Below are 57,671 nucleotides of genomic sequence, written 5' to 3'. Positions count from 1 at the left end.
CGTCAACGGTAAACTCAGTACGCCGGCGAGCTCTTTCACTACAAGTTTAACCCTGCCATTCGCCGCAGGTTCCATTTTATCGATAAAGCCTTCAAAGTAAGGGGCCATATCTTGCTCATAGCCGATATCAAAACGCACTAAATCATAGCGAGCGATGTCTGCAGTATCATTGACAATAAAGAGCGCTTTCACCAATACTAAGACCAAGAAAAACCGTTCAGTGCCTATCTCTCAGGAATTGTACAAAGAAATCTATAAGCCAGTAACAGGTCAGCTGTTTTAAGAGTGCTACACTCCTTTTTGCTACATTCTAAAAAACAAATTGGAACTAGAGATCCCTACAGGCCAAGCATCCCACATTTTGCGTCATACTTTCGCCAGTCACTTTATGATGAACAGTGTAAACATTCTTGTGCTGCGTGACGTTCTTGGCCATGCCGATATTTCCATGACGATGCGTTGCCCCCAACCACCTTTTTGAAGCAATTTCCTTAAATCCATTAGCTCATTTGTAACTCTATCTACTAAATTTTTTTCACGGCTGTCGCCATTTTGTCGCCATTTTTTGTTTTTGGGCATAAAAAAAGCCGCTTTTCAGCGGCTTTTTATTATTCGGTTTTTCCGAAGTGTTACGTTTTTACTCTTTCCCGTACACGTTATTCTCTTGCTCTTGAACTCGGATAAAAGTAGTGCGCTTGGTGAGCTCTTTAAGCTGCGCTGCGCCTACGTAGGTGCAGGTTGAGCGTACGCCGCCAAGGATATCTTGGATGGAGTGCTCAACTGGGCCTTTGTAGGGTAATAGTACGGTTTTTCCTTCAGCTGCGCGGTATTTTGCAACGCCGCCGGAGTGCTTGTCCATCGCGCTTTGTGAAGACATGCCGTAGAACTTCATGAAGGTTTCACCGTCTTTTTGGATCAGTTCACCACCAGCTTCTTCATGCGCAGCTAGCATTCCACCTAACATGACGAAATCCGCGCCACCACCGAAGGCTTTTGATACATCACCAGGGCATGTACAACCACCATCACCAATAATACGACCGCCAAGGCCGTGAGCGGCATCAGCACACTCAATGATGGCTGAAAGCTGTGGGTAACCTACGCCTGTTTTTACACGTGTGGTACAAACCGAGCCAGGACCAATCCCTACTTTAACAATGTCAGCACCTGCTAGCATCAACTCTTCGACCATATCGCCAGTCACAACATTACCTGCAGAAATCACTTTATCCGGGAATTGAGCACGTACTTTTTCAACGTAATCTACCAAGTGTTCTGAGTATCCGTTCGCAATATCGATACAGATAAAGATCAGTTCATCGCTTAACGCTAAGATCTGTTTTGTCTTTTCAAAATCCGCTTGTGAGGTTCCGGTTGATACCATCACCTTGTTCAACGTGTTTTGATCGGCTCCTTTCACAAACTCAGCCCAGTCTGCGACTGTGTAGTGCTTGTGAATCGCTGTCATAACATCATGCTTTGCCAGAGCCTTCGCCATGGCGAAACTTCCGACAGAATCCATATTAGCAGCAATAATAGGTACACCTGACCATTGACGACCGCTGTGCTTGAATGTAAACTCGCGGGTTAAATTTACTTGAGAACGGCTTTTGAGAGTAGAACGTTTCGGGCGAAACAGGACATCTTTAAAACCTAACTTAAGTTCTTGTTCGATACGCATTATGCATTTCCTAGTCTGATTCACTATTGTGTCTCGTGTGATGCGTAGTTCCGATGTTGGCAGACACCAGAACCTTTCGGACACAAAAAAACCGGAGCGTTGGCAGACGCTCCGGTTTTCAGCATTATAGGCTGTGTTTTTTTTCCGGCAAGTCTGATATTTTTAATTTTTTTGTGATACCCTCTCGAAGAAACCATACCTAGAAACTTTCATAAACACTTTTCATCGCTTCTTGTAGAATTAATATCTAAATATCAGAAAGTTAACACCTACACCTCTTCTCGTTATCATAAAAACCCCCGTTTAGATTTATCACCGTCTGTGTTCTAAAAACAAAAAATGTGAACCAAATCACCATAAAAACTTAGAAAACGAGCCTTATTTCGCTCACTCTTCAGCGAAAAATAAACATAATTTTTCCAATGTGTACTTATCTGCGCTCTATACCCTTATGAGTTTGGGGTTTATTTTTTCATCATTTCCCGATATACCGCTACTATTCGGTATTGATGATTGGCGCTTTGCTCTCGCTGCCTTGATATACCAAAATTACAACACGTAACGGCTATGAACCGTTCTAAGCCATCGACAGAGGAGAATAAAATGATCGATGTCGCCTTCTTTAGTGCTAAGTCTTACGATCAGTCATCTTTCAACAAGGTGTTGGGAGACTTGCCTTTTCGTCTGACATTTCACGATTTTCGTTTAACCGCAACCACCGCACAAATGGCACGCGGCTGCAAAGTGGTCTGTGCATTTGTTAATGATGATTTAAGTTCAGATGTATTAACACAACTGTATGCGGGAGGCACTCGCCTCATTGCAATGCGTTGTGCCGGCTACGACAAAGTCGATTTGCATACCGCTAAGCAACTAGGCATGCAAGTGGTTCGTGTGCCTGCTTATTCGCCTGAGGCGGTCGCTGAACATGCCGTTGGCTTGATGATGAGCCTAAACCGCCGTTACCACAAAGCGTATCAGCGTACACGCGAGGCTAACTTTAATCTTGAGGGGTTGGTCGGGTTTAACTTCTTCGGTAAAACGGCGGGCGTGATCGGCACCGGAAAAATTGGTATTGCAACCATACGCATCCTGAGAGGTTTAGGGATGAATGTGGTTTGTTACGATCCATACCAAAATCCAATCGCAATTGAGCTCGGTGCACATTACGTTTCGCTGGAAGAGATGTTTCCGCAGTGCGACATCATTTCGTTGCACTGCCCAATGACAGATGAAAACCGTCACCTCCTCAATGAGAAGGCTTTCGCACAAATGAAAGATGGCGTAATGATCATCAATACAAGCCGCGGGGAATTATTGGATTCTGCTGCAGCAATTGAGGCATTAAAACAAGGCAAGATTGGCTCATTGGGATTAGATGTTTATGACAACGAGAAAGATCTTTTCTTCCAAGATAAATCCAATGATGTCATTAAAGACGACATCTTCCGCCGCCTATCTTCATGCCACAACGTATTGTTTACCGGACATCAAGCGTTTTTAACCGTCGATGCGCTACGCAATATCGCGCAGACAACATTAGCCAGTATTGAAGCGTTTGAGAAAAAGACACTATCAGGCAATGAGTTAGTGACATTCGACTAAACCATTTCGATAACATCAAAAGGAAATCACTGACTATGGAGGACCATGTAAAGGCCGCCATAGTCAGTCGAGTTTCTAATAGTGGTGATTGTTTAGTTGTGATTGTTGGCTAATAGTTGACTAGTGAACGTAGGTGAGGCAGCAAATCGCTCGCAAGTAATCCACGTTCGCCTTTTAGCTCAGCGTCTTTGTCTGCCGCTTGGCTATGAACCAAAACACCTGCTCGAGCAGCCTCACATAGCGGAACTCCCTGAGCAAGCAGAGCAGTAATAATGCCAGTTAACACATCCCCCATTCCTCCAGTCGCCATACCAGGGTTGCCAGCCAAACACACATAGGTTTGTGAACCATCGTAGATCAAGGTACCTGCACCTTTAAGTACAATTACCCCGCCGTACTTTTCGTGAAGAGAGTGAATGGCTTTAAAGCGATCGGTTTCAACCAGCTCCACACTCGCCCCAAGCAAACGTGCAGCTTCGGCAGGATGTGGCGTGATAATACGCTTATCATCATGGTTGGGATTTTCGGCTAAGAAAAAGAGTGCGTCAGCATCTAGAACTTTCGGCTTATCAATAGATTGCACTTGCTCAAAAATAGCTCGTCCATCTTTGCCTCGCCCTAAACCTGGACCCAGACCAATCACATTACACCATTCAGTGCGCTGCTTAAGGTTGTCTACTTCCCAACTGCCTGTCATTACTTCTGGTGCCACAGTGAGCATCGCAGTCATATTATCCGAATGGACGAGAGCGGCTGTTAAACCACTACCAATTCGAGTACAGGCTTGTGCACAAAGCATCATCGCTCCGCCCATTCCCCTATTTCCGCCAATTAATACCGCTTTGCCATGGTGACCTTTATGCGCACATGGTTGACGAGGTTTTAAACATTGACGAATAAATCGTGGTTCAATGGCTTTCAGTGTGGGCGTGTTTTGTTCATCAAAGTTTTCTGAAACCCCAAGGCCTGCAAAGTGTAATTTGCCAACATAGTTACGCGCTTGTCCGGTGACCAAACCTTGCTTTAACCCGATAAAACTGATGGTGTGCTGAGCTTTAATTGCCTTACCAAGCACCGAGCCTGTATTAGAGCTAAGGCCAGAAGGGATATCAATGGCAACTACAGGTTTACCACTGTTATTGATAGTATCGATTAAATCACTGATTGGCTCACGAACAGGCCCACTTAGGCCTGTACCTAATAAGCCATCAATAATAAGGTCGACGTCACGTGGGACATGGTCATCGATTGGGTACACATCGCCCCCTTGATCGAGCCAATGGTAATACGCAGTAAGTGCATCGCCTTTAAGTTTTTCTGGATTTCCGACCTGCCACACTGTGACTTGATGACCCATTGCTTTGGCAAGACGCGCAGCAATATAACCATCACCACCGTTATTACCACCGCCACAACAAACCAACCAGTGCTGAGAAGAGGGATACTGAGCTAAAGCAATGGTAAATACCCCTTGCCCGGCTCGTTCCATTAAACTGAACATCTCGAGCCCTCTCGCTTTGGCCGCCTGTACTTCACCTTGTTTAACTTGCTGTGCTGTGTAAAACGTTGTAGGAAGAGGCATTACAATCACCATATTGTCGAGAGAATAGGCTATCAGTGTACAAAAAAAGCCAAAGAATTCCTTGGCTTATTTAGCATTTTCTCGAGCTTCTATGGAAGCTAACGCTTCCGACGTTGCATCTTGAACCGACAAGAACATCGAACTCACCACACCGGTGGGAGTACGCATCGGGTTCAAGGTGATGTTTTGATACATAAAATCCGCTTGTTGTGTAACGGGTCTTACGTTACGACACTTAAATAAGTACGGCCGTTGTTGCCAAGTAATGAAACTCCGGCAACCTAAGTCATACACCGGTTTGGTCTTTAGGCAAAACCAATCTTGAGGGATCTCTGGAAAAAGTTCGAAGATCGTCTTACCCAGCGCATCGTGAGATTGCACGCCGCTGTGGTGAGTCATAAACCCATTCCAAACTTGTACCTTATATTCTTTATCAAGTACCACTAGCCCCATGTCGACATTTTGTACCATATCGACCATCCAGTGAAACTGTTCAAATTCAGCAGGAAGTGACAGCATTAAAAGTCCTCCATTAAATAAGACAGCTTATTATCGAGTAGGGGTAGCGACTCATCGACAAACATAAACAATAAGTCACAACGAATCGACGTTTGATCAATCGTATAGCTGACTTCGAACGTCATGGTTTTATGAAAAGACCCTGTGGTTGAACGAATAACTGATTCGATCGGTATATGCTGGCCAAGAAGAACCGGAGAGCCCTGAAAAAAGCGCACTTCCGCTTGTTCACCTAACCCATTGAGAAAGGACCCGACTAGGATATTCGAGACATCCATTAACAGTTCCAGTTCTTCGAGTTCTTCACTTTCCGCAGGCACTTTCATTAACTTCTTGAGATCCGAGACACTCGAATCACTCAATAACACTAACGCTTCTCCGGCGATCCCCTCACCGCTAAAACCTTGGCACACGCCTGATACGTGGTCGTTATCTGCCAAATCTCTCAGCGCCATATGCAGTTCGCTAAGTTCCAGAATATTCACGTTTGGTAAGGGTAAATGAACAAACACATCAAAATGACGTGCGAGTGCATCAGCGGCACGGCCAATTGACACGTTGGCCACTTCCATATAAATGTCGCGCCTTTTTAAAATAGGGAGCTCAAGTGTCTTTTGCGGCACAATTTGCGTTTGCTGAGGTGGCGCAATCACCTCTTTCAATACAAGATTGAGTGTACTTTTATCTAACGGTTTTTGAATAAACGCTTTTGCGCCTAGCGCTAATACGCGTTCTTTCGCTTTTGGCTGAATGTCCCCAGAAACCACTACCACCGGGGTAGGGATACCACGCTTTTGCATTTCCTCAAGAGTTCCATAGCCATCGAGTTCGGGCATGGTTAAATCGAGAAACATTAACTTGAACTCTGTTTCTTTCATCTGTTCAAGCGCATCTAAGCCATGGACGGCGAAGCTTATATCTGCATTTAACGAAGCGGGTAACGAGCGCGCCATCTGTTTGCGCACTAACGCCGAGTCATCACAGATAAGTACGGGGAGTGTCATGCCACCATCCTTTTGTTCGTTATTTAAAATCCATCAATAAGTGTATACCTAAAACCGGTTTCAGGCAGTCATCTAGAAGTAACATTTTATAAATCAGGGACTTGTTGGACCACTTACGGCCACAGAGTTAACACCACAATCCGCAAAATTACCGCTAAAATTACCAAAGTAATACCAAGCCGATACCACTTAAATTCGCCGATCGACAAGGGAACGCGCTTAAAAAACATCGTTATCACACCTTGCCAATCATGACTACGCCTACCATAAGCAATCATGCTTGTTATTAAACATAGAATACCTAAAACAAGAATGCTCTTTTCTACCCAAAATAGCGTCTCGGCCATTTGTAAGCTCCGATCATTGGTCATTCCATTAAGCGTAAAAGTGAACCGTAAATCTGTCGCTAGCTCAAAGGTCGTAAAATTCAAAAATCGGACCTACGCCGAATAATCCCAAATTCAAAACCGAGCATTTGTGATCCGAGTAACCCACGACAAAATGGCAATAATATAAATTAAACCATCGTTTCATTTTTATACTTTGCAACAATACATTTTGCTAACGAATATAAGGATTACCCATGAGAAAACTCTCTACTTTGGCGTTAGCCATCGGTTGCTTTAACTTTCTAAGCCCTTTGGCTATCGCTAACACTCAACCTAGCACCACGAACCCTATCACAGCCACCACAAAGGCAACCTACGATACTCAAGAGATAGATTCTCCTGATCGCAGTTTCCCTCTGTTTTATAAGAAACTCAAAGCCCATCACATGCCCTATACGATGGCGTTTCATACTGGCCTCAACCCCGTTGCTTGGCATCACAAAGCTCTGGCTAAAGCTGAAGAGATCATAATTCCCTATCAAGCTAATTCTCCCTTTGATCCTGTCGTCATTGATCACATTGATCGAGGCAGTTACATTGCACAAAAAGTCGTATTCAATATTGATGATGAAAGTCGCGTAATGGCGCTAATGTTGGTTCCAAAAGGCAAGGGCCCATTCCCTGCGGCGCTATTTCTTCACGACCATGGCGCGCGCTTTGATATCGGGAAAGAAAAATTTGTCGAAACATGGAATGACCCTAAACGTCTCGCCTCATCTAAACAGTGGGCGCATAAATATTTTACGGATCGCTTTCCTGGAGATGAACTGGCAAAACATGGCTATGTTGTCTTGTCGATTGATGCCTTGGGTTGGGGCGATCGCTCTGTTGCCGGATTTAAAACCGATTCACAGCAAGCACTTGCATCTAACCTCTACAACTTAGGCAGTTCGTTTGCAGGCATCATCGCATTAGATGACCTGCGCGCAGCAAAATTTCTCGCCAATCAGCCTTATGTCGATAAAACTCGTGTAGCATCAGTGGGATTCTCCATGGGAGCATTTCGTTCTTGGCAGCTCGCCGCTCTCTCGCCCGATATTACCGCGGGAATCGTAGATTGTTGGATGGGCACCATGAAAGGCTTAATGGTTCCTGGTAATAATCAGTTAAAAGGCCAATCGGCATTTACCATGTTATATCCATTTATGGCGCGCTATTTTGATTACCCTGACGTAGCAGGGATTGCTGCCCCCAAACCCATGCTGTTTTATAACGGGGGCAAAGACACGCTTTTCCCTGTTTCATCAGTTAAAGAAGCATATGGCAAACTCCATCAGATATGGGATGCGAATCATGCTGGAGATAAGTTAGTGACGAAAGTTTGGCCTAGCAAAACCCATATTTTCACTAAAGACATGCAAGACTTCGCCTATGCTTGGCTAGATAAACAATTTGCCGTGAAACAATAGACAACAACGTAAAAGGCTCTGCTATGTGCAGAGCCTTAAAGTCATAAGAGCTTGATTTAGCTTTTACGCCTGAATCAGTTTCGCTTTCACTTTCTGTTTGACAGAGAGTAAGTACCCTTGATAGCGGAACCACAAATACGTCGCGACAATAGAGAAAAACAAGTATGACAAGGCGAATACCAATGGTGAAGTAATCACTTGAGCCGATACCCCCCACATCACACCAGCAACGGTCACACCAATCTTAGCAAGCAGACCACAAATCAATAGCACCAGCGCTAACTCAGGAAATTTCGAACTACGGAACGCAAACCAATGACAGCATCCTACCGCCAGCGTTGCAATAGATAAACCAAGCAGAAAGGAATGAAAATGATCCGCTGAGGCAACACCTCCTGAAACAGAGGCCATTAGGATCAGCAATAATTTCATAGCGTATCAACTCCGATAATTAACAAATTAGGGCGTATCCCTAAGTGGTAGCTACGCTAACTATTCTGATTGTTTTTTAGTGTTTTACAATATCCTGAACTCGCTAATTTGTGACAAAACTTTACTAAAAGTGAAAAATTCACCCAAATCAAGAAAACAGCATAATATACTTACATATCATACTGAATTATATAGGTTTTAAAATTTCAAAACTTAATATTCCTTTATCTCATTTTTTAATAATATAAGAGAACATTAGCTTTGGGTCGTGGCTAAATACGAAAAAGCACACAACAAACTGATCAATGATTTCATATCATTAGCGGTATAAGTCACAGTGCGCGCATCCACTTGCTCAACACCAGGAACCAACGCAAAGATATCAGCCATCACAGGTTTCGTTGCACTCAATTCCAACGTATATGGCGCCGCCAGGAGAGATTGTTTCAATTGTGTTTGGCTCACTATCGCATTAAATGCCGCCGCTCGAATTTTTTCCTGAGCATCTTTAGGGCTCAGCGATTGTGCGGCCGTTGTAGAAATATAACGTTTCACACAGGCATAACTCACCTCTGGGTAACGTTTGTTGATCCAACTTTCTAACTGATCATCACCAGTCACCAACAGCAGGGGCGCTTTATGTTCCCACGCGGACGCCGTATACAAATCGGCTTCCGCCATCGGATGACCATTCACTGTCACTCGATAAAAAGCTGCGCCATTAATGGTATGGGCTAAGACACCTTTTTCACCGGCACCGCTATGATAACCGACTAAAAATAGACCATCGAAAGGCTCATGATCGATCCCTTCCACCATTGAAAATGGGCGAGGCTTACTGGACACTAACTCAGCCCTTGGATCCAATTGCGCCGCGCGCAAGTTGGTCATGCTGCCATGGCTATCCGCGACAACAACCTTGGTGGCGCCGGCGTCAAATGCGCCCGCAATAGCAGCGTTCACTTCTTGTTCCATTAACGCTCGCGCTTGCTCATATTCAATATTACCGGCTCGGCATTGTTGAGGGGCGACAACCCCGGCAATCCCTTCGATATCGGCTGAAATAAAAATCTTCATCTCACTGTCCCTATTTTTGTTGGTTTACCAAACCGTCCAATACATCACTTAATGCCATTCGCTGGTGCCCATCGAACCCTTGAACGTGAGTGGCTTGAAGTAAAGCATCGATAACCGCGCGCTCCGTTCCTTCTGCGGCAGCCCGCAGCATCGGATCTAATTGCGCATCAGGAGGAGGACAAGGCTGAGAGCAAGTTGAAAATGCGACCGCAATATCGCCCGAACCATGCCCCCAATAACTGCCTAAACGCCCCAAGCCAGCTCCGGCTCTTTTTGCGATCCGCTTGAGCTGGCGAGCCTCTAACGGCGCATCAGTCGCCATAAGAATGATAATCGACCCCTTATCCTCTTGCGGTGCATGTTGCTGCAGGTATTGCTCTATGGTTTTCCCCATTGGCACTCCCTCTAACTGCAATGCACTCAACGCGCCAAAGTTAGCAAGCACTAACACACCTAGGGTGGCATCAAGTTCAGGTACATAACAAGAACTGCTCCCGATACCGCCTTTAAGCGCAAAGCAACTCATGCCTCGCCCCGCGCCAATACTGCCCCTTTCAAAGACTATATCGGTGCTTTCAAGTGTCTCCATAACCATTTCTTCGGTTACAGCCAGCGCCTGAATATCGTTTAAATAACCATCATTGCATTCAAGCACTAACGGGTTAACCGTAGGTAATGAACGACCAATCTCTGGATTGGTTTTCAAGACATGTCGGACTGTCCCCGTAAAGGCACGCCCAACACTTAATGTATTGGTCAGTACGATTGGCGTTTCTAGTACACCTAATTCCTCTATTTGTACTAAACCAATCGGTTTAGCAAACCCATTTAACACCGCTGCACCACAAGGGAGAGCATTTTGGTAAATATTCTCTACGCACGGTGAAATGGCCGTGACACCCGTTTGTAGCTCGCCATTATCTATTGTGGAATGCCCAACGGTGACACCAACAACATCAGTAATACTGTCATTGCTACCACTTTTAAAATGGCGATAACCGAGTTGGCGCTCATCACGCCAACGTTCAAGAATTAAATCAATACGGGCTTGTAAACTATCCATGTCTCTTCTTTTAGTCTTTATTTATCTTTAGGATTTCAATTTAGGGTCTAAGGTATCGCGCAGCGCATCACCAAGCAAATTAAAGGCGAGTACGGTCAAGAAGATGGCGAGTCCCGGGAATACGCTCACATGCCATATTCCTGCCATCATCATATTACGCCCCATTGCGAGGATGTTACCCCACTCGGGCACATCTGGCTCAGGCCCCAGTCCAATAAAGCTCAAGCTAGCAGCAGTCAAAATCGACGTCCCGATACGCATCGTGAAATAAACAATCACACTGGATAAGGTGCCAGGTAAAATATGACGAAAAAGAATGAGTTTGTCTGAGGCACCAACACATTTTACCGCATCCACATAGGGCGATTGCTTGAGCGATAAAGTAGACGCTCGCACGATACGGGCAAAAACAGGCACACTGAATACTGCCACAGCAACGATGACGTTGTTTAACCCCGTACCCAAAATCGCAACTACGGCGATAGCCAATAACATGCCGGGAAATGCAAAGAGTACATCAGCACCGCGCATAATAAACATGTCGACTTTACCACCGTAATACCCAGCAATTAAACCGAGCACAATGCCCACAACCATACCCAGTGTGACCGAAAATGTCCCCACATACATAGAGATACGCGCACCATAGATAATCCGGCTCATGACATCACGACCTAAATCGTCAGTGCCCATCCAGTGTGCCCAACTTGGCGGAGACGAAATGGCCATCCAGTCAGATATCATAGGATCATAGGGTGCTAATAGTGGAGCGAATACGGCCACCATAACCAGCAACAATACAAATCCTCCAGACATAAGCGCCATGGGGTTGCGCATAAAACGTTGCCAAAAATCTCGCCAAGGAGAACGGATTGGACCTTGGCTACTCATTTCTAATGTGCTTTCCATTTCCACTTCTCCTAACGTAAACGAATGGCTGGGTTAACAACGGCATACAGTAGATCTACCAGCAGGTTAATCACGATGAATTCCAGTACAAAGAGCATAACCAGAGCTTGAATAACCGGTTGATCCTGGGTCTGAATCGATTCAATCAATAACCACCCTAACCCCGGCCAGCTAAACACTCGTTCAACCACAATCGAGCCACCTAATAAGAAGCCAAACTGCAAACCGAGCATGGTAATCACTGGAATTAGCGCATTACGCATAATGTGTTTCCAGGTGACTAAACGCGCTCTCAAGCCCTTAGAGTTCGCGGTTCGGACATAATCCTCCTGTGCGACTTCCAAAAATGCCGAACGAGTAAAGCGAGCCATCACAGCGGCGACGGATGCACCGAGGGTAAATGCAGGGAGCACGATATCACTCGGTTGGTTGAAGCCACTGACCGAGAAAATCCCAAAAGGCATGGCCACAAATTGAATCAACAATAAGCCGAGCCAAAACGGTGGAACAGAAATTCCACCAATCGCGGCACTCATTAAGGTCCAATCTTGCCATTTTCCCCGTTTTAATGCGGCGAATACGCCAACCAGTAACCCTAAGATGACTGACCACACAAACCCAGCCAAAGCTAACCAGAATGTCGGCATAAAACTTTTTGCAATCACCTCAGTCACTGGCTGGCGAGTACGAAAGGTAATACCTAAATCACCATGTATTAACCCATTTAACCAATGGAAATATTGCGTAGGGAGCGGCTTATCCAGACCAAGTTGCACTCGTGCTGCTGCAATAGCTTGCATCGTGGCATCTTGCCCTGCATATACCCGAGCCGGATCCCCAGGCAAGAGTTTGATAAAACCAAACACCAGTAAGGAGACCACCAGCAAAACCGGGATCATTTCTAATAATCGACGAACTACATACGATAACAAGGCGTTCTCCTTCTTCTCTTACTTAAACTGAGCTTTAGTGAATAGCAGAGAACCGTCTGCAAGCATTGAAACGCCGCTCAAGTTTTTCTGTTTACCGACTAAGTTGTCTGGCGTGCCTAGGAACACAACCGGCGCATCTTTCCAGATCAGAGATTGTGCTTGGGCGTAAGACGCCGCGCGCTGTTTAGGATCTGCCGTTTTTAAACCGCCCATAATGGCTTTATCCACGGCTTTGTTGCTGTAGTAAGAGACGTTGTAAGCCGTTGGCGTCCATGATTCGGTTGCAAATAATGGACGTAATGCCCAGTCCGCATCTCCTGTAGAAGGAGACCAACCGCCATAGTAAAGATCAAATTCTGCTTTCTTCGGATCTTTCACATTCCACAATTTCGAATCTCGTGTGCCCGAATCCATTGGCACGACTTTTACTTTCACCCCAACTTGGCCTAACTGCTGCTTCACAAATTGTGCAGTACGGACGCGAGGAGTGGAGTTCGATGTCCAAAGATTTAACGTTAACCCATTGGCATAACCCGCTTCTTTGAGTAATTCCTTCGCTTTTTCTGGGTTATACGAATAATCTGGCGATGTCTGTTTGGCATAGAATTGAACATTAGGTGCCATCGCCGAATGAGCAGGAACGCCCATATCAGCCGCATTAATTTTTAACCACAGATTTCTGTTTAACGCGTAGTTAAGCGCTTGACGAACTCTTGGATCAGATAAGGCTTTATGCTGTGTATTGATCGCCATATACATCAGATAAATACTCGGATCACGTTGCACTAGTAGCTTACTGTCAGATTTTACTGAATTGACGAGATCAGCCGGTAATGGGTAGATGGCATTAACCTGACCTGATTTTAATGACGCGACACGCGTTGAATCTTCTGGTGCTGGGTAGAAGGTGACACTGTCCACTTTTGGCCAACCTTTTTGCCAGTAGTTATCGTATTTCACCAATTTCACATCTTGACCGGGTGACCACTCTTCGAATTTAAATGGGCCAGTCCCTGTAGGGTGCATACGCAAGTCCGCTTCTTTTGGATATTTAGCCAATACCGCCGGGCTCCACATCACAGCAGATGGGTGAGCAAGGGTATTGATAAATGCACCAAAAGACTGATTAAGATGGATTTTAACCGTGTCATCATCGACAACCGTCACCTTATCAATCATCTTGTAGAGACTGTTACGTTTTAGGCCTTTGGTTTGATCAGATAAACGATCTAAGTTGGCTTTTACTGCTTTCGCGTTAAATGGTGTACCGTCTTGGAATGTTACCCCTTTACGTAGCGTAATGGTAAATTCAGTCGCGTCATCATTACTGCTGTATTTCGTCGCCAATTCAGGAATCAATTTCATCTGATCATCAAATTGGAACAAACGCTCAAAAATACCACTCTGTACTGAATAGCTCACGTTGTCTGATGTATCGTGAGGGTCAAGACCTGTGATATCAGCATACATAGAAATTTTTAAATCAGCGGCCAAAGCGCCAGCAGAAAAACCGAGCGCTAAAGCTAACGCTAATGTGGTACGACCTAAACGTGGTGTCATGATTATCTCCTGATTATCCTTAATCAAATCTCGCTCCAACAACATGCATAACCGCTGCTGGTTAATGGAACTTGGGGTAGTAACATTCGAAGTAGCTAACAGCGCGATAATTACGCTTCAGCTACCCAGTGCTCTTGTGATATTTGGCGATAGCGCGTTTTCTGTCCTTCAACGCCTACCAGTCTCATCGGAGATGGCGGTAGTTCACTATCATCAAATTGGCGTTCTTTACGACGTTTCGGATCGGCAATAGGCACCGAATCCAATAGACGTTGGGTATAAGGGTGTTGGGGCGAATTAAACACCGCTTGGCGACTTCCCATTTCAACGATTTGACCGAGGTACATTACCGCAACTCGATTCGCAATGCGCTCCACTACTGCCATATCGTGAGAAATAAAAATCCACGCTACGCCCATTTTTTTCTGTAAATCCATCATCAAGTTAATCACTTGCGCTTGGATGGAAACATCCAAAGCAGAGACCGCTTCATCGGCAATAATAATTTTGGGCTTCAACGCCATAGCACGTGCAATGGCTATCCGTTGTCGCTGACCGCCAGAAAACTCATGGGGATAGCGCTGCGCATGTTCAGGTTTAAGACCAACGTTAATCAGTAGCTCTTCTACTGCAGGCGTTGCTTCCTTTAAATCTTTGGCGAGGCCATGAATAAGCAGTGGCTCTGCAATCGAAAAACCAACCGTCAACCTCGGATTAAGTGAAGCGTAAGGGTCTTGAAACACCATCTGCATTTCACGGCGAATGGGCTGAAAGCCTTTATCATTGAGTAATGAGATCTCTTTGCCTTCGAAATGAATACTTTCCGATTGGCTTTCAATTAAACGCAATAGAGAGCGACCCGTTGTTGACTTACCACAGCCACTTTCACCAACAATCGCTAAGGTTTCCCCTGGCCAAATACTGAAATCAATCTGCTCGACTGCGTGTACTTCATGACGGACGCGCGCCAAAATGCCACTGCGTACTGGATAATAGACTTTGAGCCCTCTCACATCTAATAGAGGCTTACCTTGATAATTAGCGGTGCGGTGATCGAGGGCTTCTAGTGCTTTGCTCTGCCCAACCAATTCAAAAGGCTTCGGCCAATAACTGTCTGTCATATCGCCTAACTTAGGCACAGCAGCAAGCAGTGCTTGTGTGTAAGGATGTTTTGGCGCATGAAAAACGGTATTAACATCACCAGTTTCGACGACTTTGCCACGAAACATCACCACGACTTTGTCAGCCACTTCCGCCACCACGCCCATATCGTGCGTAATAAACATCACTGACATATCGCGCTGTGCTTGTAAGTCTCTTAAAATACGTAAAATGCGCGATTGAATCGTGACATCCAAAGCCGTCGTTGGTTCATCCGCAATCAAAATTTGTGGATCACACGTTAACGCTAATGCAATCATGACTCGCTGACGCATTCCCCCCGACAAGGCATCAGGGTAACTACTCATCACTCGCTCAACATCAGCAATGTGGACTTGCTTTAATAATTCACAGGCTTTGTTATACGCTTCGTTATGAGTGCATAACTGATGATCGAGAAGAGCCTCTGTCAATTGATCGCCGATTTTCAACACGGGGTTAAGCGATGTCATGGGCTCTTGAAAGATCATGGAAATATCTTTGCCACGGATAGCGCGTTTTTCATTATCGGTTAAGCTCAATAAATCGATAGGGCTGTGTTTGGGTTGATAGGCGATTCTTCCCTGTTGAATCACTGCGTTATCACTGAGCAGCCCCATGATGGTCAATGAGGTCACAGATTTTCCAGAGCCACTTTCGCCAACGACAGCAACAATTTCTCCCCGCCCAATCGAAAACGACACATCATCTAATGCTTGATTCACCCCTTCGTGACCACGAAAAGCCACACTTAGGTTCTCTACTGAGAGTAATGGCGTTGTATGTTGTTCAGTCATCCGTGACCCTCTTTTCAATTAAATCCAAATTTGTCCATGACGAAATTCCAGATAGGGAGCGCTATCTGCAGCAAGCCAAATAGGACCGTCTAAATCGATAATTTCACTTTGAGCAGCGATAGGCAGAGCCGCTTCCATTGCCAATGATGAGCCCAACATGCAGCCCACCATAAGGCGCATTTGATTCTCTTGCGCGGTAGCGACCATCTTCAACGCTTCCGTCAAACCGCCACACTTATCTAATTTAATGTTGATAAATTCGTAGCGGTTTTTTAGACCTGCAATATCACCGCTAACATGGCAACTTTCATCAGCACACACAGGAATCACATGGTCAAAATCAGCTAACATCTCATCTTTTCCAGCGGGAAGAGGTTGCTCAATCATAGTGATGTCATAGGGTGTGAGCTCGTCAAATAAAGCAGCTAAATCTAGGCCAGACCACGCTTCATTAGCGTCAATCACCAACGTGATATCAGGGGCAACAGAGCGAATAGCCGCCACTTTTTCAACGATCTGTTCACCATTAAGTTTGATTTTTAAGAGCAAAGCTCCGCGCTTATAAGCATCTAACGCTGAAGCTCGCATCGCTTCGAGGGTATCTAGACTGATGGTTTCTGCTGTAATAACCGATTGAGGTTGCTGCACATCACTGCTTTGCCACAATGATTGCTGCGCCATTACCGATTCCAAACGCCATAAGGCACAATCTAAAACATTTCGCGCAGAACCTGCTGGCAAATGGGCTTGTAACGCTTCGCGGCTCAAACCTGCTCGGATCTCTTGCGCGATTTGCTCTAATTGAGCCACGACACTTTCCGGTGTTTCATCATAACGAGGTGTCGGCGTACATTCCCCTAGCCCAATAAACCCATCTTGTTCAATACTGACACGCACCACAGTGACGCTGGTACGTGTGCCGCGAGAAATAGTAAATGGTCGAGATAATGGCAACTCCACCACATCAATATCGAGATTTCTCATATCCCCTCCTACTTCGCGCTCAATAGTGATTGCTGTTTAAGATAAGAGGCGATGGAATCTAACCCAAAACGAACCGAATCCGTTGCTGGCACTCCGAACTGCTCACTAATTTGTGCTAAATAGGCTTTTGCTTCCGCTTCTGGATACTGCGATGTGTTCACCGAAAAACCCGCTAACTGAACATCAGGGTTCGTTAAGCGCGCGTTATAAAGATTGAGATAGACGCAGTCTTCTAGTTCAACCAATGGATGATGGGGTAAATGGCGAGTATGAGGTCGGCCCATCTCATGGCACATCACGAGCCAATCCGGCTGAGAGCCATGCAGCAAACCTAAACTGACACCAGCATAAGAAGGGTGGAACAAAGACCCTTGCCCTTCAATGATATCCCAGTGATCAACATCATTATCAGGCGATACCCATTCTGCCGCACCAGAAATAAAATCAGATACCACAGCGTCAATAGGTATCCCTTCACCAGCGACTAAAATCCCAGTTTGGCCAGTAGCGCGAAATTGGGCATTAATTCCCTGCTCTTGCAGTGCTGCCTCAAGGGCTAAAGACGTATACATTTTGCCCACAGCGCAATCAGTCCCTACCGTTAATACCCGTTGACCCGTACGCTTTTTACCAGACCCAACACTTAACTCTGGTTTTTGGTGACGAACATCAAACAACGCCACACCGTACTGCTCAGCCAGCTCGGTAATTTCCGGGATATCACTTAATTTCTGATGCAACCCACTTGCGATATTCATCCCGGCTTTAATTGCTTGGGTAATCGCATCCATCCAATGCTGTGGAATATATCCTCCCGCATTCGCTGTACCGAGGACGAAAGTCTTTGCTCCTTGCTGCGCGGCCTGTAATGGCGTCAAATCAGGCAACTCAAGCGAGACCTCACAACCAGGTAAACGCATTTGACCGACACAAGAATCTGGACGCCATGCATGAATACCGCGAGCAGTTTTGGCAGAAAGGGGATCGGAAACGTCTCCGAGGAAAAGAAGATAAGGTTGAGGAATTTGCATATCCATGTCTCTAGCTAATGTCATTCATTGATTGATTTCACTATTGCATGGTCATCCCTCAATAAACGAATACTTGTTTGTGGGAAGGCCATAACTTGAGGTTATACCCAAGGATTAAACACAATTGGGGTTATAGGATTTAAGGTCTGGAATTGGACATAAAAATTGTGTCATATTAGATGGTCATAGCGTACATCGGACAATAAACTGGAAAACGGAAAAATAAAAAATCAAATAAATTCATTAAGATAAAAGAATTAAACTGAAAATAACATGGAGTAATTTTCAGGCGTATCCACCTATTTTTTGTGTCACAAATTGCGAGGGAACAGCAATGAGGTTAAGGCAAATCGAAGTGTTTCAAGCCATCATTCAGGCCGGTACGATTAGCGGAGCAGCACGCCTACTTAACGTATCTCAACCTAACGTAAGTCGGGTACTGAATCATACCGAACAACAACTGGGATTTAGTTTATTTGACAGAAGCAGCAAAGGACTCATTGTCACGCAAGAAGGGAAACGCCTATTACCGGAAATTGAAAGACTGACCTACCACCTGCATTCTATTAACGAACTCACCGATACCATTCGCACAGAAAAAGCGCACACTATTCGCATCGGAGCGGCACATGCTTGCTCACAAATGGTCGTGGTGCCCACTATGGTTGAATATCGTCAGGCTCAACCTAAAGAACATGTCGATCTTGTCACGGAGCACTTTGCTACGTTGCAAGAAGCCGTACAAAATGAACAACTGGATTTTGCTTTGGTGTTCGGCCAGCATACCGACAGTTCACTCCTCGCCGAGCCCCTTTTCCAATCCGATATGGTTGCAATTGTACCTAAACATATGTCAGTCCCTGATGAAATCAACCTCAGTTGGTTATGCCAACACAACTTCCTAATGATGCAAGAAAACGATCCATTAGGAAGAGTGCTGCATCGAGCTCTTCAGACTCATCATCTACAACCGAGTAACCCTTTATTAATTAAAACCTATTCAGTGATTGCGGATATGGTCGTATCCGGAGGTGGCGTTGGTGTTGTAGATTTATTTACGGCTTCACGTTACGCCAATGATGTGCAAATTTTACCGTTAAAAGAACGATTACCTTTCGAATTGGTATTTATTACTCGCCGCAATATTCCACAATCCAAACAAATCATCGAGTTAAAACAGAGATTTCGCGCTCAATGCAGAAAGATTAGCAAGCTAAATCAACATGTCACTTTGAAGAAGGAAGCACTGTTACACTCATAACTTTTTAATCCATCATTCTGATCGTTAGTAATAAGTTAATCTAATGCGACTTGGCAATTATTGTCACTCGTCAATTGGGGGCTTTCCTGATAATTTACGCGCGTTTTGAAACCCTGGTGCGCACATAACTTGCACTGATGTTATCCACCCTGCACTGTATTGAAATCATGCCGTCCCAATACCGAATTAATAAGATTGTTGAAATAGGTGACACGCTGCATCGCTGCGGTTGTGCACCTTACAAAGTTGAAAAATATACTCAGCACTATGCGCGCAAGCATGGCGTTGATGTCATGGTTCAAGCCTCTCCGACTGAAATTAACTATCAGTTTCCTAATGATAACAACGCAGTGGTGCTAAAACGCTTAAAACCAGCATCCATTAACTTAAGCTTATTAGCGAATACCATTATTCGTATTAATCAACCTAGTACAGAGCCGGTACCAGAACCTTTGGGATACCCTTGGTGGGCAATCGCGTTAGCCAATATGGGAATTCCACCTGCTTATTTATTGCTGGTTGGCAGCACATTTGAAGCCGTCATGATCTCTATCCTATTAGGTGTGATTGTGTGGGTTTCTCAACTCGTCTGTCGCGGCCATAGAGCGATAGCCGTCGAATTTATTGCCGCGTTATTTTGCGGAATCTGTGTGGCAGCCATCGCTAGCACCGGTTTACCGATTCCTGTGTGGACGTTGTGTATTGCTGCTGTGGTACTTTTTGTTCCGGGCTTATCAATTGCAAACTCATTGGAATGTCTAGCATTTAACGACTTAGTATCAGGAACCAGCTTGCTTGGACAAAGCACTCTCATATTGATGAAGCTTTTTGTCGGGATGATCATTGGCTTAAATATTGGTGAGTCCATTTGGGGACATATGGATGCAGTAGCGTATCGCAATGACATTCCATTACCGTTACATATTTTTGGCCTATTTTTGCTGTCGGGATCTATTGGCATTTTATTCAATGCTCGGGTCAAAGACATTTTGCTCGGCGCCCCCGTTGCTGTGTTAGGTATGTGGGGACCATTCTATCTCGGCTTTGATGCAGGCTGGGTCGTTGGTACTTGGGTCACAACCGTATTAATTACTCTTTACGGTACTTGGTTAGCTAAACGCATGGACTTAACGGGCTCTATCTATATTGTACAAGGCATCATTATTTTGGTCCCGGGAAGTCGAGTATTGATTAGCGCCAGTCAAAACTTGTTCGCTCAATCGATTCTCCCGATTCCCAGTATTGGGCTATCGGCGCTCTTTATGTTTGCAGCGATTGTTGCGGGGCAAGTGACTGCGTATTCGATTTATTCACCGAAAATCGAGCACTAGGCATAGCCTTTCAACTCTCGAAAGAAAGAGCTAATCGATAATAAGAAGGCCGCCATCGTATGATGGCGGCCTTCTTTATGGTGTTGTTATCAATGCTGGCAGGAGCCCTATGCAAAAATCGCGATTACGCAGCCTTTGAATAGGGCTCTTGGCCTCTATGTTTTGCCTTGCGGCTAAAACTGCCTTTCCCTTTTTTCGCTTTTTCAACTCGAGAGCGAAATAGCTGACTAGTAACGACTGCTTTTAGCGCGTTGTCTTTAATTTCACCGCGTCCTATATCGGTGTCGTTATGCTTTTTACAGCACGGCTTATGACTCATCATTACCTCCTCAGGTGCTTATTGATTCATCGCGCGAATTGTGGCTTATTTTTAGACAATGTCAAGAATCATCCGCTTATTTTTTAATCTCTCAAATAGCATTGTAACGAACTGGGTTGAAGGGCTATTTGGACATAATTTAAGCCTAAATTATGCCACAGATCTTATTTTCAAAAGTGAGCGAAAGGTTAATTACATCGAAATGTCTTTTAGTGCAAATATTTGCTTTAAATTAGAGATTTCAATCGTCTTGCTACAATTATTCGATTGACAACCCCTAAGATTACTCTAGACTCAGAAGCAGCTAGAAATGAAGTTCTTTGTATACACATTGTTTCGTTGGATTACTTGTAACTCCCCGGCGTGTCGTACGCAATAGCAATTTACTTTTCCACGCTATCAGCGCCGAATTCGGCCGAATATTTTTGATAAATTTAGGATATACATTATGTCTACTCCAGTTACTGGTACTGTAAAATGGTTCAACGAAACTAAAGGTTTTGGTTTCATCAAACAAGAAAACGGTCCTGACGTGTTCGCTCACTTCAGCGCTATCCAAGGTGACGGTTTCCGCACTCTTGCTGAAGGCCAAAAAGTTGAGTTCGTAATCACTCAAGGCCAAAAAGGCCCTCAAGCTGAAAGCATCAAAGTACTTTAATTTCTAAAGTAAACCAAATTCTGAAAACCAGCGCATCTCGCGCTGGTTTTTTTTTATTCTGATAAAAATGTTGTTATATATTCCATTACTTTAAATACATATCAAATAAATTATTTTGCCATTTTCTCAAATATTTTTTAATTCATAACATAAATTACATAAAATTATATATTGCTCCCAAATCCTTATATTAGGTATGTCTTGCCTATTTTTTATTGGCTTAACGTTCAGATAAGATGTTTGCTCTTTTATTCACAGCGCTTATTCGTCATGATCAGCCAGTTTCTTGAACAACAATTAAAATTACCTAAAAACAGCCTTAATCATCGGCGGGCTTACGTAAATTTCACCTCAGCAATACTTGTACTGCTGTGCTCTATGTTCTTTGCTTACTACGACTACGCGATTAAGTACAATTGGGATTTGCTTATCGCCAATATTAGTGCTTTCTCTGCGACGTTAGTATGTCAATTTTTACTGCTCTATAAGCGCCAACTGCTGTCTTCATCTATTGTGCTTACTTGTGTTGTGGTAGCACTGACGCACTACTATATCTACGAAACAGGCAATAAAGAGTATGCGCTCGTCTTTGGTATTATCGCTCCACTTATTTCCATCACCTTACTGCCAAAACGACTCGCTCTCCTGTTTATGGTGATACAGTTTGTCACTTACATCTACTGGCTCCTAAGTCACCTAAACATATGGCGTTCAGCAGCATTTACCGCCTCAAGTTGTATTAATCTTATTTCTGTGTGGTTAGTTCTTACCGTTACGATTACCTACTTAGAGCTCAGTCGCGATAAAGCCTACCGCCAACTTCATAAGACTAACCAACGCCTCCAGCATATAGCAATTACAGATACTCTTACCCAAGTCTATAATCGACGCTATATCGAACAGAAAATTGATGCATCACCATCGAGTTATCATCTTGCGATGATTGATGTGGATGACTTCAAGCACGTCAACGATACCCATGGCCACATCAGTGGTGACAATGTTCTCAAAGGCATTGCAGATTTGCTGCATGATGAATTTCATCCTCATGGTATTGTTGGCCGATGGGGTGGTGAAGAATTTATTGTATTGTTACCTGTCACCTATTCCTATCAACAAGCTTTTAAGTTAACTGAACAGGCTCGTAAACGGATTGAAAGCGCAGATTTTGATATTAAAGAAACAGTATCCGTTAGCATCGGTTTATCCGCATCCTCTCATGATAATTACGAGACAATTTTACGTAGAGCCGACCAAGCTCTATATAAAGCTAAAGCGCAAGGTAAGAACCAAACGGTTACTGAAAACGCAGGTAGGGAATCACATTAAGGTTAACTCTCATGAACGGGATATCCTATCACTCTGATATCCCATTCAAGCATGAGTATGAAACAAATCCTAATATAGCCAAAGATATTGCATCTTGAGGTAACTCAGGTATAGCTCTAGCGACGTAGCAATGATGTCATGTAGTAACGCATTTTGGTTGCAAGAGGACCTTGATTAGGCGTTTGTTTAACGGGCTTCTTTTTTTCCGTTTCTTTTACGTCATCCACAACCACCTCATCAGATGGAGGAGTCAATGCTGTTTTCTCACATAGCGTGGGATAAGCCAGTGTGAACAGCTCCATAAAATCTTGGCGAATTTTTTGTTCAAACTCATTGGCTTTTTCTGTCGGACAGAAAATCATAAAGTGCACCGACTGTTCCCCAGCCCCTGCGCTACCAATATCGATATGAGGTTCGGCACTCGGTAGATCGACGCCAGCATGCTTTTCTATCATACTGTTATAACGTCTTGCGACATCGATAAAATGAGAGAAATGCTCATTAATTCGTAGGTAGAGATCCGGCAGTAAAGGATATAAGTTTACAAAATGCGGCACGATGATATTGAAGTTATGAAACACATATCGTTTCATGAAATTCAGGTTTTTTACTGGGTAGGTAAAAAACATGCTATTGGGTAAGGTTGCCGTTTTACCTGTGTAGTGATATTGCCCATGTAATAAGTCAATTTCTTGAATCACCGTGGCCATCATATTGTGATCAATCACTTCACCACTTAATTGTCCTACCTCAATCCAATCACCAACGCGAAATGAGCGAGAGCTCGCACGTTGAATAGATCCGGTTAAACACAAAATGATCTCTTTTGATGCCACAACGATGGCGACCGCAATAGCGGTAACAGAAAGAGCAAACTGATTGATTTCAGACTGCCAGAGAACAAAAAGGACTAACAAGGTACTAGCAAACATGCCATTCTTAGTTCGTGACATCCATTTCCGCTGATCTTCACTTAAGAAGGAAACGTCACCACGAATCAAACGTAATAGAAAGCTTCTTGCTAACCCCATTACTAACAAAATTAGCGCGGTAAACACCAACTTATAAGTCATTAAAAAATCAATAACCGCGTTAAATTTATCCATTAATTTATTTTCTCCCGCTTTACCACAGTGATGCTTTCATCATTAACTAATAGGGCATCATAACTGAATACCTGCAGATCCCCATCACAAAAACACGTAAAGCGCGTGTCACGTCAAAGGTTTGCTAGTTAATTATACAAGTCGCTCAACTCAAGATAGTCAATGAGGAATATAAAAGCGAAAGAGGGAGACTCCCTTACTGACTCGCTAACCCCTGAAAGCAGATCAGTAAGAGAGAAATAATAGAGGATTAAGATTGATAACGCAGTGCGGTTTTTTCGGCAATTTTCACGATAACTTTAGCCGCTTGTTCCATGCCTTCAATCGTTGCAAACTCATGAATACCATGGAAATTATATCCTCCAGTAAAGATATTCGGACATGGTAATCCCATGAATGATAAGCGCGCACCATCTGTACCACCGCGAACAGGTTTAATCAGTGGTTCCACATCACACTCTTCCATCGCTAGTTTGGCAATTTCGATAATATGTGGATACGGCTCAATTTTTTCGCGCATGTTTTGATAACTATCGGTAATCGTCACTTCAACAGAACCTTTGCGTAATGACTTATTAAGCTCTGCCACTTTCTGCTCAAGGAGAGCTTTTTTATCTGCCAAACCTTGTGTTTCAAAATCCCGAATAAAGTAGGTAAGTTCTGATTTAGCCACCCCCATTTTAGCGGCTGTTAAATGGATAAATCCCTCGTAACCTTGGGTTTGTTCCGGTCTCATTTCGGTTGGCATCTGCTCGATAAATTGCGCCGCGATGTACATCGAGTTCACTAATTTACCTTTCGCTGTGCCTGGGTGAACACTGACCCCGTTACAAATCACTTGAGCAGTCGAACCATTAAAGTTCTCATATTCCAATTCACCAACCGGCCCACCATCGACGGTATAGGCCCATTGAGCACCAAATTTTTCAACATCAAAATGATTAGCACCACGGCCAATTTCTTCGTCGGGAGTAAACCCAATACAAATATCACCATGCGGTATTTCCGGATGAGCTTGAAGAAATTGAATTGCACTCATAATTTCGGCAATACCTGCTTTATCGTCAGAACCTAGCAGCGTAGTACCATCAGTAGTGATGAGATTACAGCCATGTAATGTATGCAGTTCAGGGTATTGAATAGGTGATAGCACTTCATCACCTTTGCCAAGTGCAATATCGCCCCCCTGATAGTTTTCTACGATCTGCGGCTTAACATTTTTCCCCGATGCATCCGGCGCAGTATCCATATGAGAAATAAACCCTATCGCTGGCACATCATAGGGTACATTGGATTTCAGCTTCGCCATCACATAACAACGGTCATCAATACTCGTATCACTTAATCCAAATTCACACAATTCTTCATAGAGCGCTTTAGCGAAAACCTTTTGCCCTGTAGAACTAGGACAATGATGGTTCTTCGGCTTGGATTGGGTATCAAACGTGACGTAGCGTAAAAAACGCTCAACTAAATTTTCCATTACATGCACTCATGTTCAGTCTAACTGCAGCTTGGGGGAACACTCCTCAGCTGAAACAATGCCGTCTAGCAGCTCAATATTGTCCATACTACCCATTCCCACCGAATATAGTTTGCTATAAATCAGTTTTTATTGAATTAAAAACCAAGGCTCAATGGATTGCTGTTTCTAAGGTGCATCGGATTAACAATCAGTTGATATGAAACAAAAAATTGAGATCCGTTTTCCTCACAGCAATACAAAATCAGACACTGTTGCATTGAGAGTTAAATCTAACTCACAGACTGTAACGAAAAGATTCGTTTTCATAAAAATGTGCTTTGCATGTCGTCATCTAACCAACTAGGGTTAGATCATCGTTGATTTCCTGCGCTGCAACCAGATAAAAGAATAAGTAGTCAATTGTTCTGGAGTTGGATAAAACCACCAAATAACAATTACTAGCAACGTCAAGCCTCATGGCGCCTACTCTGAGTAGGTCCATGAGGCACCTTTCAAGCAGTTACTCACAATATTCCACTCGTTATGCCACCTTTAATTTTCCACACTTTTGCATAACATACTTTCCTGTCAAAGGAACCACTGTCTAGGTTTTCCGCAGCATACGCTGCGGATTTTTTTACCTGTCGCACAGAAGCATTCGACTTGCCCTTCCTGGAGTATTTATCGTCACTTGCCCCCTATCTGAAACAAAACGCTCTCCAGTTAATATGTCGATCAAATCGACAGGGAAGTTCAGGTTGATAGTAAAAGAGTGTGATGATTTATTGATGCTGACTGCGCCTTGATCACCACGGGTAAATATCAAGACATTATCTGTCGCGAGAATCGGATTCATACTTAAACCATGCATCCGATTATGAAACTCGATACGCGCAGCCATGGCTTTATCTTGCCAGACGTTTTTCCATCTTGGTTTACCTTCACGGTTCTTAATGCCACTTGTATCTAAATCACTGTAAATGAGTGGCACGCCGCCATCTCGCCCCAATAGATATGAGTATGCGAGACTTTCAGCAACTTCGTCCATAACTTGTCCACGAAAGGCATCATTATTGGGGACATCGTGTGTTATCGCAAAAGTCACCGCGCGCTCTTTTGACAACGCTTCACCAAAGCTATACGGATCAACTAAGGTCGTTAAACTCCCTTGGCAGGCGAATGCATTGTATACCGTTTGAAACAGAGGAAAGTCATAAGCACCAAGTCGAGTTTGCTCTAAGTAAGGCTGTAGAAAGAGCTGATATTCTTGGCGAGTTGCGCCTCCATCTGTAATGATTTCGCCAAATATGTGCATATCGTGAACAATGTCATCACTCCAGACTCGCCTAATATGCTCTAGCGATAAATGCTTAGCCGCATCAATGCGAAACCCCTTGATACCAATACGTTTCAACGCTTGCAGAAACTGGCGTTGCTGGTTAATCACATGATCGTTATCGCGCAATGTAGGAAGCCCCTTATCCTTAGGCCCTCCTGTAATACGACCATTTTGCACTTCCCATTTATCTTTCCAATCTTTAATACCGAATGCTTCGACAAAGTCCTGCTCAGTAAAAAGTGGTTCGGAAAGATCGCCAAACAGCTTCTTCCGCTCAAAATAAGCTTCATTTTGCTTATAATCGGCTAAATCACTTGCGCTAGGATACTGTAAATCAAGGCGTAAAGACGATTCGTTCGCCATGTGATTAAACACAATATCCGCATAAACGTGGATATCGTAATGATCTAATATTGCGACCATTTGAGTTAAAGATTCGGTATTGCCGAGTTGATTATCAATCACTCGATAATCTTGTGGTTGATAACGTTGCCACCAAGGGGTGCCCATTTCCTGTTTGAAGGATTTCATCGGTGGAGAAATAAGCACTGACCGATACCCAGCGCGATAAATGGCTTCAGCTCTCTCAGAGATAAGAGCATAAGGCCAATCGAAGGTATGCAAGATCACATCGGTTGGCTGGCATGTCATAACAGCAACTCCTTGTTGTACGAAAGCTAATTAAAATCACAGTTGAAGGCGTAGCTTTCGGCCTTTCCTATTCATTTATTTCACTTTGATTGAACGCGTCAGCATGGCTCATCAGATTAACGGTTAACAGACTAAACCATGTGTAATAACGCCCAGTGAATACATCACCTGCCAGTGAGAGTTATCTCATTGCTGTTTTGGGGCGGGTCACATCTCGACCAATGAGTAATGGAGTCAAGACACAATCATCGCTACCCTAAAGTGAGTGACTAAAGTATACATCAGCTTTACCAATCAAATTATTAGTAACTAAATATCATAAGTTAACGTGGAGGGGAAATGACAGATAAACAACAGGAATCAAATGCGCTCGCTTAGAATAGACATTGTGGCCGACTTTGTGTGTCCTTGGTCATTCATCGCTTACGTACGATTAAAGCATGTAATAAGTCAGTTAGATTCAGACATAACCGTTGAACTGTTTTGGCATCCTTATGAATTGAACCCAACCATGAATTTGAAGGGTGAAAATTTACGCGAACATTTAATGCGCAAATATAAAATGTCTGCCACACAAGTAGAACAAACGCTCAATAAAGTGATTGAAACAGGTAAAATGTCGGGGCTGGAGCTTTCATTTCCAGAAAGCATGTCTATCTATAACACTCGACATGCGCATCAGCTGTTACAGTGGTCTTTATTACAGCACAAACAAACGGACATGGCTTTGGCTTTGTTCGAGGCTTATTTCAAACATCACCGAGCACTGGATGACCATCAAGTATTGATCGCATTAGCGAAAGAATTAGGCCTTGAACAAGACATATGCTCTCAAGTCATTAATAAGCCGTCTTGGTCTAATACGGTTGCCCAAATAGAACAGCAGTGGTTACAAGCAGGGATCTCCTCTGTACCGACTCTTATTGTCGACCAGCACCATTTGATATCTGGAGCACAAAGTGAAGAGTCTCTTTATCAGCAACTGCGCCAGATTACGACCCTTCCCCCGAAAAAACATACTCACTAGATAATGTCTAAAGCGGGTGAGCCATACTCCTTATAAGCTTTAGAAAACCCGACTGTTTGGAAAATAACTTGAACACCATCTTGGGCATAGATGACCTGTGGCTTTGATTGAAACTGGTTAATAATATATTTAAGCCCTTGGTTTGTGGCGGGAAAATCGATTCTTACTCCTAAACCAATACACTGAGCAAAAAAGCTCATACTTTCACCATTCACCAAATATTCTGGCGCTTTATAAATCTCTTGATCAAATCCTAAACATTCTTCAGAGGGAAACACAATCCCAACACTTTTATCTCCAGATGCATTGGCAAATATGACCGCCTGAATCGCACCGCCAAAATTGGAATCAATACGATTGTCTTCCCAGCGTTCAGATTGAGCTATGGCTGTGCTTGCAAATAATGCCGCTAAAGTGACACTGTATTTCCATCGGCTCATAGTCACTCCTTAGTCAAGGTTAATCGATTATCTTACTCTCTACAGAATAAGACAGGATCGCTTTATCCACCCAACTATGTTTTCAATCTCTTCACTCATATGAAAGTGGTTAAGTTAAATTCACCATTTTTATATAGACCCAAGCAAGATCTCACTATTGAAGTACAAATTTCATTAGAGTAGTAAAACAGCGTTTTACTAATTTTTACTCTACCTAAAAAATAATTGGGAAATAATAATGAAAAGGTCTCTCACATGGCTGTTATCAGCAGGGTTAGTCGCTACGTTTAGTGCTAACCTACAAGCCAAACAAGTTGAAGTTCATGATCCAGTAATGGCAAAAGAAGGGAATACCTATTACGCCTTTAGTACTGGACCGGGGATCACCTACTATTCCTCACAAGATATGAAGCATTGGCAACTGGTGGGCCGGGTATTCAAAGATAAACCCAGTTGGGCTCCACGTGTTGCTCCAGGATTTAATGGCCACCTTTGGGCTCCTGATATCATTCATCATAATGGCAAATTTTATCTTTACTATTCAGCTTCAGCCTTTGGCAAAAATACGTCAGGGATTGGGGTTACCGTGACGAAAACTCTCGATCCTAAATCTAAAGACGCCCAGTGGGTTGACCAAGGCGTCGTTCTACAATCAATCCCGAATCGAGATGAATGGAACGCCATTGATCCAGCCGTTGCATTTGATGATCAAGGGACACCTTGGATGGCATTTGGCTCATTCTGGCATGGGTTAAAATTGGTAAAATTGGATCCAAGTTTGACTCGTATTGCCGAACCTCAAGAATGGTATAACCTAGCCCGACGCCCTTCCACTACTCTGACTGATGGGAAACAAGCTGGAGATGGTGCAATAGAAGCTCCTTTCATCTTCAAAAAAAATGGCTACTACTATTTGTTCGTTTCATTTGATTTATGTTGTCGAGGCATGGATAGTACCTATAACATTCGTGTTGGCCGCAGTAAAAATATCCAAGGCCCATACGTCGATAAAGAAGGTAAATCGATGATGCAAGGTGGAGGAACACTCGTATTGAAAGGAAATAAAGATTGGGTCGCTTTAGGTCACAATGCGGCTTACACCTTTAATGGCAAGGATTACATGGTATTCCACGCTTATGAAACCGCAGATAATGCGCTACAAAAATTGCGTATTTTACAAATCCATTGGAAAAATAATTGGCCAACTGTCAATCCTGCTAACCTGAATAAAAACACCACTGTATTAGAAAAGTAACTAAAAAAGTAAGGCTGCCTCATGGCAGCCTTACTGTTTATCTTGCTTTACGGATTAATGAACAGTGCGGTCTGATTTCGCGTAAAACTGACCGAAGTATTCTTCTAACACTTCAGGTGTCAGTTTACCTTCTGCTTCCAATTTTTTAAGCTCAGCCACAACCGCTTTTTGATCTTCAATAGATGGCAGCTTTACTTCTGGCTCGTCAGCATTCACGTCTTGCGACATCATTTCTAGTTCTTTTTCAAAATCACTCATGAGAGATACCTAATTGATTTATTCTGTCAGGAAGTTTACCCAACTCCCTGACGAGATACTAGAGCTTGAAGGTACCAACCATACGGTCTAATCGGCTAGACAGGTCATTCAGATCATGACTCGCCTCCGCTAATTCTTCCGCCGTTGTTGTGGTCATCTTATTAATCGAATTGATCTCTTCGATGTTCATATTAATGGTATGTACAACGGTAGACTGTTCTTCTGTTGCGGTCGCCACTTGAATGTTTCGGTCTGATATATCATGAATACGCTCTGAAATACTGACCAACACCTGCACCGCTTCATCAGAGGCTTGCACCCCATCAAGTGTCACGATGCGACCCGCTTCCATCGCTTCTACGGCATCTTTAGCATTAGATTGTAGTTTATTAATCATCACCTGAATTTCGTCGGTTGATGATGCGGTACGACCAGCTAGGTTACGCACTTCATCTGCGACAACCGCAAACCCCCGACCTTGCTCACCAGCACGAGCTGCTTCAATCGCGGCATTAAGTGCGAGTAAGTTCGTTTGCTCAGAGACTTCGCGAATAACATCCAAAATCTTACCGATGTCTTGAGTTGTCGCAGCTAATTGCTGCACCACTGTGCCGGTACTTTCCATATCATTTGCTAAGCGATCAATGACGTTCTTCGCCTTGTTGACCACATCACGGCCGGAGTCGGTGTTATCCGATGCTTCTGTGGCCGTCTGTGCTGCCGTTGACGCATTAGACGCAATTTCACTAATGGTTGCGCCCATTTCATTGATAGCGGCAACCACTTGCAATGTTTGATCACGCTGTTCTTGACTGTTGTCGTGGGTTGACGACGCTTTCTCAGCAACACGCTGTGCCGCTTGTTGTAAAGCACCACTGGTTTCCGCCACTTCACGCATGGAACGATGAATTTTCTCGATAAAGCCATTAAAGCCTTTCGACAGCTGAGCAATCTCATCGTCACTGTTGATTTCAATACGTTGCGATAAATCCCCATCGCCTTGGCCTAAATCAGTAAAACGCTGAGCAAGTTGGCGGATTGGGTTTACGATACTGTTGGCTAACCAAATTCCACCAAGAATAAAGATTACAGCCACAATCACAGTAAAGATCAAAATGCGATGGGTAACGTTATTCACGCTAGCAAACACTTCACTTACCGGCACAGTCCCCACAACAAACCAATCCATCGACTTCACGTACAAACTCCCAACGAACACCTCTTTGCCGTTAGTTTGAGTTTCTATCAAGTTGAAACCTTGTTTATTCAACAACTCACTTGCTTGAGTACCATAGAAATCACGTAATGTTTTATGTGACTTAGTTTGGTCTCGATGAATTTGTACTTCACCTTGCGCATTGGTTAAATACACATAACCCGACTTTTCAATATGGAAACTATTGAGAAAACTCACCATGTCATCCATTGATTTCGATACGCCAGACAATGTATCGCCCCCCACCGATTGATAGTTAGCAAACATTTTTACTTGTCCATTCGCTTCTTGGAACATGCTTACCATGGTTGGGTTATTGGACTGAACAAAACTGTAAAACCACCCATCTTGCTGATGGTTTAACTTACGCAGAAAACCATTCTGGTTCCAGTAGTTCGCATTGTGTCGATTCGCAATCGATGCATCATTCAAATCATATTGAGCGCGCACATTATTTAGCTCTTTAACTAACATCGTTTCAGAAGCTGAATCGAGTTTATCATTGCGAATCGCTTGCTTAGCGTATTCACTGTTGGCAAGTTGATGAGCAGCGTTCAATAGCTGGGAAACCTGACTATCAACTCGATGGCTGATTTGGCCAAGGAGAGAAGGTAGTTCGACATCGACCAAGCGATGACGTAACACATCATGTGTTTGACGTTGTGCAATCAATCCAACCACCATAGTGGAAGCCAGTACTGCGAGAGCAATACCGATGATCACTTTTTGTTTAATACTTATCTTATGCAACAAGAACATGTACTCGTGCCTCTAAAATTTGGCGAATATTTTTATCTGTTTGGTCGACTTACGGTACATAAATAACGTTGTAGCCAATCATCCCTGAACCATCATTTACGTTCATTCTGTAAGAGTGACAAATCTGTAACCTAGGGGTCTCAAATAAGCAGTTACTAATTTAGCCATTTAATTCCCTAGCGAGCGCGAGATTGTATACGACTTGAAGACAAATGTTTATCCAGTTAAGCAAGAAAGTTTCACTACAAACGATTACATATCTATTTATTTGTTGAATCGTTTGCTTTACCTCCCTATAGCGCATAAAAACCACAGACTTCCAAAGGCCTTGATACTTTATTTCTCAACAAAATTAATCGCCAAATTGATATGAATAACGACACTAATTGAACAGTAAAACCCTGACCAATAACTTAGGGTTATTTGTTACTACAAAAGTGCAACAAAACATTGTCTAATGGGGAGAATTCACTTTGGTAACGAACACTAAGTCCCCTGATAATCGAGTTTTTCAGCTAAATGTGTATAAATGTAAATTTTTGAGGAACTTTTTCATCAATAAGCTCACTAACTGCTGAATAACTAAAGAGACTTGGATGTTATGCAGTCAGAAATCTTTCAAACGTTACAGCACTATTTAAATCAGCAAGTGATCGGTCAAGAAGGCTTAGTTGAACAATTACTCGTCGCCCTACTCGCTGATGGGCACATTTTGGTTGAAGGCCCTCCAGGTCTTGCTAAAACACGTGCAGTTAAAGCATTGGCCGAATGTATTGAAGGGGATTTTCATCGAATCCAATTTACTCCGGATTTGCTACCGGCTGATTTAACCGGTACGGATATCTTTCGTCCTGAAACAGGCGAATTTCAATTCCAGCCAGGCCCTATTTTCAATTCATTAGTGTTAGCCGATGAGATCAACCGTGCGCCAGCAAAGGTTCAAGCCGCTATGCTAGAAGCAATGGCTGAGAAACAGATTACAGCGGGCAGAAAAACCTATCCGTTACCTAAACTGTTTTTGGTGATGGCGACGCAAAACCCAATTGAACAAGAAGGGACTTACCCTTTACCAGAAGCTCAGCTTGACCGTTTCTTATTGCACCTAGATGTGGATTACCCTGACGCGGAACATGAGCTTGCTATTTTGCGTTTAAACCGCGGTGAAGCCAAAGGCGACCACGCCCAAAATACGCCACGAGTCTCACAGCAAAGCATTTTTGCTGCCCGACAAGAAGTACTCAATATTCATATGGCGGAATCGATTGAAAACTATTTAATTCGCCTGGTCATGGCAACGCGTAAACCCGCGCAATACGATACAAAACTGGCGGAATGGATCGAAATGGGAGTCAGCCCACGAGCCACTATTGCACTTGATCGCTGTGCTCGTGCCCATGCTTGGCTTAAAGGTCGAGACTTCGTCAGCCCAGAAGACATTCAAGCTATGATCTTCCCAGTATTACGTCATCGTTTATTACTTTCTTACCAAGCTCAGGCAGAAAATGTGCATCCGAATCAAGTGATCGCTCACTTACTTTCGCTTGTAGGTAGTGCTTAAGGAGTCACTATGACTTACTCATTACCCGCACATGCAGATGGCGTTCATATTACGGTTGAAGAGTTGCTGCCCTACCGGCAGCATACGAGTAAGTGGTTACCACCAGCAAAGAGTTTGTGGTCTCAATTGCTTGGTCAACATCAAAGCCGTCAACTCGGCCGTGGGATGGATTTTGCTGAAGTTCGTCAGTATCAGCCTGGAGATGATATTCGAGCGATTGACTGGCGCGTGACGGCCCGTACAGGTAAACCTCACACTAAGCTGTTCACCGAAGAGCGTGAGAAACCTGTGATTCTGTATATCGATTTAAGCTCGAGTATGCAGTTTGGTTCCACAGCCATGTTTAAAGCCGTACAAGCCGCACACATGGCAAGCCTATTAAGTTGGCTTGCCATTGCCGAAAAAGACCGCATTGGTGCGGTGATTGATACCGGTTCACAAGTCGTAGAAATCAAACCGACCAGTCGGCAAAAAGGACCACTGCAAATTATCGCACAAGTTGCTCAGTTACAGGAACAGGCCCTAACAAAAGCTGGCGAGGCGGCATATGATTCCATGCAACAAGGTATGCTGGCGCTTAATCGGTTGTGTCCAAAAGGTAGCGATATTGTATTAATCAGTGATTTTGTTCGTTACCAAGACGAACTAAAACCCCTTTTTAACCAATTACACCGGAGAAATCGTATTCGTCTTATCCATATTTATGATCCGCTAGAACAAGGACAAACTCTTTTTCGCGGCACAGAATTGGTCAGTGATCAAAAACAAGCGCGCTGGCTCAACTTTTCATTAAATAGTACTCGTAATGGGATCAAAAAAGCCTTTGAATCTCATCAGGAAAAACTAGAATTACTGTGTCAATCAATGAAGATGGAGTACCACTCACTCTCTAGTGAGGGTCCTTTGCTACAACAACTAGCTGGATAAGGAAATATGCAGGAAAAATCATCAACACCACTACAACTTAGTGATTTACATCTTCCGGATGTACCTTCGTGGTTACCCCTAGCTTGGGGATGGTGGGCATCGATCGGCGCGATCGTTGTGGTAATTATTATTGTGCTTTTAGTTGTTCGTTGGAAACGTAAACGCCTAGCGCCGAAGAAAACGGCACTGCGCCTATTGACCCCATCACTTGGGTTACAAACCCCGTCTTCAGCGATAGAACTACTACGCCAAGCAGCCTTTTGCTATTACCCACGTGAACAAATCGCACACCTTACCGGTAAAGACTGGTACGCCTTTTTAGATGATCAAGTGGGACGTCCGCTATTCGTCCCTCACGAAACACAGTGGCAGCAGGCACTCTATCAAAAGCAATCAACTGTCGATTCTAACGTTCTTATCGAAGATTGCTATCAATGGATAAACGATGCTTTGCCGCCTAAAAAACGGAGATCTGTCAACGTTGGCAAACATTGAGTTAGTATGGTGGTGGGCATTATGCCTACTGCCTCTCCCATTTATCGTTTATAAATTTGCACCTTCGGTAAAACAGAAAACAGCGATTTCGCTGCCCTACCTCCCACAACAAGCCCAACTCTCGGCGCCTAATCATATGTTCGCCAAAGGGTTAGCTGTTGCTATTTGGGTCTGTTTAGTTATCGCGGCAGCGCGTCCTGTATGGTACGGCGAGCCGGTGAATGTATCACCTAAACATCGCGATATGATGCTAGTGGTCGATTTATCCTATTCGATGAGTCAAAAAGATATGCAGCAAGGGGATGATTATATCGACCGACTGACTGCGGTAAAACACGTATTAAAAGATTTCGTGGCTAAACGTAAAGGGGATCGCCTCGGTCTGATTTACTTTGCCGATCATGCTTACCTGCAAACACCGCTGACCTTTGATCTACATACGGTAGAAGAACAGATCAATCATGCCGTATTGAAATTAATTGGTACTCAAACCGCGATGGGTGAAGGCATCGGTCTTGCGACCAAAAACTTCATTGATGGTGATGCACCACAACGCGTCATGATTCTACTCAGTGACGGTAGCAACAACTCTGGAGTTATGGACCCTATTGAAGCTGCGAATATTGCCAAAAAATACCACACCACCATTTACACCATCGGTGTTGGCGCCGGTAAATTAACCGTACAAAGCTTCTTCGGTTCACAAACGGTTGATACCGCAAAAGACTTGGATGAAAAAACGTTGAAAAAAGTGGCTTCAATCACTGGAGGCAAATATTTCCGAGCTCGTGATGCCAAAGATTTACAGAATATTTATGACACTATCAATCAATTAGAGCCTGTAGAAAAAGCGACGCAAACTTGGCGCCCACAAACCGAATGGTTTGGCTTACCGCTCGCTATTGCTCTTGTTTTGTCTGTCGTTTTATTCGTGGTTAGGAGAAATCATGTCTAATTTTGTTTTTCTTACCCCTTACTGGCTGCTGGCAATCATTCCATTAGCCGCATTCTTACTGTGGTTACGTCTACGTAATCAACAGCAAACCTTGATTGCACCTCACTTAGCGAAAGCAATGGGGCTCGGTTCGCAGGCTAAGCAAAGCACAATACTTTCTGTTTTATCATTGGCATGGCTGTTAGCCTGTATTGCTTTAGCCGGTCCTAGTTTTCAAAAACAAGCGCGACCAACATACAGCAATGGTAGTGCTCGCGTGTTAGTCATGGATATGTCGATGTCGCAATACGCGACGGATGTTAGCCCAAACCGCTTAACTCAAGAACGTTACAAAGCGCTCGATCTACTCAGTGGTTGGCATGACGGTTACACAGGATTAGTTGCATTTGCTGCTGGCGCTTATACTGTCAGTCCAATGACCTCAGATGCATCAACCATCAAAAACTTAGTGCCCAATCTATCGCCAGAGATCATGCCAGCCCCCGGCTCCAATGTGGTTGCAGGAGTAAAAAAAGCCATCACCATGATGGAAAATGCAGGCATGGCCAAAGGCGACATTGTGCTGTTAACGGACGATATCGATAGTGACCAAAGCAGCCAAATTAAAAGCGTATTATCCGGTACCCATTGGCATTTATCCGTCTTAGCGATGGGGACAAAATCAGGAGCACCAATCCAGTTAACCGATGGCTCTCTAATGAAAAACGGTCAAGGCGACACTATCGTGGCTAAGATCGATTTAGATACCATGCGAGCCCTGACTCAATCCGTGAACGGCGTATTTGTTCCCTATCGCGGAGATGGTAAAGATGTCGATACCATTCTAGCAAACACTCAAGCAGTGAAAGCCGTAAAAGGAAAAAACGGCACTCGTACCGTGACAGAACGGATCAACAACGGTTATTGGTTAGTTTTTATTATTATGATTCCAGCCTTACTCTTATTTCGTCGCGGCGTCATTTTTATCTTTGCTTTGGTCACACTACCTTTGCTGATGATGCCCCAACAAGCTGAAGCTGCACCATTTCTTAATAAAAACCAGCAAGCCTATCAAGCTTTCAAAAATAAAGAGTATAAGCAAGCTGCCAATCTGTTTACTGACCCGAAATGGCAAGGTATTGCCAAATATAAAGCAGGGGATTATTCAGGTGCGATTGATAGTCTATCTCAGGTTAAGCACCCCGATGAAGACACTCAATATAATTTAGCGAATGCTTACGCACAAGCACAACAGTTAGACAAAGCCGAACAGTTGTATAAACAGATATTGGCGCACAACCCAACCAATAAAGATGCGAAACACAATTTGCAAGTAGTTGAACAAGCTAAGAAAAAGCAAAAACAACAACAGAAGAATCAACAAGGTAAAAACCAATCAAACCAACAAAGCAAGCAGGATAAACCCTCTTCTAATGATCAGAAAAACTCTGATAATAAAAACCAGAGCCAAGGTGATAAAAGCCACCAAGATCAAAAGAAACAAGACAATCAGCAGGGTCAAAAAAATCAGGATAAATCTGCCCAACAGGATTCTTCAAAGACGAACAACAAACAGTCGCAGCAAGATAACCACAATCAATCTCAACCTGCGGAAAAAAAGAAATCGCAAGACAAAGATAAGGCGTCGCAGCAGCAAGCATCAGCGAACAAGTCGCAAGATAACAACGACTCAGCTAAATCTGCGGGTCAGAAACAAGATCAACAAGCTAAGCAAGCTCAAGCAGCAAGAGCGAAGCAACAAGATAACAAACAGAAACAGAGTCAACAGGCTGTTGCGGCCAAGCCCAGTTATGCAAAAAAAGTTGACCCTGAATTACGTAAGTTAGAACAAGTAGAAAGTGTTCGCGATCCAAGTCAACTGTTACGAGCTCAGCTCTATTTGCAAGCACAGGATCAAGACCAACCAGATACGCAAACTAAGAAATGGTAACCATGAAAACCCGTATTCAACGCTTATCCGTTTTTCTGTCTTTTTTGATGCTCAGCTTAATGAGCTTAAATGCCTATGCCGACAGTTTTTACGCCACTGTGAGTAAAAACCATGTTGTGCAAAATGAAGTGTTCCAACTGAAAATTACGACTGATGAGAAGGCCTCATCTGATGATATTGATTTTTCAGTGTTACAAAAAAACTTCATGATGGGGCGTCCAAATTTTGGCCACTCAGTGACTATCATTAACGGTGACCGCAGCGCTAAATCTGAATGGACGATATCTTTAGCAGCGAAACGCACTGGTATTGTGACGATTCCAAGCTTCAAGCTAAATGGCAAAATGACGCAATCGATCGCAATTCAAGTCACCAAAGATAGTGATGCACCAACAACGAATGATTTAGTTGAAGTACAAAGTCACCTTAACCGAACCACCCTTTACCCGGGAGAAAGTGCATTACTTAAAGCTCGTCTTATCGTTAAAGCAGATACCCGCCGCTTACAAAATACCGATATTGAACCACCAAAGGTCAACGGGATGGAACTCAAACCTGCGAGTAAGCCAAACCAATATCAATCGGTACAAAACGGCATGCAAGTCACCGTTGTGGATCAAGATTTTCGGATCACGGCGCAAAAACCTGGAGACTTCACTCTTACCGAGCCCAAATTTACTGGCTCAATGATTTATGGCAACGATTATGATGGCAGCACGCGTATTGTTTCTCTAGAGACACACCCGAAAACCTATCAAATGCACGTGGAGAATAAGCCCGCCAACTACCACGGTGTGTGGCTTCCAACTAGCAAGCTCAACCTTTCTCAGCAGTGGAAAGACGGCCATGGTAATCCTATTCAAACTCACACGTTCAAAACTAAAGTCGGTGACTCAATTAGCCGTGAGATCACGTTAAAAGTAGCGGGTGTATCGCAAAACCAATTACCTGATATCCAAATCAATAATCCGGATACAGTTCGTGCCTACAGTGAAAAACCACACTTTGAGACCACAGATAATGGTGATGTGGTCATGACACTTAAACAAGTGATCATTCCACGTCAAAAGGGCAATATAGAACTACCGAAAGTGTCCCTCAACTGGTGGGATGTCAGTGCTAAAAAAGAACGCACCACAACGATTGATGGTATGTCTCTTCAAGCTGCAGCGAGTGATGATCAACCACTGCCTAACGTAGCACCACAACCACAAACGCCTGCCAAAGTGATTACCAAAACGGATCCTGGCTACTGGCCTTATCTAACTGCAACATTCGCCCTGCTTTGGATGGTCACACTGGCACTCGCCATTTATTGGAAACGTCATGGCCAACCCAATGCAGCTCAACAACCAAACGAAGCGAATGCGCAATCACCATCAGCGACCAAAGGTTCTCCATCACGCTCAGCTCAGGCCTTAACCATAGAGCAAGCTATACAACGACGTGATGGCATTGCTATTAATAAAGCGCTTAATGCGTGGCGTCATAGTATGGTGTTAACGGCGGAAGATGAAGTGCTATTAGAGCAGGAGAAAACGCAACTAGACGCGGCACTGTATGCTCGCCATGATGGCACCACGACTATAGATGGTTCAAGCTTGCTTAACTTCATTAAACACATCGAACGCAAACAAAAGAAACAGCGAGGGCGCAAACAGAAAGGAAGTGAACTGCCACCGCTGTAGCGTTAACTTGTTAGGTTATTTAACTAACGATGACCAAAGCCGCCTGTTATCTGGCGGCTTATGTGGGTGTAATGCGAACAAAAACTCATGAGGTGAGGAAGCTCGAATACTAGTAGAAAAAGCCTTGCAGCGCTCTCAATGACAAAGAAAAAACGCATTTATCATCAGTGCGAGATTGCTAAATTGGCGATACTTTCCAAGATTGATTCGGGGCATTCTTGCTATTTCCAGTTCAAAATTTCGTAACGAAACTTCTACATAAGGCTACGATGATTACCGATCAGATCTTCCCTGCCAGGTTGAGTGCCATCGAATTACTTAGCACACCCTCTCATTCCTAACAAGGCTATCAATAATATTCAATAACCTGCCCGGCGAATTTCTCTTTCAGCAAATTTTTGCGAACTTTCTAAAGCCGACTCGACCGACACCTGGCCTTGCAGTGCTTGGGACACTTTTTGTGCCATCACACCACCGATAGAGACAAATTCAGGAATCGCAACAAACTGCACGCCTTTGTACGGTGACGGTTCCAAGGTGCTATCGTCTGGGTTCGCCGAGTTGATAGCTTCCATTTCTGAACTAGCAAAGCGTCCAGACACCTCTAGGAAGTGTGGATTTTGATAAGTCGATGTGCGTGTACCGGTTGGGATACTCCCCCAACCATATTTTGAGGCCACCAATTCAATATAATTCTTTGACGTCGCCCAGTTAATGAAACGCTGCGCGGCCTCTTGTTTTTTCGTACTATTCGGAACAGCAAATGCCCATGCCCATAACCAATTTGCACCCTTTGGTGTAACACTGTATGGCGACTGAGCAAACGCGAACTGATCTGCGTGAGGACTGGTTTTTTTGTCCAGTAAGAAAGACGCTGCAACCGACGCATCAATCCACATGGCGCATTTGCCCTCTTTGGTCATCGACAGTAATTCAGGGAAACTATTTTTCTCTGGAGTAGGTGGTCCATATTTCTTGAGTAAGTTTACATAAAAATTGACGGCCTTTATCCAAGGCGCTGAGGTCAGTTGCGGATTCCAATTCATATCGAACCAGCGCGCACCAAAACTGTTTGCTATCGTTGAAATGATAGCCCCGCTGTCACCCCAACCAGCTTTACCGCGTAAACAGATACCGTACACATTGTTTTGCGGATCATTGACCGCTTTCGCAATCGCTTCGATTTTTGACCAAGTTGGTCTATCACCGATTTTAAACCCAGCTTTACTTACGAGGTCTTTTCGATACATCAGCATCGAACTTTCACCATAAAACGGGGCTGCATACAACTTGTTTTCGTAAGACAATCCATCTCTCACCGCTGGCAGAAGATCATTGACTTGATAGCTTGCTGACGGCGTCAACTGACTTAGCCAGCCACGTTTAGCCCAAATTGGTGTTTCGTACATCCCAATAGTCATCACGTCATAATGACCACCACCTGCAGCGATATCCGAAATAACCCGCATGCGAAGACTGCCTTCATTAAAGGTATGCCAATGAAGCTTTATATCTGGATTAGCCTGCTCAAAATCGGCGCTGAGCTTCTTCATAACTTCAATGTGCCCGGAATCAATAGATGCTATGTTTAAATCAATGGCATAAGTGACGTTATACGATAGTAAAAAAATTCCTGCACTGAGTAAGGTTTTTTTCAATAACATAGCATCTCTACCTAAGGCTAAATAATGTCATTATTTATAGCATTGTTTACGCGTGGTACATTCAATATCCAAGTGTTTTAATTAGTAAAAGTTAAATTATGTGACAGAACTTGGCTTATTGATAATTATTAAGATAAACCAACAACAAAGACTGCAGCTTTTCCCAAAATTAATCTATTCTTCCTGCATTACATTAGGGGTAGTAGCCACATTGGCTCGGGAGAACTGAAATAATGCAAGCTAATGATGTTGTAAATAAGAAGAATGCCTTAACCTTAAATTTAACGACAAAAATAACGCTATGCTTTGTTTTTATTGGAACAGTTTTTACCTTCGTTATTTTATTTAATTATTTCAATGGGTTAAAAGTAGGCAACCAATTAAAGTTCATTACTGATGAATCTACCCCGACGGTTCAATACTCTTCTCGATTCAACAATGTGGTCAGTGGATATGAACCCGATTTATTAGCACTTAGAGACGCAAAAGTCGCAACAGACTTGAAATCAGCGGAACAAAGCTTAACGAATCGAAATAAGAGTTTAGAAGAGATTCTTAATAGTTTTAATAGCTTAAACCTTACGTCTAGTGATGCGAAACTCATTAAAATTAAAATATGAGAAATCTCTCTCAAAATAGATATCATTAAAAAATCGGAAAAAGTTTTAATAAAAGACCAAGAAACAATTGTCTCGTTAAATGAACGTATTAAGAAAATTGTTTTGGACCTAAATAAGCTGCAAACTCAAATTATCCCACTGATTGAAGATACCGTATTTACGGAAGATGATGATACCGTTATCTCGACAGTTAATGCGGTATATGCCTCCATCAACGAAGGTATGTGGTTAATTGAAAGAGCCGCTAATGCAGAAACCGCTGCAGAGCTGAGTGATATCAATTCTGCGTTTTCACGCTGGCAAAACACCTACTCAAACTTGTTACCTTCCCTGCTATTTGCTTCTCACAATAGTAAATTCAAGAACTTTGTTAAGCAACTATCGCAGCTAACATTATCTCTGATGGACGCTATTGAAGGCGACAAAGGGTTACTCGCAACACAAAAAGATTTGATTGAATTAAATAACAGTCAAGCTAAATCATTTGCACAGATTATTAACGAACTAAAGGTGATTACTGAATCAACAGCATCGATTTTGAAACAGTCCTTCACTCAAAGTAACCAACTTGCACATAACATCAATGCATCAGCGAAAAGCCTTAATGACTCGTTTATCATGATTGGTGTTATCGTTATTATCGCGATTGCGATCATTTCATTTGCTCTGGCTCAATTTATTAAGAAATCCATTAAGAGTCTGATGCGAGAGCTGGATGATTTGTCGCAAGGCGTGCTGAAAAATCTCGTACCATCAAGCTCAAACGATGAGTTTGGTCAGTTAAACCGCTTTGTTTGTAAAGTGGTTGAAAACCTTAAACAAGTGGTCAGGGACATCGACAATTCTGCCAAACAAGTGGATAAATCGGTGTTCTCGGTATCAACGACATCGACCCAAACACGCACCATCGTAGCCCAACAAAAACAAGAGCTAGAATCAATTGCAGCGGCTCTTGCTGAAATGAGTGCCACTGCACGAGAGGTGGCGACGCACACCGAAAATACACACAGCCAAATTATTCACGCTGGAGAACTGTCTAACGATGGTCGCAAGCGCGTTCAAAGCAGCCAACAAAGCGTACAATTGGTAGCCGAACAAACGGGTGAGACGATTAACGTCATCAATAAGCTCAATGAAGGTGTGACAAGTATTGAAGGCATTATCGACACCATCACTGAAATTGCCGACCAAACGAACTTGCTGGCGCTCAACGCAGCGATAGAAGCAGCAAGGGCTGGCGAACAAGGCAGAGGCTTTGCTGTTGTGGCCGACGAAGTGCGCTCACTAGCAACCAGAACGCAGCAATCAACATTAGAGATTCAAGAAAAAATCAATGTGATGACCTCTTACTCTAAAACCGCAATGTCCGTCATCGAAACCAGTAAAGAAGCAGTGACAGACAGTTTAACGCAAGCAGAACGGGCTTATGAAACGATTGCAGAGTTTGAGCAAGTGATGAGCGGTGTCCAAGATTTGAGCCATCTCATTTCAACCGCAGCGGAAGAACAAGCGGTCACCTTAAAAGAGCTCGATGAAAATATCAGCCGTATTACCCTGCTGACCGACCAAACCAATAGTCAAGCTGAAAAAGCCGAACAAGAAGCAAACCACCAAATACCTATCGTTAAAGACCTCGAAAGCAAAGTGGCTCAATTTAAATTTGAACACTAAACCGAAAAGGTTCCCCAAAAGGAGATGCCTGCCAACGCAGCCATCTCCTTTGTTTATCACTATCATTACAACAGTGGGCGAATCAACATATCCAATTTTGGGTGAACGACGCGGCGCTTCATCGTGAGGGCGTAGAAATTCTCATAGACATTGGGTAATAACATATAACGCTTCAACGTACCGTGATCCAATTCGTCTTTGACCACGACTTCCGGCATAACGGCCAATGCGCCAGTATCCCGAGTTAAAAGACGTAACATCGCCATATCGTCTGATTCTGCCACTATCTCAGGTTGCAACTGGTATTGTGCAGCAAATGCATCAAACGCAGCTCTCAGGGGGTTCTCTCCGTATGGGAGTACCCATCTCTGATTACGATAGCCTTCACCAAGTTGATCACCTAGCTCTAATCCAGGCGGACCGATGATCGCTACCGCTTGGCGCGCCAATACACGACTTTGCCAATTTTGTTTATTCGAACCTCTCACTGCGATGTTGGTGAGGGCTACATCAACTTGCAGTTCTCCCAATGCATTCAATAGGCCTGTTTGACTCATCGATTGCAACACATAGCGGCAATCGTTCTGATTAATCAATGGTTGAATAAACTGCTCAATGAAGTTACGTGAGATAGTAGATAAGATGCCGATACGAATAGTTGCACCAGGTAAGGTCTTACCACTTGTTAACAAAGTCTCTAATTCTTCACCATTGCGAAAAATTTCTTCAGCATAGCTTAAGGCGTGATAGCCGCTCTCAGTCAAGGTTAAAGAGCGTCCTTGCCGGACGAACAGCTGAACGTCCATGGCTTGCTCTAACTGCTTGATTTGAGTGGAAAGTGCTGACTGAGAAATATGTAATTTCTGCGCAGTTTGGGTTAGATTCCCTTGCTTTGCCACCTGCCAAAAATAGTACAGATGATGGTAGTTAAGTCGACTCATAAATCCTACCGTTCTATAAAAAAGAATGTTTTCTAATTAATTATGTATTTTACTTAACTGTAACAGAATTTCACAATAGGCATCACGTTTTTAAGTGTGAGGTTTGTCATGTCTACTCTGTTTTTAGTAACACCGCTCAAGATGATGTTACTAGGATTAATTGCGATTTTGGGATTCACCATTGTTCGTTACAGTTGGGTCGCTTTTAGTGGCGAAGCCGACCGTTCTCGATTCTTACGCGCTCTTTTAGCGACTATCGCATCGGTTGTGGTTGTGATTAGCAGTAACCATCTGTTGTTGTTTTGGGCCGCTTGGGTTTCAGTTAGTTTAACGCTACACCGTTTAATTCTGTTTTACCCAGAACGTCCACGCGCTCAGCTAGCAGCACACAAAAAATTCTTGCTAGCACGTTTAAGTGAGCTTTTACTAGCAGTTGCGTTTGTCGCGCTCTACGGACAGTTTAAAACGCCTTACATCAATGAAATCGTCCAACAAGCTTCTTTTGCTCATGGCAGTACTAACATCAGTGTTGCAGCCGTTCTGCTGGCGATTGTTGCTTTGATTAAATGTGCCCAGCTGCCAATGCACGGCTGGTTAATACAGGTTGTGGAAGCACCAACCCCTGTATCTGCCCTTTTGCACGCAGGAATTGTCAACCTAGGTGGCATCTTGTTGCTGTTCTTTGCGCCAATTTTGGCATCAAGCAGTTTCGCGTGTTGGTTAGTCGTTGTCCTAGCTGGAATCAGCACTGTTATCGCGGGCTTAGTGAGTACAACACGCATTAGTGTGAAAGTGAAACTGGCATGGTCAACAAGTTCTCAAATGGGATTAATGCTTGTAGAAGTCGCGCTAGGCCTTTACGAAATGGCACTGCTTCACCTATTCGCCCACTCGTTTTACAAAGCCTACTCATTCTTAAATAGTGGCAATACTGTGAACCATTACCTCGCTGCAAAATTAGCCGGTTCAGTCAAACCAAAGCTAAAACACTGGCTGATAGCTTTGAGTATTTCACTCGCAATGCTCGCCATCGCGCAATGGCAATTTGCGATAATGACCAGCTTTGCAGCAACAACATTAGTGTGGTTCGCACTGACAGCTTTAATCGTTCCAAGCTTGACGCGTTTAGACAAAGGAACGCTGCCACGCATGGCCATTTCTATCGGGTTTGCAGCCTTACTCTTAACGCTTTACACCACAGCAAAACATCATTTAGCAGTACTAATGGGATTGGATGCACCATTAAACCTTATTGCAGATAGTTTCGTCGCTCTCTTATTTATTAGCTTATTCGTACTCTCAATCGCGCTTCAATATTGGCCGCATATACACTGGGTTAAACGATTGTTTATCTGGTTGAATGCAGGCGCTTATCTTGATGAATGGTCGACACGTCTAACCCTAAAACTGTGGCCCAGTGAGTCACTGCTAAAACTTCAACACACTGATTGGCAAGTAGAAACCGAGGCAAAATAATGATTTTAGAAAAAATTACCTTACCATTCGCCAACATTGCTCAACAAGCTTCAGAATCCATTGCGCCAGCTTGGCCGCTTGATCAATCCATCGCGGTTAACCCTTGGTGGCCTCAGCGCCACTCAGGTATCGAGCAAACTTTTGCTGAACAAGCGGTCATCACAGGAATCACGGGGTTAATGGAAAAAAAGTACTTCCAAGCTAAGTGGAAAGAACAAATCCAACCGGAACATGTAGAACAAGCGATCAAAGACATCCGCTCCCCGTTGACGAACCAAGAAGTGCAAGAATACATCGAGCGTCAAGATAAGCCATTGCCTCGCTGGGAAACACTGGCAATGCTAATGGATGATAATATTCCGTCAGAGCAAGGCCATAGCTGGGGCCAAGAGATTCAACAACAGGTTAGCCAATTTATCGCGCTGTATCACCAATACCCAGAGCGTTTTGATGCAGAAGGTAAAAATGGTGAGCACCTCTACCAAAGTTGGCTTGAAGTTGTCACTCGCGATAAAGGCATTCGCACTCTTATCGGTGTTGACCTACTGCCTTACTTTGGCCAACTGCCAACATCTATCGAGGGTGCGCTAGAGTTGTTTCAAACCGAGTGGCAAGAATTATTACAAAACGAACATGGTTCTCTTGCTTTTATGAAAGCGTCATTGCACCAACTTTCTGGTTGGGCAGGCTGGCAATCTTGGCTTGATTGGCAAGCTGGGCTGAATAAACAGGAAATCGAAATTCCACATACACTCGGTCTTAGTGTCATTCTACTTGCTTGGGACTACGTGCTGTGGCAATGGTTGAAGAAAGAACAACAGGATACCTTTGTTCAAGTTCGTCAAACCATGCAATCACAAGCGGCCAATGTGACCCAATATTATGAATTGGCCAAACAGCAACTAGAACCTAGGTGGGTTTGGCAACGCGCATTTGAGTTAAGCGTTCATGCACCATGGATCGAGCAAGTTAAGCACGCGCAAGAAGTTCAAGCACAAACTCGTCCACAGATTCAGGCGATATTCTGTATCGATGTGCGCTCAGAGCCAATGCGTCGAGCACTTGAAGCTCAAGGATCAGAAGTAGAAACGCTTGGTTTTACTGGTTTCTTTGGTATTCCTATGAGTTATCAAAACCAAGACGGGTCAATCAAACGTCCACAATTACCGGGGCTACTCGCGCCAAATTTGGTTGCGCAGCAAACCAAAATGCAGCCTGACCGTTGGTTACGCTTAACCAAGCTAGGATGGCAAAATAGTTTAGAAAAACCTTCATCTAACTTAGGTATGGTCGAAGCTGGCGGTCTGTTAAAACTGGTCAGTTTATTCAAACGTGTTGTGATGCAGCAAGGCACCGAAAACCCAGTCAATAGAGATGCGCGCACTAATGATGAGTGGGATTTAAAACGCAATGAAGTGTCACTCACTACCGCTGAAAAAGCGGAATTAGGCGCAGGTGTACTCAAAGCCATGGGGATCAGCCAGCGTCTAGCTAATGTGGTGTTACTGGCCGGTCATGGTAGTCAAACATGCAACAACCATACGTCATCAAGTTTGGATTGCGGAGCATGTGGCGGCCAAAGCGGTGAAGTCAATGCGAAAGTATTAGCGTCTATATTGAATGATCCAGAAGTTCGCGCCTTAACTCCAGAGTTTGGCGTGACCATTCCCGAAGATACGCAGTTTTACGCAGCGATTCACAACACAACAACCGATGAACTACAGGTATTCAAACAACCAAAAGAGTGCGATTGGGCAGAGAAAATCTCAGCGGCTTGCGATTTAGCACGTATCAAACGGGTTAAGCAATTTGATACAGGCAATGATGAGCCATCGCCACAAGATGTCAGCCGCTTCTTTAAACAAAGAGCTAATAACTGGGCACAGATGCGACCAGAATGGGGCTTGTGCAATAACGCAGGTGTGTTTATTGCTCCGCGAGCCCTAACTCGAAGCATGGATTTAGATGGACGCTCGTTTTTACACGAATATCATGCCGACCAAGACCCAGAGTTTAAGCAACTAGAAAATATCATGACAGCACCGCTGTTGGTTATGAACTGGATTAACTTGCAATACTTTGCTTCAGTCACCGCACCGACTAAGTACGGTAGTGGTAATAAGCTTCTGCATAATGTCGTTGGTGGACACATCGGGGTATTCGAAGGAAATGGTGGCGACTTACGTATCGGTTTATCCCAACAATCGGTACATGACGGTAAACAGTATCGTCATCAACCTATTCGTTTAAGTGCCTTCATTCAAGCGCCTAAAACAGCAATTGAAGACATCATCAACAAACACGATAACGTGTCATCACTGGTTGATAACGGTTGGCTATTTTTGTACCACATCGATGATAACCATCAAGTGTCTAAATATCAGGACCAACAATGGTTACCACAATAAACAGAGAGGTTTCGTTGAATACGCTTCAATTGAGCGCGAATAGCGCTCAAGATCAACAACATGCAGCGAGCTTATTAAAGCTTGGGAAACTGGTCGCTCTACCGACTGAAACGGTATATGGGTTGGCAGCTGATGCCACCCAACCAGAAGCGGTGAAGCAAATATTTGCTGCTAAAGGACGTCCAGCTAATCACCCACTCATTGTTCATATTGGTTCAATGGATCAATTAAAAGATTGGGCTGCAGATGTGCCAGAAAGAGCCATTACGCTTGCAAAAGCTTATTGGCCGGGCCCGCTCACATTTTTAATGCGTAAGGCAGAACATGTTTCTTCAGTCGTCACTGGAGGGTTAGACACCATCGCCCTTAGAATGCCTGCTCACCCAGTGATTCTGTCATTACTCAAAGAGCATCGATTAGCGGTGGCAGCCCCTTCTGCCAATCCATACAAACAGTTGAGTCCAACCAATGCGGAACAAGTTTTATCGGGACTCGATGGTCGAATTGATGCGGTCGTTGATGGTGGGGATTGTCTCTTCGGATTGGAATCCACCATCATCGATTTAACCTCAGAGACTGTGAGAGTGCTGCGCGCTGGTCCGATTACGGCTCATGACATCAGTACGACGTTAGGGGAAGCGGTGAATTACCCGCAACATCATGATGTCTCTGTCCCCGGAAACGTGGGCAGTCACTATCAACCGAAAACCCTCTTGCGCCTAGTGGACGATATAAAACAGGCATTAAGCCAAAGGGATAAATCATTAACGTATGCGGTAATACATACCACAGACTTAATTCACAATGAATTCACCGGAAACGACATTGCATCAATTGAAATGCCAAACGATGCCACTCGTTACGGTAATAAGCTTTATCGCTCTCTTGCAGAGGCCGACAAGTTGCAACTCGATGAAATCTGGCTCGAGCGTCCACCGCAGGGGGAGGCGTGGAACGCAGTTAACGACCGATTAAGTCGCGCAGCCTTGCCGATGTAATGCAGAGCGATATCCATTCCTTATTTCGTGCTGGTGACACCTTTATCCACTATCAAGAAATGAGAGCTCAAAATAAGAGTGATGGAGAGTAATACTCCCCATCACTCCGATGACTACGCAACCTTTGTTGTTCATTGCAACACCCCTACTCACTGTAGGGGTCTTTTTTTACCTGCTCACTTTAATCGGTATTTCTTAGATAAAAGCGTTGGCAAATATTATCTAGGTCATCATACGTGCCAATCACAGTTCCAGAATCCAAAGCGCAATCCGTTAAATCTAATAGTCTACCGGTTGATTTATTTACAATCCGGTACCCCCCTTCGTCTCTCGGACGTAAATACCAATGACTAGCGTCGCTGCTACAAGTTCCAAATGTCGCATTGTTATCACTAGCATTTAAACAGTGTGTTGGTTCGCTATCAGGAACTATGGTTACCGTTCCATCTTGTTCAGGTTGCATCCACCAAATCTGAGTGGAATCCCCACTCCAACCTTGCTGTTCAATTCCCGTATCTGTTGCAGTCACAACCAAACCACTTTGTGCGCTTACCACGGCAACGCTACTCAATGGAGATAATCCCCACTCATCACAATCGTCACCATCACACGCCATATACGATGATTCGTCATCACTGTTTACAAATTTTAGAAGGCCATCAGATAACTGCTCGACTTGCCATTTTTGACAAGCTTCATTTTCCCAAGGTAAAAATGATTGGGATTTACTGCAACTAGAACCAGACAAAAAGCCACCAGCATAATCAGTAAAACGTACGGTTCCATCAGATAAAGAATCTAAAATCGCAGGAATTGTATTTGATAAACTCAACTGAGTTTCTCCATCGACCGTGGTGGTAACATAATGATTTAAACGCATCATAGGTGCTTGTGGTTTAACCCGCATTGGGCCATTTTCACCGGAAGGAACGGCCACAGCTTCACCACTGGCAATCGGTTCTCCAAAATTTGGAGTACCATCAGAATTCCATGTGTAGGACTGAGCGCGTAAGGCTCGACCAGTACCGCATCCGTCATCCGCATTAGCGTTACCGTGATACACCAACCAATCTTCACTGCCATCAGGAGAAGTAAAAAATCCGTTGTGTCCAGGACCATATACCCCATTACCTTTAGTAAAGACCGGTTCATCGTATTTGGTCCAGGCATCAGAATCTAAAGGATCGTCTCCTGTCAGTTCTAGCATGCCCAACTTATAATCGGGAGTCGCACAATAGCTCGCGGAATAGACCACGAAAACACGCCCATCATGAATTAAACCTTCAGGGCCTTCATTGACATTCATGCCAACTTTTTCCCAATCTTCTGTTGGGTGAGTCAACACACTCGCTTGACCAGTGGTCGTCCATGGGTTTGACATTTTGATAATGAAATCTTTCTGCTCATCACCCACCCACTGTGAATACATTAAATACAGTTGGTTATTGATGGTGATGTAACTGCCATCGATATTGTAGCTGTCTTCCATCGGAGAACCTTTATATTGATAAGGTCCCATTGGATCATCCCCGGCACTTTCTAATACAGAGAGATGTTGATAGTCGTAAGTATCTTCATGTCCTGATGTATACAACATGTACCAACGCCAACCATTTGGGCCTTTTAAGCGATGAAACTCAAACGCCCAAAAATTACAGCAACGATCAGAGTTAGTTTCCGACCAAACATTCACCGGCGTAGCATCGGCGAGTCCAGCTAAAGTTGCGGACTTACGCATTTCTAACTGAGAACTCCAAGTGGTTGTCGCTGAGTAATAATTGCCATCGTAATACATCACCCATGGGTCTGCGCCGTTTTCATAAACAGGATTTGTAAACGTGGTATCAGCGGCCCATCCCATTCCACTTATCAATAACGCAGCGAATGAGAGTAAGATGGTGCGCCACCATTTAGATTGAAATAATAGGTTGTCGAACATCTAATTTCCTCCGTGAGGTGTCATTCCCTTGTGAGGGATCGATCATAAGAAGTCCGCATGCCAATTCGGCAGAAATAATAAAATATAAATGAAATAATGTTTCATTTTATTATATGGTGATCAAAGGAGGTAAATAGGGGAATGGGTCGCAGTTCATTGATTAGACGAATGTTTGATTGCAAAAACGGGGGCTGTGCCAAACATTTACGCCAGCTTAACAACATGAGCTTTACCGCTATCACTTTTAACGAAAAAAGCGAAGACATTGCTGCCTTCGCCACTTCTGAACTAACCGATGAACCGTTTTTCAGCAGAGCGTTAGCCCTTGCGGTTTTTCCATACTGTTTGGATATTACAGAACTCATGTAAACCAAAATGAGAAAGCTCACGTCCGTAACCACTTTTCTTAACCCCGCCGAAACCAACGCGTGGGTCACTAGCACTAAAGCCATTAATAAATACACCACCGGTTTCAATCTGCGCGGCGAGTTCTATGGCTTGCTGTTCATCAGCATAGATAGTTGCCGATAAACCAAATTCACTATCATTGGCCAACGCAATAGCATGGTCTGCATCTTTAGCGACAGTGACAGCAGCAACAGGTCCAAACATCTCTTGCTTAAACGCTGTCATTTCAGGAGTAACTCCCGCCAAAATTGTGGGTGCGTAGTAGTTGCCTTCACCTTCCACAATATGGCCACCAAGTAGTACTTTGGCACCTTCTTGGATAGTCGCTTGAACTTGTGTATCCAATTCATCACGTAAATCAAAACGTGCCATTGGCCCTACGTAGTTCTCTTCAACGAGTGGATCGCCCATATTTAATGCTTTAACGGCAGCGACAAATTTTTCGGTAAATTCAGTTTCTATGGATTGTTCGATAATAAAACGTTTGGCAGCCGCACAAACTTGACCGCTATTTTGATAACGGCCAGCAACCGCAGCTCTTACCGCTTCATCAATATCAGCACCATTTAATACGATAAATGGATCTGAACCACCCAGTTCAAGGACGGATTTTTTCAAAGCAGCTCCAGCTTGAGAGCCAATTGATTTACCAGCTCGAACACTACCAGTAAAGGTAACAGCTGCGATGCGGTCATCACTAATCACATCTCTGACCAAATCATTAGTTGCGTGTGTAACAGAGAACACACCTTCTGGGATTCCAGCCTCACGCAAGATTCTTTCGATTAAATACGCACACCCCATAACGTTTGGCGCGTGTTTTAAAACATAGGTGTTACCAGATAGCAGGATCGGCACTGCACCACGCATTACCTGCCATAATGGGAAGTTCCAAGGCATGATTGCCAGTACAACGCCCATTGGACGATATTCTAATACTGCATTGTTGTTTTCAACCATGGTAGGCTCTGTTGCTAACATGTTTGGGCCATGCTCTGCATACCAATCACATAGGTTGGCACTTTTAGCCACCTCACCACGAGCTTGTAAAATAGGTTTGCCCATTTCAGCAGTAATCATCTGCGCCATTTCTTCGGCGTTATCTCTAAGAGCTTGGCCGATCGTAATCAGTTTTTCACTACGCTCAGCAACAGTGTACTGACGCCATAGCTTACTTTGCTTAAAGCTCTCAGCAACAACGTGTTCTACTTGGTCAAAAGTATCAAACGGATATTCTCCGATTACCTGACCATTGGCAGGGTTTTTAGATATAGATTGGGTAAGAGGGCTATTAGACATTATGAACTCCGTATATTCGTTCTTTCATCTTTTAATGAGTGTAGTTTGCTCTTGCTGACCAAAACAGAAAAGTGAATAATATTAAAAATTCCTTTCACAAAATGAGAATGGTATGAACTTATCTCAACTTGAAATGTTTAATGCCGTTGCTGAAACGGGTAGCGTGTCAGAAGCAGCCAAACGAGTCCATCGTGTGCCTTCCAATGTCACAACCCGCATTAGACAATTGGAAGCTGACCTAGGTGTCGAACTGTTCATCCGAGAGAACCAACGGTTAAGGTTATCGCCTGCTGGATATAACCTTCTCAATTACAGCCACCAAATTTTGCAACTCGTCGAAGAAGCTCGCGATGCCGTCGTTGGCGAAGAACCTAAAGGACGTTTGCATTTAGGTTCATTAGAAAGTACCGCAGCGGTAAGAATCCCCCCCATTCTAGCGAAATATAATCAAAGCTATCCGTTAATTCAGTTGGATTTAATTACCGGTCCATCCGGCAGTATGTTTGACCAAGTATTAGATGGAGAGCTCGCCGCGGCATTTATCGATGGCCCCGTCATTCACCCTGCGATTGAAGGACGCCCACTGTGTGATGAAGAGTTAGTTCTGATCTCACCAAGCCAATACCCTACGATAACTCGGGGCCAAGATCTGACTGGTCAGAATATCTATGCGTTTCGCGCAAACTGTTCATATCGACGCCACTTTGAAAACTGGTTTCTAGCCGATCACGCCAAACCAGGCAACATCTATGAAATGGAATCCTATCACGGCATGCTCGCTTGTGTGATAGCTGGCGCTGGTGTCGCCATGTTGCCGAAAAGCATGTTGATGACAATGCCAGGGCATGAACAAGTAAAAATCAGCCCAATGGGAGAAGACTGGCGCTGGCTCACTACATGGTTAATATGGCGTCGAGGATCCATGACACCTCAACTACAACTCATGCTCGACATACTCCCTGAGTATAAAGAACGCGCCTAAGATATACCCAGAAACCTTAAGATAGAGTCTCATCGAGAATGTGTTGAGTCTCAAGCAAGTTATATGGCTATAAATGTGGTTGAAACGTCTTATCAACCACATAATTTTATATTGCTAATAAACGTTATATTCTGCATTTAAATATAAAATTTAACTCATATGCATGTCGTTTAAATATAAATAACTAATGTAATACACTATCTAAAACAATCACTTATTAATAAATGCATTTTATTTAAAATTAACCAATTAGAGCTATATTTTTATCTAAGAAAGGTTGATATATTTTTAACCAGACACAATTGGATTCTCAGTAAATCCATAACAACATCAGTTGGCATTCTAATTAAAACAATAATCGATAAAGCTACCTCATCAAAGGTGGCTTTATTTTTAGCCTCGATTATAAAATTAGATCAATATAAACCGAGTTTCATAATAAATAGATTTTTTATATATATTAAGCCAAAAAATAAAAATTCAAATTATTTAATCTACTCTGATACACCCAATATTAGATTTAACTTTTATAAGTTGTGATAATAATTACGGAATAAGAATCACAATATTGCCGTTTTAAAATTAAAAAATCTCATTATTGGTACTATTTTCATCACTATACATGATAGTTTTATAAAACGTATTGAGTACGATTAGTGATGCTGATCCAAGATATATGGATATGAACTTCAATTGGGTAAATTATCGAATAAATCAGTTGATATGAAAACCATTGAATTTTAAATTATAAGTGTTAGAAAATTAACACCTTAGTGACATGGCTCTGTCTTTACAACTTACTATTTACAGTATTTTGTACTAATAAATAAAATAAAGATACAGCTCGTAATAATAATTATTAATTAAAGGTGCTATTTATACCGAAATGATCATTTAGATTAATTAAAGAATGTGAAATGAAAGAGTGAAATTTTAATCTAACTTTCATCTTTATAGATACAGAATGAACATAAAACAAACAGATTGTTTATTCAGTTGTCATTTACATAACAAGGTTGAACAAATGGAAAAATGTGATCATCAAGGTCAGTTAATGCGTCAACATCGCTCATTTCTCGATAAAATGCTAGGTGTCAAACACGTCTATGTGTGCAAAAAATGTGGCAAAAGAATAAAACTTAGAAATCATAAAGTTGCCGCTAAGTAAACAACACTATCCGATTCTATCCCGCCTAGGGATAAAAAAAGCGCTGGGAAGTACTACTCCCCAGCGCTTTTTTATTGTGTAACGAAGACTATGCTTCGATTGGTTTACGCCAGTCGTCTGAACCAGATGTACCTGCGTTCACGTGATCCCAAGTGATTTGACGATAAGTCATCGATACAGTTAGGTTTTGCGTGAAGTCAGATTTTGCTGGATCTTGGCAGTGTGGCATTTCGCAACGGATATCAACGATTGATGCGTTTTCTAGCGTAGTCGTAAAGAAGTTTTCTTGTTTACCTTCGATAGAAGTACGGTACCATTTTAATGTCACTGAAGACATTTTTTCACCCGATGCTAATGCGTTATATAGCAATGGAACCGCTTTATTTAATGACACAGTAAATTTAAAAGCTTTGTGAACACGCTGACCAGAAGGCTGACCGGATTGAGGATCAGTTGGTACAGTTACGCTGTGGTCAAACTGTTGAACCAACATTTCATCTTCGTGACCTTCAACATATGAATCACCGATTGAATCGGCAGTACATGCGCCTGCAGTGATAAGACCTTGGGTTTGACCTTCGATAGAGATATAACATGGAGTTGGCATTGCAAATTCCTTTCAATAAGTAAGTAAGGCGTTATTTCACGCTATACATGACTATGAGCAAACAAAGTGCCAATTCTCTACTATCAAAAATCAATAGGTTATAAAGTCAACATACCTAGTAGGGCAATATTTCTCTCATGCTAAGCAACTTATTGCCCAGCAAGAACAATTTTTTGTCATTACTCGCAAAACGGTTATAACTCATTTATCAGTTGACGAGTTTTCATCAAAGCATATCCAAGTAGATTTAGGCCTTGCCATTGATTTACTTGCTCTACTTTTGGATCGTCGGCTGAAAGACCAATTCCCCAAATTCTATCGACAGGGCTCGCTTCAACTAAAATACGGTCGCCAGTATTAGAGAGAAATGCCTTCATATCCGAATGTTGAGAAAATTTAAGTACGTTAGCTTGAACAACAATGTTGTACCGAACCTCACGCCAAATTTGCTCATCAAAGCCAACGACATTTCGCCCAAGCTTTTTCGCCTCTCCTGGAGTTTTGCAAACCAAAATTTTTTCTGCGATATCATGATTATCGAACGTTTTTGCTTTTTGATACATCATGTAATGTTCTGCGGTGAGAAAACATTTACTCCCTTCATAGAACGGAGCCTCATACCATTGGCTGAAGCAAGATTTTGCTATTCCTTGCTGTGGTTTTCTGTGCCCCCAGAAGTAAACAAATTTAAATTCTTTTCCTTGACGTTGAGCCGAGAGCAAATCTTCATTAGATTGGATCAGCATTGTCATATCATTTTCCTTTTTCTCGTTAGCGCTTCACCTAAGCTGCCAACAAAAAAGCGCCGAACATCGGCGCTTTATCATTTAATATCTTGGGCAGATAGCCCGTTTAATCTGTGAGATTAGATTAAACGCCCAATCGAAGCGTTATGCTTCAACAGGCTTACGCCAGTCGTCTGCACCTGAGGTACCCGCATTCACATGTTCCCAGCTGATTTGACGGTAAGTCATCGATACAGTTAGGTTTTGCGTGAAGTCAGATTTTGCTGGATCTTGACAGTGTGGCATTTCGCAACGGATATCAACGATTGACGCATTTTCTAACGTGGTAGTGAAGAAGTTTTCTTGTTTACCTTCGATAGAAGTACGGTACCATTTTAATGTCACAGAAGACATTTTTTCACCCGATGCCAATGCGTTATATAGCAGTGGAACGGCTTTATTTAATGACACTGTAAATTTGAACGCTTTATGTACGCGCTGACCAGAAGGCTGACCAGATTGAGGATCAGTTGGAACAGTCACGCTATGGTCAAATTCTTGTACCAGCATTTCATCTTCATGGCCTTCCACGTAAGAGTCACCAATTGAATCTGCTGTACATGCGCCTGCAGTGATAAGACCTTGGGTTTGACCTTCGATAGAGATATAACATGGAGTTGGCAT

The 57,671-nt window shown here is 43.4% G+C and carries 48 protein-coding genes and 2 pseudogenes (1 of these 50 running past the window's edge); 21 read left to right on the top strand and 29 right to left on the bottom strand.

What is annotated here, in order from left to right; all coding sequences use genetic code 11:
- A protein-coding gene (locus tag I1A42_RS16580) for a hypothetical protein (protein ID WP_196125768.1) crosses the window boundary here: on the bottom strand, positions 1 to 207 show its start. 981 nt of this gene lie to the left of the window's left edge; only the first 207 of its 1,188 coding nucleotides appear in the window; its start codon is at positions 205 to 207; its stop codon lies off the left edge, out of view.
- Here I1A42_RS16580 and I1A42_RS16575 point away from each other — a divergent pair.
- Positions 179 to 515 (top strand): annotated as a pseudogene (locus tag I1A42_RS16575) (tyrosine-type recombinase/integrase); the annotation flags it as partial. The gene I1A42_RS16580 and the pseudogene I1A42_RS16575 overlap by 29 nt on opposite strands.
- A 122-nt stretch (positions 516 to 637) precedes the next feature.
- On the opposite strand, the gene I1A42_RS16570 reads toward I1A42_RS16575, so the two are convergent.
- On the bottom strand, positions 638 to 1,681 hold the full coding sequence (locus I1A42_RS16570; RefSeq protein ID WP_196124105.1) for a GMP reductase: 1,044 nt from the start codon (positions 1,679 to 1,681) through the stop codon (positions 638 to 640).
- A 603-nt stretch (positions 1,682 to 2,284) separates the two neighbouring features.
- Here I1A42_RS16570 and I1A42_RS16565 point away from each other — a divergent pair.
- Positions 2,285 to 3,286 (top strand): 2-hydroxyacid dehydrogenase, encoded by a 1,002-nt coding sequence (locus tag I1A42_RS16565; RefSeq protein ID WP_196124104.1) that lies wholly within the window; start codon positions 2,285 to 2,287, stop codon positions 3,284 to 3,286.
- Positions 3,287 to 3,395: 109 nt separating this feature from the next.
- On the opposite strand, the gene I1A42_RS16560 is transcribed toward I1A42_RS16565, so the two are convergent.
- From I1A42_RS16560 to I1A42_RS16545, 4 genes are all read right to left on the bottom strand, one after another.
- A complete protein-coding gene (locus I1A42_RS16560) occupies positions 3,396 to 4,868 on the bottom strand; it encodes an NAD(P)H-hydrate dehydratase (RefSeq protein ID WP_196124103.1) in 1,473 nt (490 codons plus the stop codon).
- Between the two features lie 66 nt (positions 4,869 to 4,934).
- A complete protein-coding gene (locus tag I1A42_RS16555; RefSeq protein ID WP_161155944.1) occupies positions 4,935 to 5,387 on the bottom strand; it encodes a PAS domain-containing sensor histidine kinase in 453 nt (150 codons plus the stop codon).
- A complete protein-coding gene (locus tag I1A42_RS16550) occupies positions 5,387 to 6,391 on the bottom strand; it encodes a response regulator (RefSeq protein ID WP_196124102.1) in 1,005 nt (334 codons plus the stop codon). The genes I1A42_RS16555 and I1A42_RS16550 overlap by 1 nt, the downstream gene beginning before the upstream one ends.
- 113 nt (positions 6,392 to 6,504) lie before the next feature.
- On the bottom strand, positions 6,505 to 6,738 hold the full coding sequence (locus I1A42_RS16545) for a hypothetical protein (RefSeq protein ID WP_196124101.1): 234 nt from the start codon (positions 6,736 to 6,738) through the stop codon (positions 6,505 to 6,507).
- 236 nt (positions 6,739 to 6,974) lie between these two features.
- Between I1A42_RS16545 and I1A42_RS16540 the strand changes: the two genes are divergently transcribed.
- On the top strand, positions 6,975 to 8,189 hold the full coding sequence (locus I1A42_RS16540) for a dienelactone hydrolase family protein (protein ID WP_196124100.1): 1,215 nt from the start codon (positions 6,975 to 6,977) through the stop codon (positions 8,187 to 8,189).
- Between the two features lie 63 nt (positions 8,190 to 8,252).
- On the opposite strand, the gene I1A42_RS16535 is transcribed toward I1A42_RS16540, so the two are convergent.
- The 9 genes from I1A42_RS16535 to dgcN form a co-directional block, all read right to left on the bottom strand.
- Complete coding sequence (locus I1A42_RS16535; protein WP_196124099.1) at positions 8,253 to 8,621, bottom strand: NADH:ubiquinone oxidoreductase; 369 nt, start codon at positions 8,619 to 8,621, stop codon at positions 8,253 to 8,255.
- A 255-nt stretch (positions 8,622 to 8,876) separates the two neighbouring features.
- Positions 8,877 to 9,698, bottom strand: coding sequence for a M55 family metallopeptidase (locus tag I1A42_RS16530; RefSeq protein ID WP_196124098.1), 822 nt, complete (start codon positions 9,696 to 9,698; stop codon positions 8,877 to 8,879).
- Positions 9,699 to 9,708: 10 nt separating this feature from the next.
- On the bottom strand, positions 9,709 to 10,761 hold the full coding sequence (locus tag I1A42_RS16525; RefSeq protein ID WP_161155957.1) for a DmpA family aminopeptidase: 1,053 nt from the start codon (positions 10,759 to 10,761) through the stop codon (positions 9,709 to 9,711).
- A gap of 27 nt (positions 10,762 to 10,788) precedes the next feature.
- A complete protein-coding gene (locus tag I1A42_RS16520; protein ID WP_196124097.1) occupies positions 10,789 to 11,670 on the bottom strand; it encodes an ABC transporter permease subunit in 882 nt (293 codons plus the stop codon).
- Between the two features lie 11 nt (positions 11,671 to 11,681).
- Complete coding sequence (locus tag I1A42_RS16515) at positions 11,682 to 12,602, bottom strand: ABC transporter permease (RefSeq protein ID WP_161155961.1); 921 nt, start codon at positions 12,600 to 12,602, stop codon at positions 11,682 to 11,684.
- An 18-nt stretch (positions 12,603 to 12,620) separates the two neighbouring features.
- Complete coding sequence (locus I1A42_RS16510; protein ID WP_161155963.1) at positions 12,621 to 14,162, bottom strand: glutathione ABC transporter substrate-binding protein; 1,542 nt, start codon at positions 14,160 to 14,162, stop codon at positions 12,621 to 12,623.
- Between the two features lie 110 nt (positions 14,163 to 14,272).
- Positions 14,273 to 16,099: an ABC transporter ATP-binding protein gene (locus I1A42_RS16505; RefSeq protein ID WP_161155965.1), complete on the bottom strand. Its 1,827-nt coding sequence runs from the start codon at positions 16,097 to 16,099 to the stop codon at positions 14,273 to 14,275.
- An 18-nt stretch (positions 16,100 to 16,117) separates the two neighbouring features.
- Entirely contained in the window at positions 16,118 to 17,083 is a 966-nt protein-coding gene (dgcA, locus tag I1A42_RS16500) for an N-acetyl-D-Glu racemase DgcA (protein WP_161155968.1), read from the bottom strand.
- Between the two features lie 8 nt (positions 17,084 to 17,091).
- Positions 17,092 to 18,114 (bottom strand): N-acetyltransferase DgcN, encoded by a 1,023-nt coding sequence (gene dgcN / locus I1A42_RS16495; RefSeq protein WP_196124096.1) that lies wholly within the window; start codon positions 18,112 to 18,114, stop codon positions 17,092 to 17,094.
- Between the two features lie 334 nt (positions 18,115 to 18,448).
- Between dgcN and I1A42_RS16490 the strand changes: the two genes are divergently transcribed.
- Both I1A42_RS16490 and I1A42_RS16485 read left to right on the top strand, forming a co-directional pair.
- Positions 18,449 to 19,375, top strand: a complete 927-nt coding sequence (locus I1A42_RS16490) for a LysR family transcriptional regulator (RefSeq protein WP_196124095.1) — start codon at positions 18,449 to 18,451, stop codon at positions 19,373 to 19,375.
- A gap of 167 nt (positions 19,376 to 19,542) precedes the next feature.
- Entirely contained in the window at positions 19,543 to 20,706 is a 1,164-nt protein-coding gene (locus tag I1A42_RS16485; RefSeq protein ID WP_161155973.1) for a threonine/serine exporter family protein, read from the top strand.
- 133 nt (positions 20,707 to 20,839) lie between these two features.
- Here I1A42_RS16485 and I1A42_RS16480 read toward each other — a convergent pair.
- Positions 20,840 to 21,028 (bottom strand): annotated as a pseudogene (locus I1A42_RS16480) (alternative ribosome-rescue factor A); the annotation flags it as partial.
- Positions 21,029 to 21,473: 445 nt separating this feature from the next.
- Between I1A42_RS16480 and I1A42_RS16475 the strand changes: the two are divergent.
- Together I1A42_RS16475 and I1A42_RS16470 are read left to right on the top strand one after the other, a co-directional pair.
- Positions 21,474 to 21,683: a cold-shock protein gene (locus I1A42_RS16475; protein WP_000106983.1), complete on the top strand. Its 210-nt coding sequence runs from the start codon at positions 21,474 to 21,476 to the stop codon at positions 21,681 to 21,683.
- 270 nt (positions 21,684 to 21,953) lie between these two features.
- A complete protein-coding gene (locus tag I1A42_RS16470) occupies positions 21,954 to 23,012 on the top strand; it encodes a GGDEF domain-containing protein (RefSeq protein WP_161155977.1) in 1,059 nt (352 codons plus the stop codon).
- Between the two features lie 116 nt (positions 23,013 to 23,128).
- Here the strand turns inward: I1A42_RS16470 and I1A42_RS16465 are convergent, their stop codons facing one another.
- The 3 genes from I1A42_RS16465 to I1A42_RS16455 all read right to left on the bottom strand — a co-directional run bounded on the left by I1A42_RS16465 (position 23,129) and on the right by I1A42_RS16455 (position 27,573).
- Positions 23,129 to 24,118: a mechanosensitive ion channel family protein gene (locus tag I1A42_RS16465; RefSeq protein WP_161155979.1), complete on the bottom strand. Its 990-nt coding sequence runs from the start codon at positions 24,116 to 24,118 to the stop codon at positions 23,129 to 23,131.
- 250 nt (positions 24,119 to 24,368) lie between these two features.
- The gene (pepT, locus tag I1A42_RS16460; RefSeq protein WP_161155981.1) at positions 24,369 to 25,601 is read right to left on the bottom strand and encodes a peptidase T; all 1,233 of its coding nucleotides are present in this window, start codon (positions 25,599 to 25,601) and stop codon (positions 24,369 to 24,371) included.
- A gap of 619 nt (positions 25,602 to 26,220) precedes the next feature.
- The gene (locus tag I1A42_RS16455; protein WP_196124094.1) at positions 26,221 to 27,573 is read right to left on the bottom strand and encodes an alpha-amylase family glycosyl hydrolase; all 1,353 of its coding nucleotides are present in this window, start codon (positions 27,571 to 27,573) and stop codon (positions 26,221 to 26,223) included.
- Positions 27,574 to 27,937: 364 nt separating this feature from the next.
- On the opposite strand from I1A42_RS16455, the gene I1A42_RS16450 reads away from it, so the two are divergent.
- Positions 27,938 to 28,600, top strand: a complete 663-nt coding sequence (locus I1A42_RS16450; protein ID WP_161155984.1) for a DsbA family oxidoreductase — start codon at positions 27,938 to 27,940, stop codon at positions 28,598 to 28,600.
- Here the strand turns inward: I1A42_RS16450 and I1A42_RS16445 are convergent.
- Positions 28,597 to 29,040, bottom strand: coding sequence for a hypothetical protein (locus I1A42_RS16445; RefSeq protein ID WP_161155986.1), 444 nt, complete (start codon positions 29,038 to 29,040; stop codon positions 28,597 to 28,599). The genes I1A42_RS16450 and I1A42_RS16445 overlap by 4 nt on opposite strands.
- Before the next feature lie 238 nt (positions 29,041 to 29,278).
- Between I1A42_RS16445 and I1A42_RS16440 the strand changes: the two genes are divergently transcribed.
- Positions 29,279 to 30,295 carry an arabinan endo-1,5-alpha-L-arabinosidase gene (locus I1A42_RS16440; RefSeq protein WP_196124093.1) on the top strand — a complete coding sequence of 339 codons (1,017 nt, stop codon included), beginning with the start codon at positions 29,279 to 29,281 and terminating at the stop codon, positions 30,293 to 30,295.
- A gap of 54 nt (positions 30,296 to 30,349) precedes the next feature.
- Here the strand turns inward: I1A42_RS16440 and I1A42_RS16435 are convergent, their stop codons facing one another.
- Positions 30,350 to 30,553, bottom strand: a complete 204-nt coding sequence (locus I1A42_RS16435) for a restriction endonuclease subunit S (protein ID WP_161155990.1) — start codon at positions 30,551 to 30,553, stop codon at positions 30,350 to 30,352.
- A 58-nt stretch (positions 30,554 to 30,611) separates the two neighbouring features.
- Positions 30,612 to 32,528: a methyl-accepting chemotaxis protein gene (locus I1A42_RS16430; RefSeq protein ID WP_161155992.1), complete on the bottom strand. Its 1,917-nt coding sequence runs from the start codon at positions 32,526 to 32,528 to the stop codon at positions 30,612 to 30,614.
- 601 nt (positions 32,529 to 33,129) lie between these two features.
- On the opposite strand from I1A42_RS16430, the gene I1A42_RS16425 reads away from it, so the two are divergent.
- The 6 genes from I1A42_RS16425 to I1A42_RS16400 are packed head-to-tail and all read left to right on the top strand — an operon-like array spanning position 33,130 to position 40,081.
- The gene (locus tag I1A42_RS16425) at positions 33,130 to 34,086 is read left to right on the top strand and encodes an AAA family ATPase (RefSeq protein WP_161155994.1); all 957 of its coding nucleotides are present in this window, start codon (positions 33,130 to 33,132) and stop codon (positions 34,084 to 34,086) included.
- Between the two features lie 9 nt (positions 34,087 to 34,095).
- Positions 34,096 to 35,013 carry a DUF58 domain-containing protein gene (locus I1A42_RS16420; protein WP_161155996.1) on the top strand — a complete coding sequence of 306 codons (918 nt, stop codon included), beginning with the start codon at positions 34,096 to 34,098 and terminating at the stop codon, positions 35,011 to 35,013.
- Between the two features lie 6 nt (positions 35,014 to 35,019).
- A complete protein-coding gene (locus I1A42_RS16415; RefSeq protein WP_161155998.1) occupies positions 35,020 to 35,508 on the top strand; it encodes a DUF4381 domain-containing protein in 489 nt (162 codons plus the stop codon).
- Positions 35,495 to 36,463 carry a VWA domain-containing protein gene (locus I1A42_RS16410; protein ID WP_196124092.1) on the top strand — a complete coding sequence of 323 codons (969 nt, stop codon included), beginning with the start codon at positions 35,495 to 35,497 and terminating at the stop codon, positions 36,461 to 36,463. Before I1A42_RS16415 ends, I1A42_RS16410 begins: the two co-directional genes overlap by 14 nt.
- Entirely contained in the window at positions 36,456 to 38,393 is a 1,938-nt protein-coding gene (locus I1A42_RS16405; protein WP_196124091.1) for a VWA domain-containing protein, read from the top strand. The genes I1A42_RS16410 and I1A42_RS16405 overlap by 8 nt, the downstream gene beginning before the upstream one ends.
- Positions 38,394 to 38,395: 2 nt before the next feature.
- A complete protein-coding gene (locus tag I1A42_RS16400) occupies positions 38,396 to 40,081 on the top strand; it encodes a BatD family protein (RefSeq protein ID WP_230389576.1) in 1,686 nt (561 codons plus the stop codon).
- Between the two features lie 359 nt (positions 40,082 to 40,440).
- Here I1A42_RS16400 and I1A42_RS16395 read toward each other — a convergent pair whose 3' ends face one another.
- The gene (locus I1A42_RS16395) at positions 40,441 to 41,745 is read right to left on the bottom strand and encodes an ABC transporter substrate-binding protein (RefSeq protein ID WP_196124089.1); all 1,305 of its coding nucleotides are present in this window, start codon (positions 41,743 to 41,745) and stop codon (positions 40,441 to 40,443) included.
- Positions 41,746 to 41,978: 233 nt separating this feature from the next.
- Here I1A42_RS16395 and I1A42_RS16390 point away from each other — a divergent pair, with 233 nt between their 5' ends.
- Positions 41,979 to 42,365 (top strand): hypothetical protein, encoded by a 387-nt coding sequence (locus I1A42_RS16390; protein ID WP_196124088.1) that lies wholly within the window; start codon positions 41,979 to 41,981, stop codon positions 42,363 to 42,365.
- A 102-nt stretch (positions 42,366 to 42,467) separates the two neighbouring features.
- On the top strand, positions 42,468 to 44,036 hold the full coding sequence (locus I1A42_RS16385) for a methyl-accepting chemotaxis protein (RefSeq protein ID WP_196124087.1): 1,569 nt from the start codon (positions 42,468 to 42,470) through the stop codon (positions 44,034 to 44,036).
- A 65-nt stretch (positions 44,037 to 44,101) separates the two neighbouring features.
- Here the strand turns inward: I1A42_RS16385 and I1A42_RS16380 are convergent, their stop codons facing one another.
- On the bottom strand, positions 44,102 to 44,977 hold the full coding sequence (locus tag I1A42_RS16380; protein WP_196124086.1) for a LysR family transcriptional regulator: 876 nt from the start codon (positions 44,975 to 44,977) through the stop codon (positions 44,102 to 44,104).
- A gap of 108 nt (positions 44,978 to 45,085) precedes the next feature.
- On the opposite strand from I1A42_RS16380, the gene I1A42_RS16375 reads away from it, so the two are divergent.
- From I1A42_RS16375 to I1A42_RS16365, 3 genes are read left to right on the top strand one after another with little or no spacing between them, the layout of a single operon-like run.
- Positions 45,086 to 46,453 (top strand): NADH-quinone oxidoreductase subunit L, encoded by a 1,368-nt coding sequence (locus I1A42_RS16375; RefSeq protein WP_196124085.1) that lies wholly within the window; start codon positions 45,086 to 45,088, stop codon positions 46,451 to 46,453.
- Complete coding sequence (locus I1A42_RS16370; protein WP_196124084.1) at positions 46,453 to 48,861, top strand: DUF2309 domain-containing protein; 2,409 nt, start codon at positions 46,453 to 46,455, stop codon at positions 48,859 to 48,861. Before I1A42_RS16375 ends, I1A42_RS16370 begins: the two co-directional genes overlap by 1 nt.
- On the top strand, positions 48,846 to 49,859 hold the full coding sequence (locus I1A42_RS16365) for an L-threonylcarbamoyladenylate synthase (protein WP_196124083.1): 1,014 nt from the start codon (positions 48,846 to 48,848) through the stop codon (positions 49,857 to 49,859). Before I1A42_RS16370 ends, I1A42_RS16365 begins: the two co-directional genes overlap by 16 nt.
- Positions 49,860 to 50,040: 181 nt before the next feature.
- Here the strand turns inward: I1A42_RS16365 and I1A42_RS16360 are convergent, their stop codons facing one another.
- Positions 50,041 to 51,798, bottom strand: coding sequence for a family 43 glycosylhydrolase (locus tag I1A42_RS16360; RefSeq protein WP_161156029.1), 1,758 nt, complete (start codon positions 51,796 to 51,798; stop codon positions 50,041 to 50,043).
- Between the two features lie 318 nt (positions 51,799 to 52,116).
- Complete coding sequence (locus I1A42_RS16355) at positions 52,117 to 53,505, bottom strand: aldehyde dehydrogenase family protein (RefSeq protein WP_196124082.1); 1,389 nt, start codon at positions 53,503 to 53,505, stop codon at positions 52,117 to 52,119.
- A gap of 112 nt (positions 53,506 to 53,617) precedes the next feature.
- Between I1A42_RS16355 and ptrR the strand changes: the two genes are divergently transcribed.
- Entirely contained in the window at positions 53,618 to 54,487 is an 870-nt protein-coding gene (gene ptrR / locus I1A42_RS16350; RefSeq protein WP_161156035.1) for a putrescine utilization regulator PtrR, read from the top strand.
- 1,256 nt (positions 54,488 to 55,743) lie between these two features.
- On the opposite strand, the gene I1A42_RS16345 is transcribed toward ptrR, so the two are convergent.
- From I1A42_RS16345 to I1A42_RS16335, 3 genes are all read right to left on the bottom strand, one after another.
- Positions 55,744 to 56,262: an Hcp family type VI secretion system effector gene (locus tag I1A42_RS16345; protein ID WP_161156036.1), complete on the bottom strand. Its 519-nt coding sequence runs from the start codon at positions 56,260 to 56,262 to the stop codon at positions 55,744 to 55,746.
- 194 nt (positions 56,263 to 56,456) lie between these two features.
- Entirely contained in the window at positions 56,457 to 57,014 is a 558-nt protein-coding gene (locus I1A42_RS16340; RefSeq protein WP_202436446.1) for an NADAR family protein, read from the bottom strand.
- A 138-nt stretch (positions 57,015 to 57,152) separates the two neighbouring features.
- A complete protein-coding gene (locus I1A42_RS16335) occupies positions 57,153 to 57,671 on the bottom strand; it encodes an Hcp family type VI secretion system effector (protein ID WP_161156038.1) in 519 nt (172 codons plus the stop codon).

The sequence above is a fragment of the Vibrio nitrifigilis genome (assembly GCF_015686695.1).
Classification (GTDB): domain Bacteria; phylum Pseudomonadota; class Gammaproteobacteria; order Enterobacterales; family Vibrionaceae; genus Vibrio; species Vibrio nitrifigilis.
Note: the sequence above shows the minus strand (reverse complement) of the source record. Positions and strands in the feature narration are given on the sequence as shown.

What these genes read in the sequence shown, in the direction of transcription:
- I1A42_RS16570 (WP_196124105.1), bottom strand. Translation starts at nt 1,681, where the DNA reads ATGCGTATCGAACAAGAACTTAAGTTAGGTTTTAAAGATGTCCTGTTT.
- I1A42_RS16565 (WP_196124104.1), top strand. Translation starts at nt 2,285, where the DNA reads ATGATCGATGTCGCCTTCTTTAGTGCTAAGTCTTACGATCAGTCATCT.
- I1A42_RS16560 (WP_196124103.1), bottom strand. Translation starts at nt 4,868, where the DNA reads ATGCCTCTTCCTACAACGTTTTACACAGCACAGCAAGTTAAACAAGGT.
- I1A42_RS16555 (WP_161155944.1), bottom strand. Translation starts at nt 5,387, where the DNA reads ATGCTGTCACTTCCTGCTGAATTTGAACAGTTTCACTGGATGGTCGAT.
- I1A42_RS16550 (WP_196124102.1), bottom strand. Translation starts at nt 6,391, where the DNA reads ATGACACTCCCCGTACTTATCTGTGATGACTCGGCGTTAGTGCGCAAA.
- I1A42_RS16545 (WP_196124101.1), bottom strand. Translation starts at nt 6,738, where the DNA reads ATGGCCGAGACGCTATTTTGGGTAGAAAAGAGCATTCTTGTTTTAGGT.
- I1A42_RS16540 (WP_196124100.1), top strand. Translation starts at nt 6,975, where the DNA reads ATGAGAAAACTCTCTACTTTGGCGTTAGCCATCGGTTGCTTTAACTTT.
- I1A42_RS16535 (WP_196124099.1), bottom strand. Translation starts at nt 8,621, where the DNA reads ATGAAATTATTGCTGATCCTAATGGCCTCTGTTTCAGGAGGTGTTGCC.
- I1A42_RS16530 (WP_196124098.1), bottom strand. Translation starts at nt 9,698, where the DNA reads ATGAAGATTTTTATTTCAGCCGATATCGAAGGGATTGCCGGGGTTGTC.
- I1A42_RS16525 (WP_161155957.1), bottom strand. Translation starts at nt 10,761, where the DNA reads ATGGATAGTTTACAAGCCCGTATTGATTTAATTCTTGAACGTTGGCGT.
- I1A42_RS16520 (WP_196124097.1), bottom strand. Translation starts at nt 11,670, where the DNA reads ATGGAAAGCACATTAGAAATGAGTAGCCAAGGTCCAATCCGTTCTCCT.
- I1A42_RS16510 (WP_161155963.1), bottom strand. Translation starts at nt 14,162, where the DNA reads ATGACACCACGTTTAGGTCGTACCACATTAGCGTTAGCTTTAGCGCTC.
- I1A42_RS16505 (WP_161155965.1), bottom strand. Translation starts at nt 16,099, where the DNA reads ATGACTGAACAACATACAACGCCATTACTCTCAGTAGAGAACCTAAGT.
- dgcA (WP_161155968.1), bottom strand. Translation starts at nt 17,083, where the DNA reads ATGAGAAATCTCGATATTGATGTGGTGGAGTTGCCATTATCTCGACCA.
- dgcN (WP_196124096.1), bottom strand. Translation starts at nt 18,114, where the DNA reads ATGCAAATTCCTCAACCTTATCTTCTTTTCCTCGGAGACGTTTCCGAT.
- I1A42_RS16490 (WP_196124095.1), top strand. Translation starts at nt 18,449, where the DNA reads ATGAGGTTAAGGCAAATCGAAGTGTTTCAAGCCATCATTCAGGCCGGT.
- I1A42_RS16485 (WP_161155973.1), top strand. Translation starts at nt 19,543, where the DNA reads ATGCCGTCCCAATACCGAATTAATAAGATTGTTGAAATAGGTGACACG.
- I1A42_RS16475 (WP_000106983.1), top strand. Translation starts at nt 21,474, where the DNA reads ATGTCTACTCCAGTTACTGGTACTGTAAAATGGTTCAACGAAACTAAA.
- I1A42_RS16470 (WP_161155977.1), top strand. Translation starts at nt 21,954, where the DNA reads ATGATCAGCCAGTTTCTTGAACAACAATTAAAATTACCTAAAAACAGC.
- I1A42_RS16465 (WP_161155979.1), bottom strand. Translation starts at nt 24,118, where the DNA reads ATGGATAAATTTAACGCGGTTATTGATTTTTTAATGACTTATAAGTTG.
- pepT (WP_161155981.1), bottom strand. Translation starts at nt 25,601, where the DNA reads ATGGAAAATTTAGTTGAGCGTTTTTTACGCTACGTCACGTTTGATACC.
- I1A42_RS16455 (WP_196124094.1), bottom strand. Translation starts at nt 27,573, where the DNA reads ATGACATGCCAGCCAACCGATGTGATCTTGCATACCTTCGATTGGCCT.
- I1A42_RS16450 (WP_161155984.1), top strand. Translation starts at nt 27,938, where the DNA reads ATGCGCTCGCTTAGAATAGACATTGTGGCCGACTTTGTGTGTCCTTGG.
- I1A42_RS16445 (WP_161155986.1), bottom strand. Translation starts at nt 29,040, where the DNA reads ATGAGCCGATGGAAATACAGTGTCACTTTAGCGGCATTATTTGCAAGC.
- I1A42_RS16440 (WP_196124093.1), top strand. Translation starts at nt 29,279, where the DNA reads ATGAAAAGGTCTCTCACATGGCTGTTATCAGCAGGGTTAGTCGCTACG.
- I1A42_RS16435 (WP_161155990.1), bottom strand. Translation starts at nt 30,553, where the DNA reads ATGAGTGATTTTGAAAAAGAACTAGAAATGATGTCGCAAGACGTGAAT.
- I1A42_RS16430 (WP_161155992.1), bottom strand. Translation starts at nt 32,528, where the DNA reads ATGTTCTTGTTGCATAAGATAAGTATTAAACAAAAAGTGATCATCGGT.
- I1A42_RS16425 (WP_161155994.1), top strand. Translation starts at nt 33,130, where the DNA reads ATGCAGTCAGAAATCTTTCAAACGTTACAGCACTATTTAAATCAGCAA.
- I1A42_RS16420 (WP_161155996.1), top strand. Translation starts at nt 34,096, where the DNA reads ATGACTTACTCATTACCCGCACATGCAGATGGCGTTCATATTACGGTT.
- I1A42_RS16415 (WP_161155998.1), top strand. Translation starts at nt 35,020, where the DNA reads ATGCAGGAAAAATCATCAACACCACTACAACTTAGTGATTTACATCTT.
- I1A42_RS16405 (WP_196124091.1), top strand. Translation starts at nt 36,456, where the DNA reads ATGTCTAATTTTGTTTTTCTTACCCCTTACTGGCTGCTGGCAATCATT.
- I1A42_RS16400 (WP_230389576.1), top strand. Translation starts at nt 38,396, where the DNA reads ATGAAAACCCGTATTCAACGCTTATCCGTTTTTCTGTCTTTTTTGATG.
- I1A42_RS16395 (WP_196124089.1), bottom strand. Translation starts at nt 41,745, where the DNA reads ATGTTATTGAAAAAAACCTTACTCAGTGCAGGAATTTTTTTACTATCG.
- I1A42_RS16390 (WP_196124088.1), top strand. Translation starts at nt 41,979, where the DNA reads ATGCAAGCTAATGATGTTGTAAATAAGAAGAATGCCTTAACCTTAAAT.
- I1A42_RS16380 (WP_196124086.1), bottom strand. Translation starts at nt 44,977, where the DNA reads ATGAGTCGACTTAACTACCATCATCTGTACTATTTTTGGCAGGTGGCA.
- I1A42_RS16375 (WP_196124085.1), top strand. Translation starts at nt 45,086, where the DNA reads ATGTCTACTCTGTTTTTAGTAACACCGCTCAAGATGATGTTACTAGGA.
- I1A42_RS16370 (WP_196124084.1), top strand. Translation starts at nt 46,453, where the DNA reads ATGATTTTAGAAAAAATTACCTTACCATTCGCCAACATTGCTCAACAA.
- I1A42_RS16365 (WP_196124083.1), top strand. Translation starts at nt 48,846, where the DNA reads ATGGTTACCACAATAAACAGAGAGGTTTCGTTGAATACGCTTCAATTG.
- I1A42_RS16360 (WP_161156029.1), bottom strand. Translation starts at nt 51,798, where the DNA reads ATGTTCGACAACCTATTATTTCAATCTAAATGGTGGCGCACCATCTTA.
- I1A42_RS16355 (WP_196124082.1), bottom strand. Translation starts at nt 53,505, where the DNA reads ATGTCTAATAGCCCTCTTACCCAATCTATATCTAAAAACCCTGCCAAT.
- ptrR (WP_161156035.1), top strand. Translation starts at nt 53,618, where the DNA reads ATGAACTTATCTCAACTTGAAATGTTTAATGCCGTTGCTGAAACGGGT.
- I1A42_RS16345 (WP_161156036.1), bottom strand. Translation starts at nt 56,262, where the DNA reads ATGCCAACTCCATGTTATATCTCTATCGAAGGTCAAACCCAAGGTCTT.
- I1A42_RS16340 (WP_202436446.1), bottom strand. Translation starts at nt 57,014, where the DNA reads ATGACAATGCTGATCCAATCTAATGAAGATTTGCTCTCGGCTCAACGT.
- I1A42_RS16335 (WP_161156038.1), bottom strand. Translation starts at nt 57,671, where the DNA reads ATGCCAACTCCATGTTATATCTCTATCGAAGGTCAAACCCAAGGTCTT.